Source organism: Stakelama sediminis, assembly GCF_014199335.1.
In the GTDB taxonomy this organism is placed as follows: domain Bacteria; phylum Pseudomonadota; class Alphaproteobacteria; order Sphingomonadales; family Sphingomonadaceae; genus Sphingomonas; species Sphingomonas sediminis.
On sequence record NZ_JACIJI010000002.1, the window covers coordinates 574,759 to 629,973 of the forward strand.

56 protein-coding genes and 3 tRNA genes (1 of these 59 only partly in view) are annotated in these 55,215 nt (G+C 60.3%); 33 read left to right on the plus strand and 26 right to left on the minus strand.

The genetic code is table 11. The features are described 5' to 3' along the window. Window positions 1-1,302 carry the 3' portion of an ABC transporter permease gene (locus tag FHR23_RS09215; protein ID WP_184003086.1) on the plus strand. The gene continues 1,116 nt to the left of window position 1, outside the view, so 1,302 of the gene's 2,418 nt are visible here — the last part of the coding sequence; the start codon falls outside the window, past its left edge; the stop codon is at window positions 1,300-1,302. A 135-nt stretch (window positions 1,303-1,437) separates the two neighbouring features. On the opposite strand, the gene FHR23_RS09220 is transcribed toward FHR23_RS09215, so the two are convergent. Together FHR23_RS09220 and FHR23_RS09225 are read right to left on the minus strand one after the other, a co-directional pair. Then, complete coding sequence (locus tag FHR23_RS09220; RefSeq protein WP_184003088.1) at window positions 1,438-1,734, minus strand: PilZ domain-containing protein; 297 nt, start codon at window positions 1,732-1,734, stop codon at window positions 1,438-1,440. A gap of 287 nt (window positions 1,735-2,021) precedes the next feature. After that, window positions 2,022-2,098: transfer RNA gene (locus tag FHR23_RS09225), tRNA-Pro, on the minus strand. A gap of 111 nt (window positions 2,099-2,209) precedes the next feature. Here FHR23_RS09225 and FHR23_RS09230 point away from each other — a divergent pair. Next, window positions 2,210-2,731, plus strand: coding sequence for a hypothetical protein (locus tag FHR23_RS09230; RefSeq protein WP_184003090.1), 522 nt, complete (start codon window positions 2,210-2,212; stop codon window positions 2,729-2,731). Window positions 2,732-2,751: 20 nt separating this feature from the next. On the opposite strand, the gene FHR23_RS09235 is transcribed toward FHR23_RS09230, so the two are convergent. From FHR23_RS09235 to FHR23_RS09245, 3 genes are all read right to left on the minus strand, one after another. After that, window positions 2,752-2,828 (minus strand) — tRNA-Ile (locus tag FHR23_RS09235). A 47-nt stretch (window positions 2,829-2,875) separates the two neighbouring features. Beyond that, window positions 2,876-3,844 carry a polysaccharide deacetylase family protein gene (locus FHR23_RS09240; protein ID WP_221227439.1) on the minus strand — a complete coding sequence of 323 codons (969 nt, stop codon included), beginning with the start codon at window positions 3,842-3,844 and terminating at the stop codon, window positions 2,876-2,878. Window positions 3,845-3,917: 73 nt separating this feature from the next. Next, window positions 3,918-5,735, minus strand: a complete 1,818-nt coding sequence (locus FHR23_RS09245) for a sensor histidine kinase (RefSeq protein ID WP_246359794.1) — start codon at window positions 5,733-5,735, stop codon at window positions 3,918-3,920. Window positions 5,736-5,918: 183 nt separating this feature from the next. On the opposite strand from FHR23_RS09245, the gene FHR23_RS09250 reads away from it, so the two are divergent. Then, on the plus strand, window positions 5,919-6,383 hold the full coding sequence (locus tag FHR23_RS09250; protein WP_184003092.1) for an Lrp/AsnC family transcriptional regulator: 465 nt from the start codon (window positions 5,919-5,921) through the stop codon (window positions 6,381-6,383). A gap of 67 nt (window positions 6,384-6,450) precedes the next feature. Here the strand turns inward: FHR23_RS09250 and FHR23_RS09255 are convergent, their stop codons facing one another. Beyond that, window positions 6,451-7,773: a tetratricopeptide repeat protein gene (locus FHR23_RS09255; protein ID WP_184003094.1), complete on the minus strand. Its 1,323-nt coding sequence runs from the start codon at window positions 7,771-7,773 to the stop codon at window positions 6,451-6,453. Window positions 7,774-7,946: 173 nt separating this feature from the next. On the opposite strand from FHR23_RS09255, the gene yaaA reads away from it, so the two are divergent. The 4 genes from yaaA to FHR23_RS09275 all read left to right on the plus strand — a co-directional run bounded on the left by yaaA (window position 7,947) and on the right by FHR23_RS09275 (window position 12,617). After that, on the plus strand, window positions 7,947-8,705 hold the full coding sequence (gene yaaA, locus FHR23_RS09260) for a peroxide stress protein YaaA (RefSeq protein WP_184003096.1): 759 nt from the start codon (window positions 7,947-7,949) through the stop codon (window positions 8,703-8,705). Beyond that, on the plus strand, window positions 8,702-9,400 hold the full coding sequence (locus tag FHR23_RS09265) for an SDR family NAD(P)-dependent oxidoreductase (protein WP_184003098.1): 699 nt from the start codon (window positions 8,702-8,704) through the stop codon (window positions 9,398-9,400). Before yaaA ends, FHR23_RS09265 begins: the two co-directional genes overlap by 4 nt. Before the next feature lie 113 nt (window positions 9,401-9,513). Further along, entirely contained in the window at window positions 9,514-12,273 is a 2,760-nt protein-coding gene (gene gyrA / locus FHR23_RS09270) for a DNA gyrase subunit A (RefSeq protein ID WP_184003100.1), read from the plus strand. Then, window positions 12,270-12,617: a DUF952 domain-containing protein gene (locus tag FHR23_RS09275; RefSeq protein ID WP_184003102.1), complete on the plus strand. Its 348-nt coding sequence runs from the start codon at window positions 12,270-12,272 to the stop codon at window positions 12,615-12,617. Before gyrA ends, FHR23_RS09275 begins: the two co-directional genes overlap by 4 nt. Here the strand turns inward: FHR23_RS09275 and FHR23_RS09280 are convergent. Continuing rightward, window positions 12,614-13,255, minus strand: a complete 642-nt coding sequence (locus tag FHR23_RS09280; protein ID WP_246359795.1) for a lysoplasmalogenase family protein — start codon at window positions 13,253-13,255, stop codon at window positions 12,614-12,616. The two genes, FHR23_RS09275 and FHR23_RS09280, sit on opposite strands and share 4 nt — an antisense overlap. Window positions 13,256-13,360: 105 nt before the next feature. Between FHR23_RS09280 and trmFO the strand changes: the two genes are divergently transcribed. Beyond that, on the plus strand, window positions 13,361-14,680 hold the full coding sequence (trmFO, locus tag FHR23_RS09285; RefSeq protein ID WP_184003317.1) for a methylenetetrahydrofolate--tRNA-(uracil(54)-C(5))-methyltransferase (FADH(2)-oxidizing) TrmFO: 1,320 nt from the start codon (window positions 13,361-13,363) through the stop codon (window positions 14,678-14,680). 3 nt (window positions 14,681-14,683) lie between these two features. Here the strand turns inward: trmFO and FHR23_RS09290 are convergent, their stop codons facing one another. Together FHR23_RS09290 and FHR23_RS09295 are read right to left on the minus strand one after the other, a co-directional pair. Then, window positions 14,684-15,124, minus strand: coding sequence for an EF-hand domain-containing protein (locus tag FHR23_RS09290; RefSeq protein ID WP_184003106.1), 441 nt, complete (start codon window positions 15,122-15,124; stop codon window positions 14,684-14,686). A gap of 54 nt (window positions 15,125-15,178) precedes the next feature. Further along, window positions 15,179-15,883, minus strand: a complete 705-nt coding sequence (locus FHR23_RS09295; RefSeq protein WP_184003108.1) for a squalene/phytoene synthase family protein — start codon at window positions 15,881-15,883, stop codon at window positions 15,179-15,181. A 74-nt stretch (window positions 15,884-15,957) separates the two neighbouring features. On the opposite strand from FHR23_RS09295, the gene FHR23_RS09300 reads away from it, so the two are divergent. The 3 genes from FHR23_RS09300 to FHR23_RS09310 are packed head-to-tail and all read left to right on the plus strand — an operon-like array spanning window position 15,958 to window position 18,973. Then, window positions 15,958-17,721, plus strand: coding sequence for a TadE/TadG family type IV pilus assembly protein (locus tag FHR23_RS09300; RefSeq protein WP_246359796.1), 1,764 nt, complete (start codon window positions 15,958-15,960; stop codon window positions 17,719-17,721). Then, window positions 17,718-18,326, plus strand: coding sequence for a TadE/TadG family type IV pilus assembly protein (locus FHR23_RS09305; RefSeq protein ID WP_184003110.1), 609 nt, complete (start codon window positions 17,718-17,720; stop codon window positions 18,324-18,326). The genes FHR23_RS09300 and FHR23_RS09305 overlap by 4 nt, the downstream gene beginning before the upstream one ends. Further along, entirely contained in the window at window positions 18,323-18,973 is a 651-nt protein-coding gene (locus tag FHR23_RS09310; protein WP_184003112.1) for a pilus assembly protein, read from the plus strand. Before FHR23_RS09305 ends, FHR23_RS09310 begins: the two co-directional genes overlap by 4 nt. Window positions 18,974-19,034: 61 nt before the next feature. On the opposite strand, the gene FHR23_RS09315 is transcribed toward FHR23_RS09310, so the two are convergent. From FHR23_RS09315 to eno, 4 genes are all read right to left on the minus strand, one after another. Continuing rightward, window positions 19,035-20,450: a pyruvate dehydrogenase complex E1 component subunit beta gene (locus FHR23_RS09315; protein WP_184003114.1), complete on the minus strand. Its 1,416-nt coding sequence runs from the start codon at window positions 20,448-20,450 to the stop codon at window positions 19,035-19,037. 1 nt (window position 20,451) lies between these two features. Continuing rightward, complete coding sequence (pdhA, locus tag FHR23_RS09320; RefSeq protein ID WP_184003116.1) at window positions 20,452-21,498, minus strand: pyruvate dehydrogenase (acetyl-transferring) E1 component subunit alpha; 1,047 nt, start codon at window positions 21,496-21,498, stop codon at window positions 20,452-20,454. A gap of 140 nt (window positions 21,499-21,638) precedes the next feature. Next, window positions 21,639-21,950, minus strand: coding sequence for an FtsB family cell division protein (locus FHR23_RS09325; protein ID WP_246359797.1), 312 nt, complete (start codon window positions 21,948-21,950; stop codon window positions 21,639-21,641). A gap of 106 nt (window positions 21,951-22,056) precedes the next feature. Then, window positions 22,057-23,334: a phosphopyruvate hydratase gene (gene eno / locus FHR23_RS09330; protein WP_184003118.1), complete on the minus strand. Its 1,278-nt coding sequence runs from the start codon at window positions 23,332-23,334 to the stop codon at window positions 22,057-22,059. Window positions 23,335-23,481: 147 nt separating this feature from the next. On the opposite strand from eno, the gene FHR23_RS09335 reads away from it, so the two are divergent. From FHR23_RS09335 to FHR23_RS09355, 5 genes are all read left to right on the plus strand, one after another. After that, complete coding sequence (locus FHR23_RS09335; protein WP_184003120.1) at window positions 23,482-24,015, plus strand: hypothetical protein; 534 nt, start codon at window positions 23,482-23,484, stop codon at window positions 24,013-24,015. 40 nt (window positions 24,016-24,055) lie between these two features. Further along, window positions 24,056-24,406 carry a phage holin family protein gene (locus tag FHR23_RS09340; protein WP_184003122.1) on the plus strand — a complete coding sequence of 117 codons (351 nt, stop codon included), beginning with the start codon at window positions 24,056-24,058 and terminating at the stop codon, window positions 24,404-24,406. After that, the gene (locus FHR23_RS09345) at window positions 24,403-24,678 is read left to right on the plus strand and encodes a hypothetical protein (RefSeq protein WP_184003124.1); all 276 of its coding nucleotides are present in this window, start codon (window positions 24,403-24,405) and stop codon (window positions 24,676-24,678) included. Before FHR23_RS09340 ends, FHR23_RS09345 begins: the two co-directional genes overlap by 4 nt. Window positions 24,679-24,755: 77 nt before the next feature. Then, the gene (locus tag FHR23_RS09350) at window positions 24,756-25,121 is read left to right on the plus strand and encodes a hypothetical protein (protein WP_184003126.1); all 366 of its coding nucleotides are present in this window, start codon (window positions 24,756-24,758) and stop codon (window positions 25,119-25,121) included. A 75-nt stretch (window positions 25,122-25,196) separates the two neighbouring features. Then, a complete protein-coding gene (locus FHR23_RS09355; protein WP_184003128.1) occupies window positions 25,197-25,418 on the plus strand; it encodes a DUF4170 domain-containing protein in 222 nt (73 codons plus the stop codon). 60 nt (window positions 25,419-25,478) lie between these two features. Here FHR23_RS09355 and FHR23_RS09360 read toward each other — a convergent pair whose 3' ends face one another. The 5 genes from FHR23_RS09360 to carA all read right to left on the minus strand — a co-directional run bounded on the left by FHR23_RS09360 (window position 25,479) and on the right by carA (window position 31,550). Continuing rightward, on the minus strand, window positions 25,479-26,117 hold the full coding sequence (locus FHR23_RS09360; RefSeq protein WP_184003130.1) for a rhomboid family intramembrane serine protease: 639 nt from the start codon (window positions 26,115-26,117) through the stop codon (window positions 25,479-25,481). 4 nt (window positions 26,118-26,121) lie between these two features. Then, on the minus strand, window positions 26,122-26,598 hold the full coding sequence (gene greA, locus FHR23_RS09365; protein WP_184003132.1) for a transcription elongation factor GreA: 477 nt from the start codon (window positions 26,596-26,598) through the stop codon (window positions 26,122-26,124). Between the two features lie 76 nt (window positions 26,599-26,674). Beyond that, a complete protein-coding gene (carB, locus tag FHR23_RS09370; RefSeq protein ID WP_184003134.1) occupies window positions 26,675-30,064 on the minus strand; it encodes a carbamoyl-phosphate synthase large subunit in 3,390 nt (1,129 codons plus the stop codon). Further along, the gene (locus FHR23_RS09375) at window positions 30,064-30,381 is read right to left on the minus strand and encodes a hypothetical protein (protein WP_184003136.1); all 318 of its coding nucleotides are present in this window, start codon (window positions 30,379-30,381) and stop codon (window positions 30,064-30,066) included. Before FHR23_RS09375 ends, carB begins: the two co-directional genes overlap by 1 nt. Then, window positions 30,378-31,550 (minus strand): glutamine-hydrolyzing carbamoyl-phosphate synthase small subunit, encoded by a 1,173-nt coding sequence (carA, locus tag FHR23_RS09380; protein WP_184003138.1) that lies wholly within the window; start codon window positions 31,548-31,550, stop codon window positions 30,378-30,380. Before carA ends, FHR23_RS09375 begins: the two co-directional genes overlap by 4 nt. Before the next feature lie 143 nt (window positions 31,551-31,693). Between carA and FHR23_RS09385 the strand changes: the two genes are divergently transcribed. The 9 genes from FHR23_RS09385 to FHR23_RS09425 all read left to right on the plus strand — a co-directional run bounded on the left by FHR23_RS09385 (window position 31,694) and on the right by FHR23_RS09425 (window position 41,459). Continuing rightward, window positions 31,694-32,146 (plus strand): GatB/YqeY domain-containing protein, encoded by a 453-nt coding sequence (locus FHR23_RS09385; RefSeq protein WP_184003141.1) that lies wholly within the window; start codon window positions 31,694-31,696, stop codon window positions 32,144-32,146. 112 nt (window positions 32,147-32,258) lie between these two features. Next, entirely contained in the window at window positions 32,259-32,615 is a 357-nt protein-coding gene (locus tag FHR23_RS09390; protein ID WP_184003143.1) for a GIY-YIG nuclease family protein, read from the plus strand. Between the two features lie 20 nt (window positions 32,616-32,635). Beyond that, window positions 32,636-34,489 (plus strand): DNA primase, encoded by a 1,854-nt coding sequence (gene dnaG / locus FHR23_RS09395; protein ID WP_184003145.1) that lies wholly within the window; start codon window positions 32,636-32,638, stop codon window positions 34,487-34,489. Between the two features lie 14 nt (window positions 34,490-34,503). Further along, a complete protein-coding gene (gene rpoD, locus FHR23_RS09400; RefSeq protein WP_184003147.1) occupies window positions 34,504-36,534 on the plus strand; it encodes an RNA polymerase sigma factor RpoD in 2,031 nt (676 codons plus the stop codon). A 507-nt stretch (window positions 36,535-37,041) separates the two neighbouring features. After that, window positions 37,042-37,869, plus strand: a complete 828-nt coding sequence (locus FHR23_RS09405; RefSeq protein WP_184003149.1) for a nitrogen regulation protein NR(II) — start codon at window positions 37,042-37,044, stop codon at window positions 37,867-37,869. Window positions 37,870-37,984: 115 nt separating this feature from the next. Next, the gene (locus tag FHR23_RS09410; RefSeq protein WP_184003151.1) at window positions 37,985-38,650 is read left to right on the plus strand and encodes a DUF6975 family protein; all 666 of its coding nucleotides are present in this window, start codon (window positions 37,985-37,987) and stop codon (window positions 38,648-38,650) included. A 77-nt stretch (window positions 38,651-38,727) separates the two neighbouring features. Beyond that, the gene (locus FHR23_RS09415) at window positions 38,728-39,570 is read left to right on the plus strand and encodes an AAA family ATPase (RefSeq protein ID WP_184003323.1); all 843 of its coding nucleotides are present in this window, start codon (window positions 38,728-38,730) and stop codon (window positions 39,568-39,570) included. 77 nt (window positions 39,571-39,647) lie between these two features. Continuing rightward, entirely contained in the window at window positions 39,648-40,208 is a 561-nt protein-coding gene (locus FHR23_RS09420; RefSeq protein ID WP_184003153.1) for a CHAP domain-containing protein, read from the plus strand. Between the two features lie 72 nt (window positions 40,209-40,280). Next, complete coding sequence (locus FHR23_RS09425; RefSeq protein WP_184003155.1) at window positions 40,281-41,459, plus strand: vWA domain-containing protein; 1,179 nt, start codon at window positions 40,281-40,283, stop codon at window positions 41,457-41,459. Window positions 41,460-41,469: 10 nt separating this feature from the next. On the opposite strand, the gene FHR23_RS09430 is transcribed toward FHR23_RS09425, so the two are convergent. The 3 genes from FHR23_RS09430 to FHR23_RS09440 all read right to left on the minus strand — a co-directional run bounded on the left by FHR23_RS09430 (window position 41,470) and on the right by FHR23_RS09440 (window position 43,294). Continuing rightward, window positions 41,470-42,216, minus strand: a complete 747-nt coding sequence (locus tag FHR23_RS09430) for an SDR family oxidoreductase (protein WP_184003157.1) — start codon at window positions 42,214-42,216, stop codon at window positions 41,470-41,472. A gap of 10 nt (window positions 42,217-42,226) precedes the next feature. Then, window positions 42,227-42,598 carry a dihydroneopterin aldolase gene (locus FHR23_RS09435; protein ID WP_184003159.1) on the minus strand — a complete coding sequence of 124 codons (372 nt, stop codon included), beginning with the start codon at window positions 42,596-42,598 and terminating at the stop codon, window positions 42,227-42,229. Between the two features lie 63 nt (window positions 42,599-42,661). Continuing rightward, window positions 42,662-43,294, minus strand: a complete 633-nt coding sequence (locus FHR23_RS09440; RefSeq protein WP_184003161.1) for a glutathione S-transferase family protein — start codon at window positions 43,292-43,294, stop codon at window positions 42,662-42,664. Between the two features lie 78 nt (window positions 43,295-43,372). Between FHR23_RS09440 and FHR23_RS09445 the strand changes: the two genes are divergently transcribed. From FHR23_RS09445 to FHR23_RS09460, 4 genes are read left to right on the plus strand one after another with little or no spacing between them, the layout of a single operon-like run. Then, window positions 43,373-43,891, plus strand: a complete 519-nt coding sequence (locus FHR23_RS09445; RefSeq protein ID WP_184003163.1) for a GNAT family N-acetyltransferase — start codon at window positions 43,373-43,375, stop codon at window positions 43,889-43,891. A 49-nt stretch (window positions 43,892-43,940) separates the two neighbouring features. After that, a complete protein-coding gene (locus FHR23_RS09450) occupies window positions 43,941-44,504 on the plus strand; it encodes a DUF1285 domain-containing protein (protein ID WP_184003165.1) in 564 nt (187 codons plus the stop codon). After that, the gene (locus FHR23_RS09455) at window positions 44,501-45,103 is read left to right on the plus strand and encodes a CoA pyrophosphatase (protein ID WP_184003167.1); all 603 of its coding nucleotides are present in this window, start codon (window positions 44,501-44,503) and stop codon (window positions 45,101-45,103) included. Before FHR23_RS09450 ends, FHR23_RS09455 begins: the two co-directional genes overlap by 4 nt. Continuing rightward, window positions 45,091-46,293: a CCA tRNA nucleotidyltransferase gene (locus tag FHR23_RS09460; protein WP_184003169.1), complete on the plus strand. Its 1,203-nt coding sequence runs from the start codon at window positions 45,091-45,093 to the stop codon at window positions 46,291-46,293. The genes FHR23_RS09455 and FHR23_RS09460 overlap by 13 nt, the downstream gene beginning before the upstream one ends. Here FHR23_RS09460 and FHR23_RS09465 read toward each other — a convergent pair. The 3 genes from FHR23_RS09465 to FHR23_RS09475 form a co-directional block, all read right to left on the minus strand. After that, a complete protein-coding gene (locus FHR23_RS09465) occupies window positions 46,272-47,984 on the minus strand; it encodes a putative bifunctional diguanylate cyclase/phosphodiesterase (RefSeq protein ID WP_184003171.1) in 1,713 nt (570 codons plus the stop codon). The genes FHR23_RS09460 and FHR23_RS09465 overlap by 22 nt on opposite strands. Window positions 47,985-48,028: 44 nt before the next feature. Next, window positions 48,029-50,269 carry a DNA topoisomerase IV subunit A gene (gene parC, locus FHR23_RS09470; protein ID WP_184003173.1) on the minus strand — a complete coding sequence of 747 codons (2,241 nt, stop codon included), beginning with the start codon at window positions 50,267-50,269 and terminating at the stop codon, window positions 48,029-48,031. 173 nt (window positions 50,270-50,442) lie between these two features. After that, on the minus strand, window positions 50,443-51,744 hold the full coding sequence (locus FHR23_RS09475; RefSeq protein WP_184003176.1) for an OmpP1/FadL family transporter: 1,302 nt from the start codon (window positions 51,742-51,744) through the stop codon (window positions 50,443-50,445). 304 nt (window positions 51,745-52,048) lie between these two features. Here FHR23_RS09475 and purC point away from each other — a divergent pair, with 304 nt between their 5' ends. After that, entirely contained in the window at window positions 52,049-52,828 is a 780-nt protein-coding gene (purC, locus tag FHR23_RS09480) for a phosphoribosylaminoimidazolesuccinocarboxamide synthase (RefSeq protein ID WP_184003178.1), read from the plus strand. Between the two features lie 31 nt (window positions 52,829-52,859). On the opposite strand, the gene FHR23_RS09485 is transcribed toward purC, so the two are convergent. After that, entirely contained in the window at window positions 52,860-53,009 is a 150-nt protein-coding gene (locus FHR23_RS09485) for a hypothetical protein (RefSeq protein ID WP_184003180.1), read from the minus strand. A gap of 123 nt (window positions 53,010-53,132) precedes the next feature. Between FHR23_RS09485 and purS the strand changes: the two genes are divergently transcribed. Both purS and purQ read left to right on the plus strand, forming a co-directional pair. Further along, the gene (purS, locus tag FHR23_RS09490) at window positions 53,133-53,363 is read left to right on the plus strand and encodes a phosphoribosylformylglycinamidine synthase subunit PurS (RefSeq protein WP_184003182.1); all 231 of its coding nucleotides are present in this window, start codon (window positions 53,133-53,135) and stop codon (window positions 53,361-53,363) included. Further along, complete coding sequence (gene purQ, locus FHR23_RS09495) at window positions 53,360-54,025, plus strand: phosphoribosylformylglycinamidine synthase subunit PurQ (RefSeq protein WP_184003185.1); 666 nt, start codon at window positions 53,360-53,362, stop codon at window positions 54,023-54,025. The genes purS and purQ overlap by 4 nt, the downstream gene beginning before the upstream one ends. 173 nt (window positions 54,026-54,198) lie before the next feature. Here purQ and FHR23_RS09500 read toward each other — a convergent pair whose 3' ends face one another. Next, complete coding sequence (locus tag FHR23_RS09500; protein WP_184003325.1) at window positions 54,199-54,942, minus strand: queuosine precursor transporter; 744 nt, start codon at window positions 54,940-54,942, stop codon at window positions 54,199-54,201. 61 nt (window positions 54,943-55,003) lie between these two features. Between FHR23_RS09500 and FHR23_RS09505 the strand changes: the two genes are divergently transcribed. Continuing rightward, window positions 55,004-55,080, plus strand: a tRNA-Arg gene (locus FHR23_RS09505). Window positions 55,081-55,215: the final 135 nt, after the last annotated feature.

Below are 55,215 nucleotides of genomic sequence, written 5' to 3' on the forward strand. Positions count from 1 at the left end.
AGCATCCTTCCGATACTTCTGGGAACGGTAGTTCTGGTCGGAATAGTTGCGGGGCTCTATCCGGCCTTCGTCCTTTCGGGCTTTCGGCCTGCCGCGGTTTTAGCCTCGGCTCGCGCGCCCGGCGGCGGAAAAAGCGGTGCGCGGCTGCGGCAGGGACTAGTGATAGCTCAGTTCGCTATTGCCCTTCTTTTCACCATCGCGACGATCGTGATGATCGCACAGGCGCGGCATGTGCGCACCGCCAATCTTGGCTTTGATCGCAATGGCCTGATCGTCGTTAATTCCTTTGCCGACGGATCGCTCGATACAACGCAGCGTCATGCGATCCTTGCCGCGTTTCGCAGGGTTCCCGGTGTAGTATCCGTGGCGAGCGGCAATAACGCGCCCGGAAGCCAGAACGCCACCAATGCGGAAACGATGAACCGGCCTGACATGCCTGATCGTAAGCCATCCGTGATGTGGATAGATATCGGGTCAGGCTATTTCGGTACCTATGGCACGAAATTGCTCGCCGGTCGCCTTTTCGATGCGCCGCACCGGGCCGCAGACGACACAGCCGGGCAAAAAAATAAGCAGGCCAACGTGATCCTCAACGCCACTGCGGTAACGGCACTGGGTTTCGCCGATCCGCAAGACGCCATCGGCAAGCCGGTCAAGGCGGGACGCAATCTGACGGTGGTTGGCGTCATCGCGGACCAGCGCTTCGGCTCGCCGCACGACCCGGTCCGCGCAACGGCCTATTATCTCAACACCGAAACGCAAATGGATCCGTTTGCGGGGGTGCGATACAGCGGCGATGCCAAAACGATGCAGAACCGGCTGGAAGCAGTCTGGCGACGTGTCGTGCCCGGTGTTCCGTTTGCCGCACGGACCGTCAATGCCAATCTTTACGAGCGTTATTACAAGGACGATGCACAGCGCAGTCGTCTGTTTACCATTGGAGCGGTGCTGGCGGTGCTGATCGGCTGTATCGGGCTGTACGGCCTTGCTTCATTCGACACCGCGCGGCGTGTCCGGGAAATCGGCATACGCAAAGTGCTGGGGGCTTCAACGCGCGACATCATGCACCTTCTGATCGGTCAGTTCCTGCGGCCGGTGCTGCTCGCCAATCTGATCGCCTGGCCGCTGGCCTATTTCGCAATGCGCAAATGGCTTGCCGGTTTCGATGACCGGATTGCGCTTTCGCCTGCTTATTTCGTCGCGGCAACGCTGCTTGCCCTCCTCATCGCATGCACCACGATTTTCGGCCAGGCCTGGCGAGTGGCGCGGGCGGAACCGGCGCGTGCATTGAGGGATGAATAAATATCGCGACAGAACGCGTGCAGGCCGGGCTTTCTCCGGCTGGCAGACAATGAAAGAGGGGGCAGGCACGTCCGGTGACGGCCTCCCCCCTGATGGAAATGGTACTCGATACACGCGGCCATACTCCGCCGCATACTATGCCGCCAGTTCGGGTAGCGCCTTGGCGAGATGATAAAGCGGACCGTGCGTCAGGGCCTGTTCGAATTTGACCCCCAGCCTGCCCATGGAAGCCCATGCCACCTGTGCGGGATAGCCACGATCCGCAACGATCAGTTTTACCTTGTCCCCCGGCCGGATATCGCCAAGCGTGCAATGTACGCCGGCGCCCCCCAGCGACACGTCAACCATACATGCCGAAACTTCACCCGACGGACCGCTCAGTCGCACGGGAATGGAAACGGAAAAACGATCTGAAAAACGCGATTCGTGCATAGGTACCTCCATGTGAAGGACTATAGGCACCGACGTTATCGCAAACACTAAAACAACCCATGGTATAAACCACAGGCCCAGTATTCCTGATACTACGTATTTTGCGCAATGAAAGTAAAGAGGCGGTTAATTTCATGGCCGGATCGCCTGGAATATTGCTTCGCGCGACCATGACTCGTTCTGAAGCTTCAAAATTGCCGGAGATGAAGCGCCGAAAACGCTATTGAGCAGTTACCACATCATTTTACTATGACTGGCAGAAACAGACAGGGCATTCTGTTTTCTCATGGTCGGGGAGACAGGATTCGAACCTGCGACCCCCTGGTCCCAAACCAGGTGCGCTACCAGCCTGCGCCACTCCCCGACGATGGAGTGCTGCTACACGTTGCGCGCCTCGGGGACAACTCCCCATCGACACCGGGTGCATTAACGCTATGCTACCTACCTCAAAAGGATAATGAGGGGAGGCAATCGCATGAAGCGGATTTTTATCGCCACGGGCACGGCTGTGCTGCTCGCCGGGTGTGGCGCATCGCAACCGCAGGCAAACCAAAACACCACTGAGGCAGCGCCGACTTGCGTTTCCAAGGACAATAATTCGCAATTTGACGGGTTCAAGCTGCCGCAGATCAACGCGCTACTGACCGAACGCGCGAAGACGATTACCGCAAAACCCTCCGACACCGCCGAATGGACGGCTCAGGCGCAGAAATTCGCCGACCATTTCCTCGATACGATCGGCATCGGTCAGGATTCACTCTGTTCCGGCGATTACAAGGATATCCAGACGCTGCTCGGTGCAGAAGTCGATATGGAAGCCCGCGCGCCAAAGGGCCATGCGGGCGTGCTGACCGGCGATGCGTTCAAAAACTATGTGCGCATCCTGTATCAACAGGCAGGCCTCAGCGCCGATCGCGGCTATACCCAGCTCGATGCGCAGGTGGACTATACCGTCAACAGCGTCGATCAGAAGCGCAAGGACTGGAAAACCAACTGACCGTCGACATATCGGACGGCTGGTGGGCCCGGCAGGACTTGAACCCGCAACCTAGCCGTTATGAGCGGCCAGCTCTAACCAGTTGAGCTACAGGCCCCCAACCGTCCGGAGCCGATAGCCGAGCCACGCAGCCTCGGGCAAGCCCTATACGCGCGCTGCATCGATCGCAGCGACAAGCTGTTGCTGCGACAGCGGCCGAATACCCGATCTGTCAAGCTGAGCGATTACGGCATCCCACCATCGGTAAAATGCCAGCAGATCGCGCTCATCCCGCACATAGGGAGTGCAACCCGGCTTGATCGACGGCGAATGAAATCCGAAATTCAGGATCGGCAGGCCCTCTCCTGCCGCCACACGCACCGCTTCCAGCGCATCGGTAAGCGGCATATCCTCCGGCGTGAGTGCCACGCGCGACAATAACTGAAGCCGGGCGGCAATGCCCCTGCCCTTCGGTATTCGTGCCAGCATGCGGTGAAAACGCGCGCCACCGGCTCGCAGGCTCCCTGTATACACCGTTGTCAGCGGCAATTCGACAATGGGAGCATCCTCTTCGCGCAGGAAAAAGGCATGATTGCCGATTTCCCCGAAATCCGGCCCCTGTTCCGCTGAATAGTCATAGCGTGCCCGCATCGAGCTATCGACGCGATATCCATGTCGGGAAAGAATGGCCGCAGTGTGTGGACCGATCCCGTAGCGCCCGGCGCGATAGATTTTTGGTGTCGCCTCAACGGCCGAGCAAATTGCCGTTGTCAGACGCTCGATCTTCGCGGCTTCCAGTGTCTGCGGCAGGTTGCCCGGAAAACTGTTGGGACCGTTGACGACTTCCTCATGCGGAGGGGTCACCCAGGGATGGAGTTGCGCACCGACATCCGCACCGCCGATATCAAGAATGCGGCGCAGCACCGCAATCGCCGCCTTATCGGTGACTACCGGATAATCGGCGAGATACACCATCGACGCGCCGAGATCGCGCAATCGCCGATGCGCGCCGGGCAATTCCGCCATCGCCGTCGTGTCCCGGTTCGCCGAGGAAAGCGGCTGCGTCCAGTCGAACTCCTCTTCGGTGTCGACGAAAATACAATAACGCCGGCCGAAATCCTCCGACCATTGCAAGGGCCTTCCTGACGATGGACGATAGGATGTAACGATAGCAGCGCCCCCTTAATTGGCGGCAACAGCCGTTCGTTCAACGGGTTTCGGCTGCGTCCGCCATTTCCTTCTGGGCTGCGGGCAACCGTACCGTCAAGTGCGTGCCGTCATGCGCATATCCGCCGCCAAGTTCGCTCGCCAGGTTGCGCACCAGCCGCAGCGAAAAGCCCGCACCAAGCGTCACCCGACTCGACAGGGCTTCGTCCTCCCGCAGGCCATGTTCGGACAAATGCCGGGCAAGTGCCGCGGGCAGATCAAAGGTCAGAACGATTGTACCGCGATCTTCCGACGCATTCACGCCGATCGCCTCTCCGGACTCAGCGGTGGAAACCAGCGTAGCGAGCAAACGGGCGAACAGCCGTTCGACGGCGCGCGCATCCCCCGCCACGACATATTCATGGTCGGGCAGGCGCACGGAGGTCGAACGAAGTGAGATCAGCGGTTCAAGGTCGCCGACAATTTCCTGCAGCAACGGGTGCAGCCGGACCTCATGGGGGCGAAGGTCGAGCGCCTTCCCCTCAATACGCGCGGCAAGATCAAGATCGTCGATCACCCCCAACAGGGTTTTTGCATCCGAACGGATCGCCCCGGCGCGGGTACGATATTCCGTAGGCACCGGCCCCAGCATCTCGGCTTCGATCATTTCGGAAAAGCCGGTAATGGCGCCGGCAGGCGTGCGCAGTTCATGCACAAGCTGGCGTAATCGCCCGGTCTGTGCCGCAGCCGGTGTTTTCACAGGTTCGGCACGCTCGCCGCGACGGGGGCGCCGCCCGGTGCCGCGATAACCGGCAAAACGCCCGCTACGCGTATCGAACACCGGCGTAGCGGAAATCAGCCAGTCCCCTGCTGCGGCCCCGATACCGGCAATCTGTAACCGCGCGTCGGAAAAAGCGTCCCTTTTTCGTATCGCACCGGTGACAGCGCCATCGGTACGACTGGTTCCAACCCCACCCAGACTGTTCAACGACAATCCGACCAGAGAAGCTCTGGCGCTGCCCTCCACCCATCGCACGATCCCGTTGCCGTCTGTCTCGAAGCGAAAGCCATCCGCTTCTTTGACAGCAGGCATGGCAGACGGCGGATCCTGTTCCCGACGCTGCTGATAGGCGTCGATCCGTGCCACGACATCGGCAATACGAAACGGACCGGAGCCTGTTTTGCCCGCGGTGTCCGGCATTTTCCGGGCAGGTACGACGGGAGCATCTCCCTCACGCGCCTTGCGCAATGCCTCGGCAACCACCGGCATATTGGCGGCAATCGCGCCGACACTCGCAAAACCCTCCGGCACCGACGGTTGCGCCACGGTTGGAATATCGGGAGATTCGTGCCGGTCTTGTTCCGGCTCAGTCGCATCGGATTCGGTATCGGTACTCAATGCCCCGGTTTGCGGAAGCGATGCACACTGGTCCGCCGGTCGGTCATCGCCCAGTACCAGATCAGACGCGCCGAAACTACGCAGCGCACGCTCAACCTCTTCCCCCAGATCGCGCCGGTTCCGCAGCAGAGACCGCGCCGTCGGGGAGAGAGACGGCAGCATGGCGATCCATTCCGCGGGTGCCAGCGTTGCACTACGCAATACCGGGCGAGCGATTGTCAGTTCGTCCGTGGCGAACAGTTTCACCAGCGCTGCCGGTGGTCTGGCATGTTCCAGCGCACGGCCGCTGGCGGCACGTACGGGCGCAGGCACCTGATCGCGTATCGAGTATAGCAGTTCCAGTGCTGCCCCGTCCGGCGCAGCACGACGACGGCCGATCAGGTCGGTGAGCTGCCGCCACACCGATTCGCGGCCCGGCGGCGACTGAATATCCGCTGCCGACAGAACAGTTTGCAGAAGATCGTCAAAACGCAGTTGCAAAGCTCGTCCCGTATTCTCAGTTCAGCCTGTAAGATTTTTTTAACGCTCGGAGGTCGATCGCGATAGCTGGCTTTTTTCCGGCGTAGCATTGTGGGACAATTGCGTTCGCCTGTAATTAAATTATATGTGTGCCGCATTCAGGCATCGAAAACATCCTGAAATTCGGAAATTAGGGAGTAGGCTATGACATTCGACCGGATCGACCGGCAGATAATGGCGCTGCTGCAGGAAGACGGGCGAATGACCAATGTCGAGCTGGCCGAACGGGTCGGCCTGACGGCACCGCCCTGCCTGCGGCGTGTCCGCGCACTAGAGGAGGAAGGCGCGATTCGCGGCTACCATGCCGAACTGGACCCTCTCGCGCTGGGATATACAATTACGGTATATGCACTGGTCAGCCTGCGCAGCCAGGCGGAAAGCGACCTGGATGCATTCGAAGCGCATGTTGCGAACATTCCGGAAGTGCGCGAATGCCACATGCTCAACGGCGAAATTGACTTCATTCTCAAAATCGTCGCGACCGACCTGAAGAGTTTTCAGCAGATGCTGACCACCCATCTGACCACGGCACCGAACGTGACCAGCGTGAAAACGTCCCTGACGATCAGAACTTCAAAACACCTGCCCGGAATTCCATTGTCCGAATAGCCGGACGAAAAAGGGGCGGCAAATCAATGCCGCCCCTTCTTCATTCATGCACTGGCTTCAGAGCCGATCAGTTTCCTGTGGTCGCAGGAGTAGCGGCCGGAGCCGCTGGCGCAGCCGTGGCACCGGTCTGCTTACCGTTCACCCATGCGGTCCAGAGGCCTGCAACATCTGCGCGCGGCGCGCCCTGAACCGCTTGCAGCGCCGTTTTGGCAGCATCGTACTGCCCGGCCTGAGCAAGCGCGATTCCCATGTTCAGGTTGACCGCATTGGCATCGACACCACCCTTCTGAAGGGCAGTCTGATACATGCTGGCAGCCGTCTGATAGTCATCATGCGACAGGAACACGTCGCCTGCCTGAGAAGCGGCAACACCGCTTGAACTGCTTTCCGCCTTGCTCTTCAGCGTGGCGAGCGGGGTATCGTTACGAACCCCGGCCGTTGCAGTCTGATAGATATCCTTCACCGCAGCGGACGAAGAAGTGATTTTTCCATCCGCTTTACCCGCATCGATGACCGACTTTGCTTCATAAGGCAGGCCAAGGTCGTTGGCGGTCTGTGCATATTCGACATAATCGCTCTGGTTTGCGAGAGCGCCTGTCTTTTGCATCAGACGCATCAGGTCCAGCTTGACCTTCTTGCCGTCCTGGGTGGTGGCAGGCGGATGCATCTGGAAATAGATCATGATGGTCTTACGCCAGCCCTCATTGCTGGGATATGCAGACATCCATTTTTCCAGCCAGTCCATGGTGGGACCGTCCATCTTTTTGTCATATGCAAGCTGCACGCCGTAACGATACAGATTTTCCGGCGCTTTCTTCCCCGCCGCAGTGTCCGCGCTGATAGCCTCATTCAACGATGCCAGCGCACCAGCAGTGTCGCCGGAGTCGGATTGCAGGCGAACCATCATCAGCGGCATTTCAGGATCGCTGTATCCCAGCGCCTTTGCCTGTTTCAGATAGTTCAGTGCAGAAGCCGAATCCTTGTCCTGCATGGCCAGCTGAGCCAGCACGAAATTATATTTGCCCTTGTCTGCCTGCGAAACGCGCGGGCTTGCGATCAGCGTCTGGAGCGCAGGCTTCATCGCCGCATAATCCTTTTCGCGCGATGCCAGCGGCAGCGCGAGCTGAGCAGCGAAATACTTCTCGTCGTCGGTCTTGGCCTCGGACTGAAGCTGGGCAACCAGCGGCTTGGCGGTTGCATTGTCATTGGCCTGCAACGCCTTTTGTGCCTTGACGGCCGTTTCGCGGAATTCCTTGCCCACCTTCAACGGCGGCTGGCCATTCTCGGCCTTTTCATCCTTCTTCTTGGCGAATGCCGGCGCAACAAAGGCGCTGGTCGACATGCTGATGGCAAGTGCGGCGGCCATCGCAGCCTTCGATGCGAACTTCATATTGATAAACTCTCCTCTTTGGGCCGTGCGGGGCGCGGATGTGGAAATAGATTGGGTAGCCCCTGCGTTCAACCCGCACGATAAACCATGTTATACAAACGTAACGATGAACGCGCTTTGAACGTAGACGATCCGCTTTGACGCGACGAAAGCGCGCCGTTAAGCGACGAACGATGATTGCCGTGCTTTCCCCCGCCAAATCGCTCGACTTCGAAACACCGACCGAAAGTGCCCACGCGACCGAACCGCGCTTTTCCGAAGAAGCAGGCACGCTTGCCCATGCCGCGGCAAAACTGACCGCGCCGAAACTGTCGTCGCTGATGCGGATTTCCGACAAGCTGGCGAAGCTGAACGTTCAGCGGTTTCGTGGCTTCGACACGCAACCGGAACGGGCCGCGCTGTTCGCCTTTGCAGGCGATGTCTATCGCGGGTTCGAAGCAAAGACACTGGACGAACCGGCCATCGCCTTCGCGCAGGAACATGTCCGCATCCTGTCCGGGCTGTACGGATTGCTGCGTCCGCTCGACGCCATTCGTCCCTATCGTCTGGAAATGGGCACACGCTGGGCGCCGGGGCGTACGCGGACGCTCTATGATTTCTGGCAGGGACGCATTGCCGACGCACTGACCGGCGATGTCGTACGCGAAGGATCGGGCACGGTCCTGAACCTCGCCAGCCAGGAATATTGGGCCGCCGTCTCCGGCAAACTGCCACAGAGCGTTCGCGTGATTGAGGTGGATTTCCGCGAAATGCGCGACGGCGAGGCCAAATTCGTCAGCTTCCATGCGAAAAGGGCGCGCGGCATGATGGCGCGCTGGATGTGCGAACATCACGTCACCGATATCGAAGCGATGAAAGGATTCGACAGCGACGGCTATCGCTTTGATGCCGACGAAAGCGACGCCGATCACTGGCGCTTTGTGCGCGGATGAGTCGCGCCGCCGTCATTATCGGCGTGTCCGGAGGGATCGGCGGTGCGTTCGAGACTGTCCTGAAGGAAGAAGGCGCGTTCGACCGCGTCTGGGGACTGGCGCGATCCCGCACCGGCGATTCGCATATCGATCTGGAGGATGAGGCCAGCATCAGCGTCGCCGCCGAGCGCGTCGCAAAAGGACCGCCGGTCGAGTTGCTGATCGTCGCCACCGGTATTCTTCATGACGAAGACCATGGCCCGGAAAAGGCGTTGAAGGAACTCGACGCGGAGTGGCTGGCGCGCAATTTCGCCGTCAACACGATCGGACCGGCGCTGGTCGCGAAGCACTTCCTGCCGATCCTGCCGCGCACCGGAAAGCCGGTATTCGCCGCTTTGTCGGCACGGGTGGGCAGCATTTCCGACAACCGGCTGGGCGGCTGGTACGGCTATCGCGCGTCGAAGGCGGCGCTGAATCAGATCATCCGAAGTGCGAGTATCGAAGCGCGACGCCATAACGACCGCTCGATCGTGGTCGCACTACACCCCGGCACCGTCGACACCGCACTATCGAAACCTTTTCAGGCTAATGTCGCCCCCGGCACCCTGTTCGATCCCGAACGTGCCGCCATGCAGTTGCTTGACGTGATCGAGGAACTGACCCCCGCCGACAGCGGCAAGCTGTTTGCCTGGGACGGCAGCGAAATCGCCCCGTAATTTCGAAAATTCTCGCGTGCGCGCACGCGCGTACACGCGCGCGGGCTTGGCAGTGGCCCGGCAACACGCTAGGGTTGTCGCATTCTTGAAACACTACCCGAAAGCATGAGACTTTGACCGACGAGACCAGCCTCGCCGACCCTTCGGACATTACCCCCATCTCCATCGTCGAGGAGATGAAGACCAGTTATCTCGACTATGCGATGAGCGTCATCGTCAGCCGCGCGCTGCCGGACGTTCGCGACGGGCTGAAGCCGGTGCATCGCCGCATCCTCTGGTCGTGTCAGGAAAACGGGTATTTCTATAACCGCCCCTACCGGAAATGCGCACGCATCACCGGTGACACGATGGGTAAATACCATCCGCACGGCAACCAGGCGATTTATGACGCGCTTGCACGCCTGACGCAGGACTGGGCGATGCGGGTGCCGCTGATCGATGGTCAGGGCAATTTCGGGTCGATGGACCCCGATCCGCCGGCCGCCGAACGCTATACCGAGGCGCGGCTGGCAAAGGTCACCGGATCGCTGTTGGAGGATCTGGACAAGGATACCGTCGATTTCCAGCCCAACTATGACGGGTCGGAGCGCGAGCCGCAGGTGCTGCCCGCGCGCTTTCCCAACCTGCTGGTCAATGGCGCGGGCGGCATCGCGGTCGGCATGGCGACCAACATCCCGCCGCACAATCTGGGTGAGGTCATCGACGCGTGCCTGGCGCATATCGACGCGAAGATGGGCAAGCGCGAGGCGCTGACCACCGAAGACCTGATGGAAATCATCAAAGGGCCGGACTTCCCGACCGGTGCGATCATCCTTGGCCGTTCGGGCATTCGCGCGGCACATGAAACCGGGCGCGGTTCCGTCATCATGCGGTCGCGTCATAAGATTGAGCAGCGCGGCGAACGTCAGTCGATCGTGCTGACCGAAATTCCCTATCAGGTCGGCAAGGCCGGTCTCGTCGAGAAGATCGCCGAGGCGTATAAGGACAAGCGGATCGAGGGTATCTCCGACATCCGCGACGAATCGAACCGCGAAGGCGTGCGCATCGTCATCGATCTGCGCCGGGACGCGACGCCGGAGGTCGTGCTTAACCAGCTTTGGCGCAACACGCCGGCGCAGTCGAACTTCGCCGCCAACATGCTGGCGATCCGTGGCGGCCGCCCGGAACTGCTCAACCTGAAGGACATCATCGAATCCTTCGTGCAGTTCCGTGAAGAGGTCATCACCCGGCGTTCCAAGTTCGAACTCGCCAAGGCGCGTGACCGGGCGCATATCTTGCTCGGCCTCGTCATCGCCGTCACCAACCTCGACGAGGTGGTGCGGATCATTCGCGGTTCCGCTTCCCCGGCAGAGGCACGCGCGGCGCTGCTTTCGCGCGAATGGCCAATTGCGGAGATTGCGGGGTACATCCGCCTCGTCGAAGCGGTCGAGCACGAGGTCGAAGGCGACACCTATCGCCTGTCGGAAACGCAGGTTCGCGCGATCCTCGACCTGCGCCTCCATCGCCTGACCGCGCTGGGGCGCGACGAAATCGGCGACGAACTGGCAAAGCTGGCCGATTCGATCGCCGAACTGCTCGAAATTCTCGGGAACCGGGCCAAGCTCTATGATGTGATGCGTGGAGAACTGATCGAGGTTCGCGACGAATTTGCGACCCCGCGCAAGACCGAAATCGGCGCCGCTGCCGACGGGATCGAGGATGAAGACCTGATCGAGCGCGAGGACATGGTCGTTACCGTGACCATGCAGGGCTATATCAAGCGCACCCCGCTCGACACGTTCCGCGCGCAAAAGCGCGGCGGCAAGGGCCGCGCCGGCATGGCGACCAAGGACGAGGACGCAATCACCAACCTGTTCGTGACCTCGACCCATACGCCGGTGCTGTTCTTCTCCACCGCAGGCAAGGTCTATCGCATGAAGGTTTGGAGGTTGCCCGAGGGCGGTCCGGCCACGCGCGGGCGACCGATGATCAACCTCCTCCCGCTAGAAAAGGGCGAAACCATCTCCACCGTCCTGCCGCTGCCGGAGGACGAACTGGAATGGGAAGACCTGCACGTCATGTTCGCCACCGCCAAGGGCACGGTGCGTCGCAACTCGATGGGCGCCTTCACCAATGTGCCGTCCAACGGCAAGATCGCGATGCGCTTCGACGATGACAGCGACGACCGGCTGATCGGCGTCGCGCTGCTGACCGAGGCGGACGACGTGCTGCTCGCCACGCGCGACGGCAAGGCGATCCGTTTCGAGGCGACCGCTGTACGCGAATTTCAGAGCCGCACCTCCACGGGCGTGCGTGGCATCACGCTGAAGGGGGATGACGAGGTGATCTCGTTGTCGATTCTCAACGGCTTCGATGCGACGACCGAGGAGCGCGATGCCTATCTGAAGGCGGCCCCCTGGAAGGAAGGCGAGCGCGAAGTGACGCTGGATGCCGACCGCATGGCCGAGTTTGAGCGCGACGAACAGTTCCTGCTGACCGTCACCGCCAATGGCTATGGCAAGCGCACCAGCGCCTACGAATATCGCCGTACCAATCGCGGCGGTCAGGGCATCACCAACATCGTCATGTCCGAGCGCAACGGCCCCGTCGTTGCCAGCTTCCCGGCCGATAATGGCGAGCAGCTGATGCTTGTCACCGATCAGGCCAAGCTGATCCGTACCACCGTCGGCGACATTCGCATTGCCGGACGCAATACGCAGGGTGTAACGATTTTCCGCGTCGCCGATGACGAGCATGTGGTTTCCGCCGCGCGCATTCAGGAAAGCGAAGATGAGGCCGAAGTCGATCTGGCCGACGGCCCCGAAGGCGGCGCCCCAACGCCCGATGGCGACACAGGCGAAGACCTGGCCGCCGGACCGGAGGATGGCGAATGAGCCACCCGACCACCGCCTATAAGGTGCTGACCGGCGATCAGATGCAGGCGCTGGAAGCGGATATCTTCGAAGGCGCGCCGGTGGATGTGGCAGACGGCTATATCCACCTGTCCACCGTCGATCAGTTGACCGAAACCGTGGACAGGCATTTCGCCGGCCAATCGAATTTGTGGGTCGCGGCCGTCGATCTTGAGGCACAGGGCAAGGCGCTGAAATGGGAAGAATCGCGCGGCGGTGCGCTCTTCCCGCATCTTCATGGCAAGCTGCTGCTCGAAACCGTCATCGCCTATGGCCCGCTGGAGCGCGAGGATGACGGCACCGTGAAACTGCCAGTCGCCGGTTAGGCCCTGCGCTCCTCCTTGGCCAGCGTCTCCACCACGCCGGTCGCGATCATCAACTGTCCTGCAAAATAGAGCGGCCAGACCAGCAGGGTCGGCACATAGCTGTCAGCCAGCAGGCCCGCGCGCGAAAAAATCAGCAGGTCGGAAAGCACGAACAACACCGCGCCGATTCCGACGCGATAGCGGGGAAAGCGGCTCATCCACGCGGTTGACGCCATGATGCCGAGTGCGGCTGCATAAATGCCGACCGCCATTACCATGCCCGCATCCCAGACCAGACTGACGGCGATCAGCACCGTCGCAATCGGCAGGATGCGGCCAAGCATCCGCTGGCTGGGCGAAAGCTTTCTCCGGTGATTGCGCAGATACAGGATGATCGCCACCACATGCCCGGCCAAAAAGGCAAGCGCGCCAACCGACAGACCCACCGCGTCCAGCAGCACGTCCCCCGTCGCCCCCAGCAGCAGCGCGATTGTAATCAGCACTCCGTCGGTCGAACGCGCCTGCGTCGCCGCCCATAGCGCCAGCAATCCGACGCCCAGCCCTTTCCAGACCGTGACCATCGGGCCGGACCAGTCCATCCACGCCGCCCAGCTATAGCTGGCCCCTGCCACGATGGCCGCCCACCAGATCAGCCGCATGTTTCCCTGTCCCCCTTCATCCATTCCCTGCTGCCCTTGACGCCGCTCTGGTCGCGTAGCAGGGCCTGCCTCTCATACGGACCACAGGAAATGCGCAAGAGCAACATGCACGATCACGATATTCACATCATCGGCGGCGGACTGGCGGGATCGGAAGCCGCCTGGCAACTCGCCAATGCGGGGCTTCGCGTGCGCCTGTCGGAAATGCGGGGATCGGGCAGCATGACGCCCGCGCATCAAAGCGACCGGCTGGCAGAACTGGTCTGTTCCAACAGTTTCCGCTCCGACGATGCCGAAAGCAATGCCGTGGGCCTGCTCCATGCCGAAATGCGCGCGCTCAATTCGCTCATCATGCGCGAAGGCGACAAGGCCCGCGTTCCGGCAGGATCGGCCCTTGCAGTCGATCGCGACGGCTTTGCCGACGGCGTAACAGCCGCGCTGGAAGCACATCCGAACATCATGCTGGTCCGCGAAAAGGTGGAAGCCGTTCCCGACAGCGGCGCGACGATCATCGCCACCGGGCCGCTGACCGCGCCTGAACTGGCCGAAAGCATCGGTGCCAGCACCGGGGCCGACAGCCTCGCCTTTTTCGACGCCATCGCACCGATCGTTTATCACGACAGTATCGATTTCGACATCGCCTGGTTCCAGTCGCGCTGGAATAAAGGAGACGGCAAGGATTACATCAACTGCCCGATGGATAAGGAACAGTATCTCGCCTTTCATCAGGCGCTGCTCGACGGCGAAAAAACCGAGTTTCGCGAGTGGGAAAAGGATACGCCCTATTTCGAAGGGTGCATGCCGATCGAGGTGATGGCCGAACGCGGCGTCGATACGCTGCGCTATGGCCCGATGAAGCCGGTCGGGCTCGACGATCCGCGCACCGGGCGCTGGCCCTATGCCGTCGTACAGCTTCGCCAGGACAATGCCTCGGGCAGCCTGTGGAACATCGTGGGATTTCAGACCAAGCTGAAATATGCCGAACAGGTGCGGCTGTTCCGCACCATTCCGGGGCTGGAAAATGCCGAATTCGCCCGACTGGGCGGACTGCATCGCAACACCTTCATCCGCTCGCCCGAACTGCTCGATCCCACTCTGCGGCTGAAGGTGCGTCCGCATATCCGCTTTGCCGGACAGATTACCGGCTGTGAGGGCTATATCGAAAGTGCTGCGGTCGGACTGCTGGCAGGGCGGTTCGCGGCCGCGGAGTTTCGGGGCGAAAGCATGACGCCGCCGCCCGTTACCACCGCACTGGGGGCACTGCTGGGCCATATCACCGGCGGTGCGGAAGCCGATAGCTATCAGCCGATGAACATCAATTTCGGCCTGTTCCCACCCATCGAACAGCGCGCGAAAAAGGCTGAGCGAAAGAAGCTTTACACGGCGCGCGCGCGGGAGGCGCTTAGCGACTGGATGGCCCTCTGACGCCTATTTACACGCGCATTTCGGCTTCGGTTTGGACTTGCGCCGCGTGGTCGCAAATTCGGCGCGGGTGAGCACATTGTTATGATCGGCATCGGCCTTGTCGAAGACTTGCGTCGTGGTGATCGCCCATTCGTCGAACGACAGCTTGCCGTCATGATCGGTGTCGAGTTTCGCAAACTGTTTGCGGCGAGGAGCCATGCGTTCAGCGCGGGAGATCAGGTCGTTATGATCCTTGTCATAGCGATCGAAGCGCTTTTCCTCGCGCGTGCGCTCGTCCGCCCTGGGAGGCTGCGGCGCTTTGCGGGATGCCGCAACCGTCGGCAGTGGAGCGGCTGCGCGCGCGGGCGGTGGAGGCGGCAGTTCCTGCGCGGTTGAATGGAACAGCAGAAACCCCGCCCCCATCAACAGCATCGCTGCTGCCGCACCGACCCAATAGCGCCACATTACCTGCCCCCTTTTCGCTCATCCTACGCAGCGTGGCCGCAGGAGCAAGAACTGTCAGCGTCCGGTAATTCGATGGCGCAACGCGCGCCACACGCGATGCGGCGCGCCGTAATGCACCGACCCGCTCCCTGCCGCCAGATCCAGACGTGCCAGATGCGCCATGGCACCAAGTGCGCGCAACGGCCGCGGCCAGCGTTGCGCCAGCGCCCTGTCGAGCAACGGTTGCGCCATGTTCCGCGCTGGATCGGCAATCGAGGCATCCCGCACATTGCGCGACAGATCGGCAAGCGCCCATCCCTGCCCCGCTTCTTCCAGCGCCGGAAAGTCGCCTCTGCCCATAAGAATAGCGGCGGAACGAAACAGTGCCCCCCCGCGCCCTGACGCATATCGGCCCAAGGCTTCGTCTGGCAAAGCATCTTCTTCCAGCAGCACCGCCCAACCCTCGGCGACGGGCGCAAGCGTAGCTGCCGCTGCTCCGATGGTATCGAAACGTGCCGCCAGTTGCTGGAGCAGCGGAACCGCGGCAACCTTCCCTTCGTCGATGGCATTCAGACTGTCTCGCCACCACGTCAGTCGCATCTGCCCCAGCATCGGTTCGGACGTGCTGCGCAGGATGTTTCCCAGCAGATCGTCGAGTTCCAGCAACACTGCCATGCCGTCACGGTCTCCGGCTCTGGCATAGGACAAAATCAGTGTACGCTCGGGATGTTCGGGGCCTGCCTTTTCAGCACCTTCATTGGTTTCCGCAGCGTTAACCATAGTGTTTCAACCCGCATTATCCCTTCTTGCGCCATACCCCTCCACCGGACCGTAAATCATCACAGCGGGTGGGAATGAAAAAACCGTCAAAACGCAAGACCGCGGAAAAGCGCGGTTTCCTTGCCATGCTCGCCCGTGATGTGCGGGGCAACACCCTTGCGCTGATGGCGGCGGCAATGATTCCGCTGATCGGCATGATCGGCGGCGGCATCGACCTGTCGCGCATGTACCTTGTTAAAACCCGGTTGCAACATGCTTGTGACGCCGGTGCGCTGGCCGGACGCAAGGCAATGGGTGGCGGCACCTGGTCCTATGCGAACAACTATGCCGATACGACGGCGAAGCAGTTCTTTGACGACAATATGCCGGGCAACGCCTATGGCGCCACGAATGTCACGCGCAGCTTCTCCGAGAATGCGGGGAAAGTGACGGGAACAGCTTCGGCGACCGTTCCCATGACGTTGATGCGGGTATTCGGGCTGACGACCGAAGACCTCTCCGTCAATTGCGACGCGCAGATGAGCCTGCCGAACACCGACGTGATGTTCGTACTCGACGTCACCGGATCGATGAACTGCGTGGCGGGTGATCCCACCTGCTCTAATAACGGCAACGTGCCCGCACCGGGGTCGAAGATCGACGGTCTGAAAACCGCCGTCAAATGCTTCTATGAGATCGTCGCAAAGGAAGATACCGACGCGGTTTGTCCGACAGGCACGCCCAGCGGCGGGCTGAGCAGCGACATTCAGGTCCGATTCGGCTTTATGCCTTATGCCACCAATGTGAATGTCGGGAAGCTTCTGCCGACCAAATATTTTGCCGATAGCTGGGATTATCAGAGCCGGAAACAGGTCGGAACGAACTGGACCGACTGGATTTACACCGGCTGGAATTACGGTTCCTGCAATACCCCGAAAAATGACAGCGACCATAAATATAAAGGCGTGGATGGCGGATGGTATTGCCAGAACTATCGACAGGACAAGATGCCACAGTGGCAATATAAGCAGCAAAGCGTCGATGTATCCCTGTTGAAGAATGGTTCTTCGTGGAACAATTCGTTCCAATGGCCCATCAACGATGATGGCAGCAATCGCACAATCACGTGGGACGGGTGCATCGAAAATGGTCAGGACGACCTCAATATCGATCTGGTTCCCAGCACCAGCCAGGAAATGTGGGGCATGGCGCTGCCGCAACTGATTTATGCTCGGCAGGTTACAAGCTCGTGGAATCAGTTGGATGACAAGACCGATGTAACCACGACAAACTACTATAACAATGTGCCCTATTCCTGTCCGACGCAGGCCAAGAAGCTGCAGGAATGGCCGGATGCGACGGCGTTCGACAGTTATGTCGACAGCCTGAAGGCAGAGGGCAACACCTATCATGATGTTGGCTTGCTATGGGGCGGACGCTTCGAATCTCCGAAAGGAATTTTTGCGTCCGAGAATGCGGTTACGAAGACCGGCGGGACGATCCAGCGGAACATGATCTTCATGACCGACGGCGACACCAATGCGCAATATAACGACTATGCCGCACAGGGCATGAACTGGTTCGATAATCGGCCAGCGGGAAAAAATTCGCCGCCGTCCAACACTGACCTGAATAATGAGGTCAATTCTAACTTTGCGCAGATTTGCACCAACGTGAAGAACGACAACATCACCCTGTGGGTAATTTCGTTCGGTGGCGGTACGAATACAGCTACGGAAAACCGGCTGAAAGCATGCGCTTCATCAGGGAAATACTACACCGCTGCAAACTCCGCCGCGCTGTTGCAGACCTTCAAGCAGATTGCCGATCAGATTTCACAGTTGAGGCTGACCAAATGATCCGCAGCCTGCGTACCCTGAAGCGCGACAAGCGCGGCGTAACGCTGGTCGAATTCGCCTTCGTCGCGCCGGTGCTGTGCCTGCTGCTGATGGGTGCGTTCGATTTCGGCTATCAGCTTTACACCGATGCCATCCTGCAAGGGATCGTGCAGAAAACCGCACGCGATTCCTCGCTGGAAAATGGTGGGTCGAGCGCAGTGCAGGCACAACTCGACAATGAAGTGATCAAGCAGGTGCATGACATCGCGCCGGATTCCACGGTCACGATCAGCCGCCGCTATTATAAGGATTTCAGCTCAGCGGCGGCGGCGGATCCGGAACCCTTCACCGATACCAATGGTGACGGTACCTGCGATGACGGCGAACCGTATGAAGACGACAATCTGAATGGCGTCTGGGACAAGGATGGCGGTAATTCAGGTCAGGGCGGCGCCAAGGATTCGACCGTCTATACCGTCACCGTTCAGCTTCCCCGCGTCTTCCCCTTGTGGAAATTCATCGGCGGCGATCCGGTGGCGACGCTGGTCGCGCGCACGATCCTGCGCAACCAGCCCTATGGCGATCAGACCTTTTACGGCACGCCGGTACAGCGGAATTGCACATGATGAAACGCCTCCCCTTTCTGCGCCGATTACGCTCGCTGCCGCAGGCCCGCGAAGCGCTCGCGCTTGTCGAGTTCGCGCTCAGCCTGCCGCTGGCGTTACTCCTGATCCTCACCGGTCTGGAAATGACCAATTATGTCATTGTGCGGATGCGCGTCAGCCAGATCGCGCTTTATGTCGCTGACAATATGGCGCGTATCGGTGAGGGTAGCGTGCTGTCTGCCAAGCAGATCAGCGAGTCCGACATCAATGATGTTCTGACCGGTGCGGGGATGCAGGCGGGCAGCCTCGACCTCTACAAGAATGGTCGCATCATCATTTCCGATCTGGAGCCGGTGACGAGTCCCAATCTGCTGAAAAAATATGTCATCAAGTGGCAGCGGTGCCGCGGCGATATGACCACCCACAAATCAAGCTACGGCAATGTCGGCGATATCAATTCCGGCATGGGACCGGCGGGGCGCCAGGTTATTGCCATGGACAATAACGCAACGATGTTTGTCGAGGTTTATTACAAATATCAGCCGCTGATCAAAACGTCGCTGTCGCCGACGCAGGACATGGTCGAAATCGCATCAATGGCGGTACGTGACAATCGCGACCTTACGCAGATTTACAACACCAGCGGTGCGACGGTTTCGAGCTGCTGACCTCATACAGCGGATACAAAAACGGCGTCGAAACAAATGCTTCAACGCCGTTTTTTGTTTATCAGTCCTTGTAGCAGACCTTTTTGACTGCCGTGACAACCTTGTCGGAATCAATCATCGCGATCTTTTCCAGATTGGCGGCATAGGGAAGCGGCACGTCCTCATTGGTGACGCGCGTTACCGGCGCGTCGAGGTCGTCAAAGCCCTCCTCCATACAGATCGCAACGATTTCGCTGGAGATGGAGCAGGTCGGCCAGCCTTCTTCGACCACCACCATGCGGTTGGTCTTTTTCAGGCTCTTGAGCACCGTCGCCTTGTCGAGCGGGCGCAGCGTGCGCAGGTCGATGACCTCCGCATCGATATTTTCTGCCGCCAGCTTTTCAGCGGCTTCCAGCGCAATGCCGACACCGATCGAATAGCTGACCAGCGTGACGTCCTTACCCGGCTTCATAATCCGCGCCTTACCGATCGGCAGCACGAAATCGTCAAGCTTGGGCACTTCGAAGCTGCGCCCGTACATCAATTCGTTTTCGAGGAACACGACCGGATCTTCGGACCGGATCGCCGCCTTCAGCAACCCCTTGCCATCCGCTGCATCATAAGGCGCAATGACGATCAGGCCGGGGACACTGGCGTACCAGGGGCCGTAATTCTGGCTGTGCTGCGCTGCCACACGGCTCGCTGCGCCGTTGGGGCCACGAAACACGATCGGGCAGCGCATCTGGCCGCCCGACATATAGTTGGTCTTGGCCGCGGAGTTGACGATATGATCGATCGCCTGCATCGCGAAGTTGAATGTCATGAACTCGACGATCGGCTTCAGACCACCCATGGCGGCACCGGTACCGACGCCGGCAAAGCCATATTCGGTAATCGGGGTATCGATCACGCGCTTGTCACCGAATTCGTCGAGCAGGCCCTGCGTAACCTTGTACGCGCCCTGATATTCGGCGACTTCCTCACCCATCACGAACACGCGTTCGTCGGCACGCATTTCCTCTGCCATCGCGTCGCGCAGCGCTTCGCGAACGGTCATCGTCACCATTTCGGTGCCTTCGGGAATTTCCGGATCGGCAACCTCGGCATCATGCTCGGCAGCATCGTACATCTGGCGCGCGCCGGTTTCGACCTTGTGGGGTTCGGGCGCGGGGCTTTCCGGCCCCTTCTCGACCTTCGCCTCTTCCGCCTTGGGAGCGGAATCAGCCGACGGTGCCTCAATCGAGGAAGCGTCTTCCCCTTCCTCCGCAAGCATCGCGATCACGGCACCGACCTTCACATTCTCGGCACCTTCCGGAACGACGATCTTCGCCAGCGTGCCTTCATCGACCGCTTCGAATTCCATCGTCGCCTTGTCGGTCTCAATCTCGGCCATGATGTCGCCGGACGAAACCGTGTCACCTTCCTTGATCAGCCACTTGGCCAGCGTGCCCTCTTCCATCGTGGGCGACAGCGCCGGCATTTTCAGTTCGATCGCCATCTCAATACGTCTCCACCAGCACGTCGGTATAGAGTTCGCCCGCTTCGGGCTCGGGTGTCGATTCGGCAAAGTCCGCCGCTTCATTGACCGTCTTGCGGATTTCCTTCTCCGCATCCTTCAACGACTCTTCGCTGACACCCATTTCCATCAGCTCGCGCTTGGCATGTTCGATGGGATCGGATTTTTCACGCACCGACTGCACTTCGTCACGGCTACGATATTTCGCCGGATCGGACATGGAGTGCCCGCGATAGCGATAGGTCTTCATCTCCAGGATGATCGGGCCCTTGCCGTCGCGCACCCATTGCAGCGCTTCCTCCGCGGCGCCACGGGCGGCGAGAACGTCCATACCGTCCACCTGAATACCGGGAATACGGAAGCTTTCGCCACGCTTGTAGAGCTGATCCTCAGAGGAAGCGCGATTGACGCTGGTGCCCATCGCATACTGGTTGTTTTCGATCACGAAAACGATCGGCAGGCTCCATAGCTCGGCCATGTTGAAGGCTTCGTATACCTGCCCCTGATTGGCGGCACCGTCGCCGAAATAGGCAAGCGTGATGCCGCCGTCATTCGAATATTTGTGCGCGAAAGCAAGGCCGGTGCCCAGCGGCACCTGTGCGCCGACGATTCCGTGACCGCCGTAAAATTTATGCTCGACAGAGAACATATGCATCGAGCCGCCCTTGCCCTTGGAAATACCGGCGGCGCGGCCCGTCAGTTCGGCCATCACATCGCGCGGCGGAATGCCGCACAACAGCATATGACCATGATCGCGATAGCCGGTGATCACGCTGTCCTTGTCCGACAGGGCGGATTGCAGTCCGACTGCGACGGCTTCCTGACCAATATAAAGGTGGCAGAAACCGCCGATCAGGCCGAGGCCATATAACTGGCCGGCCTTTTCCTCGAAACGCCGGATGAGCAGCATCTGCTTGTAGAAGTCGAGCAGCTCTTCTTCGGACGCCTTGTAGCGTTTGGGTTCATCGGGACGTTCCCGATTGGGTTTGGGGGGTTCGCTCTTGCGGCGGGATGCCGGTGCTTTTGCCACGATATGAAAACCTCGTTTCGGGGAAGAAAACGTGTAGCGCCTATAATCAGGTTATGGGCGTGACTGCAACGCCAACGCATCGCAAAGCGTATCCGTTCAATCCGAAACACCCGATATGCGCCCGAAAGCGCGAGACAGAGTCACTTCAGGGGAATGATTTTTTCGTCCGGATGGACGACATTCAATTCCTTGCGGATTAGTTCGTCGGCCATATCCGGATTGGCATGGCGCGGATCGAGCTGTTTGTTGCGATTGCGCAGTTCGTTACGCCGCTGATCCAGCTTCGCATATTGGGCCTGACTCTCCGACAGACGCTGCTGATAGTCGCGATAGGCGAAAATGCCGTTCGGGCCGAGCACCGCATAATAGCCGAAAAAGGCCATCATGACGATTGCCGCAGCGGGTGGCCCCGCCTTGCGCAGCATCGATAAAGCAGGGGAACGTCGAGCCATGGCGGCATTTGAATCCATCAGCCGCCTGAAATCAAGCGCTTTTGCCTGAATTACGCATAATTACGAAGCGGCGCACCACCGATGCGCCGCTTCGATGCAGTGGCGCTTATCCGCGCAGTACGCTGCGTCCGGCATAGTGCGCCATATCGGCCAGCTCTTCTTCGATACGAATGAGCTGGTTGTACTTGGCCAGACGGTCGGTGCGCGACAGGCTGCCCGTTTTGATCTGGCCGCAATTGGTGGCAACCGCGAGATCCGCGATCGTCGAATCCTCGGTTTCGCCCGAGCGATGCGAGATAACGGTGGTGAAGCGTGCACGATGCGCCATCGAAACCGCTTCCAGCGTTTCGGTCAGCGAGCCGATCTGATTGACCTTGACGAGCAACGAGTTGGCATAGCCTTGCGCAATACCGTCGGCCAGGCGCTTGGGATTGGTGACGAACACGTCGTCGCCGACCAACTGAATCTTGTCACCCAGCTTTTGCGTCAGCAGCTTCCAGCCCTCGAAATCGTCTTCCTGCATTCCGTCCTCGATCGACAGAATCGGATAGCGCCCGGCCAGATCGGCCAGATAGTCGACCATTTCGGCGGAGGTCAGCACCTTGCCCTCGCCCTTCATATTGTATTTGCCGTCTTCGAAGAATTCGTTGGCGGCACAATCGAGCGCCAGCATCACATCGTCGCCCGGCGTGTAGCCCGCCCCCTCGATCGAGCTGAGGATGATATCGAGCGCATCGGTCGTCGATGCCAGTGCCGGTGCGAATCCGCCTTCGTCACCGACCGAGGTGGAAAGACCCTTTTCCGAGAGCTTCTTTTTCAGCGTGTGAAAAATTTCCGACCCGCAGCGCACTGCTTCGGCAATGCTGTCCGCACCGACCGGCATCACCATGAATTCCTGAAAGTCGATCGGGTTGTCGGCATGTTCGCCGCCATTGATGATGTTCATCATCGGCACCGGAAGCACATGCGCGGATACACCACCGACATAACGATAGAGCGGCAGGCCGCGTGCGTCGGCCGCCGCCTTCGCCACCGCCAGGCTGACCCCCAGAATGGCGTTGGCGCCCAGACGGCTCTTGTTTTCGGTGCCGTCCAGATCGATCATCACCGCGTCGACTTCGGCCTGATCCTCAGCCTCTGCGCCCAACAGCGCTTCGGTAATTTCGCCATTCACCGCCTCGACCGCGCCCAGCACGCCCTTGCCGAGATACACGTCCTTGTCACCGTCGCGTTTTTCCACGGCCTCATAGGCACCGGTCGAAGCGCCCGACGGCACTCCCGCACGGCCAAAACTTCCGTCCTCCAGCATGACATCGACCTCAACGGTGGGATTACCCCGACTGTCGAGAATCTGGCGGCCATGAATGTCGATGATTGCGGTCACGAAATGATCTCCCTACCTTAGTACCGATGGGACTGGTTACGCGCGCAGCCTCTACCGGCTTGAACCCTTGGGGGCAATTCGCGTTTTGGATGGAACCGTGCGAAGGTCGCGTGGTTGTTTCGGTGACAAGATGAAAGGGATCCCCGCATGACCGATAAGAAGATTCCCGCCGAGCCGCTGAAAGATGGCCCCGGTGCCGCTGCGCCGCGCAGCGACGACAAGCCTGTAGCTGCCAAAAACACCGCGCCCAAACCGGCAAAACCGGCCAAGGACAGCGGTGACAGATCCGAACCGAAGGCGACGGCAAAAAGCAAACTGAAGAGCGAAGCGGGCAAATTGTCCAAACAGGCGCAGGAAAAGGCGCGCGGCTATGCCGATCAGGGGAAAACCAAGGCAACCGGGACGCTGCACGACGTATCGAAGCTGATCGGGGACGCCGCCGGCGATGTTGATACGCGCTTCGGCAAGCAATACGGGCAATATGCGCACTCCGCCGCCGATGCTGTTTCCGGCTTTGCCGACACCTTGCGTGACAAGGACGTGGACGATCTGGTCGAGGAAGCACGCGAGTTCGTTCGCAAAAGTCCTGCGCTTGCCGTCGGCATTGCTGCTGCGGCGGGTTTCGTGATTGCCCGGATTCTGCGTTCCGGCATCGATTCCGCAATGGAGGCTGAAGATTAAACTTCTGCCCGGAAAGTCCCGCACCGGGGCGAAGGATCAGATGGAAAACGATACAGGTCTGGGCACCCTGTTGGGGGAGCTGATTCGGGACGCCCGCGCATGGGCCAGTGCCGAGGTCGACTATTACAAGGCCCTCGTCGCCGACCGGTTGACCGATGTGAAACTGGCGGTTGCGCTGGGCATCGCGGCTATCGTTCTGGCCAATGCCGCGCTGATCGCATTACTGGTCGGGTTGATTATTGCGCTGATGACGCTGGTCGGCCCCTTGCTTGCCACGATCGTGGTAATCGGCGTCACTTTGGCTGTGGCGGCGCTGATGGGGCGGATGGCCGTGCGTTTCATGCGTCTGGCGACGCGCAAGGAATCCGACGAGCCCGGAGAATCCGAATGAGCGACAGGCAAGCAGTGGTGGAGGCGCGGCACAAGCGCAATCTGGCACGTGAACGGGTTGTGACGTCGCTGGACATCGTGCGCGCACGGACCAGGCCCGGCGTACTGGCCAGAAAAGCGGCCGACCGGGCGCAGGGCGCAATGCTACAGGCCGGCAATCAGGCAACCGATGCCGCGCGGAAACGTCCATTCATCGCGCTTGGCGCATTGGGCCTTGCGGGCGTCATACTGGGATTTCGCATGGTGCGGCGGCACCACAATAGCCGCTCTTAATATCGTGCAACCGGCCCGGCTATCGGGCGTTATTTGAACATGGGGGCATGCGCTCCCCGTCAAAAGGAACAAGGCAGATGACGGACAGCAAAGAAACCGGCCTCAAAGCAAAAGCGAGTGACGCGGCAAGCAAGACCCGCGAGAGCGCGGAAACCAATCCGCTGGCCGTACTGGCCGGGGGTATTGCGGTGGGAATGCTGGCCGGATTGTTCATTCCCCGCAGCGAACGGGAAAAAGAGTTGGTCGATCCACTCGGCAAGCGTCTGGCCGCGGGAGCGACGGCGGCAGCAGCAGCAGCTCGCGACACCGGAAAACAGGAACTGAACGCCGTCGCACCGGACCGTTCGGACGCCAAGGCAAAGGCGGGCGACATCCTTACCGTTGTTCTGAAAGCAGCACTGGATGCAGGAAAATCAGGCGCGGGGATCGAAAAAAAGGCCTGATCAACCCGCTTCGGGGTTGAGTGTGAGCGGCAAGCGATTATGCGCTAGCCGCAACCACCAGTTTTGGAGACACCCTTGAGCAAGATGCATCTCGTCTTCGGAGGCCGCGTCAGCGATCCCCAGACCCTTGATTTCATCGACCTGAACGACATCGATTTCGTCGGTCTGTTCCCCGACTATGCCAGTGCCGAAAAGGCATGGCGCGGCGCGGCACAACGTACCGTCGACGACGCCGAAATGAAATATGTGGTGGTGCATCTGCACCGGCTGCTCGAACCGGATATCGACGCCGCCTGAGCCGGAAAGCCGGGCTTCATTTCTCGGATGATAGCCCGGCCTTGCAATTATCATGTCGGGTCAGGCGTTGCGCCAGTGCCAGGCCAGCAATGGTTTGGCCAGCGCCAGACCTACCAGAAACCCGCCGACATGCGCGGCTCCTGCAATCGGCATCCCCGATTGCCGGCTGACCAGTCCGACGAGCAGGTTGATCCCGGCCCAGGCGACGCCCAGCCAGATCACCTGTACCGCGCGCGCCGGAATCGGACCGATCGCCTTCGCACGCGTGGTTCCGAACAGCAGCGCATAGGCACCTACGCATGCCGAAAGAGCACCGCTGGCGCCGATCATCGGCGACTGCACCAGCGGACCGATCAGCCATTGTGCCAGCGCCGCGCCATAGGCACCCAACACATAGAGCAGCACCAGTGGCCCCGGCCCGATCGCCCGCTCGGTCTGGCTGCCGGTATAAACCAGCATCACCATGTTGAAGATCAGATGAAACATGCCCGCGTGCACGAAGGTCGCGGTCAGCGGCGTCAGCCAGAAGGGCGCAAGGCTGTAATGCGCAGCGATGACCGACACACCGGCATAGCGCGCGGGGATAAACCCGGCCCATGCGGCAGCGGGGTTGAGATATCCCAACCCCAATATTGCCAGACTGACCAGCGTGGTGACGGCCGCGATTCCAACCGTCGCGGGAACGTCACGCGCGTGCATTGCTTCAGATGAACTCAATCTTCGATACGAGATAATAGCGGTCGCCAGAGGGCACCGTCACTTCGATCTCATCATCGACGCGGCGGCCGATCAGTGCGCGACCCAGCGGCGAATTATAGGAGATTTTCCCCGACTTCGCATCCGCTTCGGCCTGGCCGACAATCTGATACCGGATCGGTTTGTCGTCTTCGTCGAGCAGAGTCACCGTTGCGCCGAAAACGATCTTGTCACCCGAAAGCTCGGTCGGATCGATCACCTGCGCGCGGCTCAGCTTGTCCTCGATATCGGCGATCGTCGCCTCTACCTGCCCCTGCCGTTCCTTCGCGGCGTGATATTCGGCATTTTCCGACAGATCGCCATGCGCGCGCGCTTCTTCGATCGCGTCGACAATCTGCGGCCGTTCCGCTTTTAGTTGCTTGAGCTGCGCGCTGAGCTTCTCATAGCCCTCGGCCAGCATCGGCATCTTTTCAACGGTTGCCATAATGGACTTCCCTGACAGCTATCCCCCCGGGCGTCCGTCGACGGATCGCCCGCACACAAACCAAAAATTGAGGGAATTATTTGTGCGAACGCGAATAATAAGCCTGCAAGGGACGTACTTCAAGAGTATGTCGCGACAGGGCGGCAATTGCCTTCGCCGCCGACACGCTGGCCTGCGCCGTCGTGAAGTACGGAATCTTACCTGTCACCGCGGATGCACGAATGGATTGCGAGTCCTTCAGCGACTGCCACCCTTCGGTCGTGTTGAAGATCAGGTCGATGTCGCCATCGGTGATACGATCGACAATGTGCGGTCGCCCCTGCGCCACCTTGTTGACGCGCTCGACGGGCACGCCATGCGCGCTCAGATAGTCCGCCGTACCGCCGGTGGCGACGATCCTGAAGTCCTGCTCGACCAGCGTCCGGGCCGCGGGCAGGATCACGGGTTTGTCGCCATCCTTCACGCTGACAAAGGCTGTTCCACTTTTGGGAAGTACGACCCCCGCACCGAGCTGGGATTTGGCGAAGGCCAGCGCGAAATCGGTATCGATTCCCATGACTTCGCCGGTGGACTTCATTTCGGGTGACAACACTGGGTCGACTCCGGGAAAACGGCCCCAGGGGAATACCGCTTCCTTGACCGCGATATAGTCGATGGCCCGGTCGATGGGCGGCAGGTCGGCAAGCTTTTCGCCCGCCATCACCCGGCTCGCAATCTTGGCGATGGGGTGGCCGATCGCCTTCGCAACGAAGGGCACGGTGCGGCTGGCCCGGGGATTGACCTCGATCAGATAAACCTCACCATCCTTCACCGCGAACTGGATGTTCATCAGTCCGCGAACCTTCAGCGCATGCGCCAAAGCATGAGTCTGTCGCTCGATTTCCGCGACGATTTCATCGGGCAGGCTGTAGGGCGGGATCGAACAGGCGCTGTCGCCGGAATGGACGCCCGCCTCCTCAATGTGCTGCAACACGCCCGACACCACGACATCGGTGCCGTCGGCAATCGCATCGACATCGACTTCGATCGCATCGCGCAGATACTGATCGATCAGCACCGGTGAGTCGCCCGACACCTGCACTGCGGTTTCGATATATTCGTTAAGCTGCGCCGTGCCGTCGACAATCTCCATCGCCCGGCCACCCAGCACATAGCTGGGGCGCGTCAGCACCGGATAGCCGATGCGTTCGGCCACCGCGATTGCCTCGTCCCGGCTGCGCGCGATACCGTTGGCCGGTTGTTTCAGGCCGAGTTTCGACACCAGCGCCGCAAAGCGTTCGCGATCTTCGGCCAGGTCGATGGCATCCGGGCTGGTGCCGAGGATCGGAATCCCTGCCTTTTCCAGCGCACGGGCGAGCGTCAGCGGCGTCTGGCCGCCGAACTGCACGATCACCCCGGCAAGCGTTCCCGCCTGTTTTTCGACGTGCAGGATTTCCAGCACATCCTCGACCGTCAGCGGCTCGAAATAGAGCCGGTCGGAGGTGTCATAATCGGTCGAAACCGTTTCCGGGTTGCAGTTGACCATGATGGTTTCGAACCCGGCATCGGCCAGCGCGAAACAGGCATGGCAGCAGCAATAGTCGAACTCGATCCCCTGCCCGATCCGGTTCGGCCCGCCGCCCAGAATGACGACCTTTTTCCGGTCGCTGGGCGCAGCCTCATTCTCCGGCTCGCCAAAGCTGGGCGCTTCATAGGTCGAGTACATATATGGCGTCTTCGCCTCGAACTCGGCGGCGCAGGTGTCGATCCGCTTGAACACCGGACGGACGTTCAGCCGGTGGCGAAGCTCACGCACTTCGGCTTCGGTGACGCCACCGGTCATGGCGCGCACCGCTTCGTGAATCAGGCCGGAGCCATGCGCGATCGCCTTTTCCGTCCCCTGACGCAGATGCGCCGACGCCAATGCCAGCTGCGCCAGCCGTTTGTCGGAAAAGCCCATCGACTTCAGCCGCCGCATCTCCGCCGCCTCACGCGGCAGACCGTTGCGACGGACCGTTTCCTCGGCCGCGACGATCTCCGCGATGCGCTCCAGAAACCAGGGGTCATAGCTGGTGATCGCATGGACTTCGGCAACCGTCAGCCCTTCGCGCATTGCCTGTGCCGCGACCAGCAGCCGGTCGGGGGTGGGCCGCCCCAGCGCCGCCTCGATATCCGCGCGCGGCGCACCGGCCAGCGCCTTGACCTCGTTAAAGCCCGACAGGCCGGTTTCCAGCCCGCGCAGCGCCTTTTGCATCGATTCATGAATGTTGCGGCCGATCGCCATTACCTCACCCACCGACTTCATCGCGGTGGAGAGCACGGCCTGTGCCCCGCGGAACTTCTCGAACGCGAAACGCGGAATCTTCGTAACGACATAGTCGATGGTCGGTTCAAATGAGGCGGGCGTGACGCCGGTAATGTCGTTCTGAATCTCGTCGAGCGTATAGCCGACCGCCAGCTTTGCCGCGACCTTCGCAATCGGAAAGCCCGTCGCCTTCGACGCCAGTGCCGAGGAGCGGCTGACCCGCGGGTTCATCTCGATCACGACCAGCCGCCCGTCCGCGGGATTGACCGCGAACTGCACGTTCGACCCGCCGGTTTCGACACCGATTTCGCGCAGCACCGCAATGCTGGCGTTGCGCATGATCTGATATTCCTTGTCGGTCAGGGTCAGCGCGGGCGCGACCGTGATCGAATCGCCGGTGTGCACGCCCATCGGATCGACATTCTCGATCGCGCAGATGATGATGCAATTGTCCGCCCGGTCGCGGACCACCTCCATCTCATATTCCTTCCAGCCGAGCAGCGACTCGTCGATCAGGATCTGACCGACCGGCGACGCCTCGATGCCGGAACGGGCATAATATTCGAATTCTTCGCGATTATAGGCAACGCCGCCGCCGGTGCCACCCAGCGTGAAGGCAGGCCGGATGATCGCAGGCAACCCGATCTCGTCGAGTACCTCCATCGCGCGCGCCACGCCCTTGGCACGGTCATAGCCGGTGATATTACCCGCCGCATCGCGGATTTCGGGCGCGGCCGCGATGGAGGCACGCGGGCTTTCCAGCCCGATCCTGTCCATCGCCGCACGGAATTTCTCACGATCCTCCGCCTTGTCGATGGCTTCCGCCTTCGCGCCGATCATCTGGCAACCGAATTTTTCCAGCGTGCCGTCGCGGTCGAGCGCCAACGCGGTGTTGAGCGCCGTCTGCCCGCCCATGGTCGGAAGCACCGCGTCGGGGCGTTCTTTCTCGATAATCCGCGCGACCACTTCCGGCGTGATCGGCTCGACATAGGTGGCATCGGCCAATTCGGGATCGGTCATGATCGTCGCCGGGTTCGAATTGACCAGCACGATGCGATAGCCCTCTTCTTTCAGGGCCTTGATCGCCTGCGTGCCCGAATAATCGAACTCGCACGCCTGCCCGATCACGATAGGACCGGCGCCGATGACGAGGATGGAGGAAATGTCAGTGCGTTTGGGCATTATTGGTCTTCGGCCTCGCAAATGGGCGGTTCGGAGTTAAACGAGACGGACAAACGCCGAAGCTGGGCGGCGTAAATGAGACCTCCGATTTCCTTATAAGGAACTTCCGGTGGTCCGCTCAGCCGTACGAAGCGCACACCATTTGCAGTTACATCGGCCGCGACTTTCCAGATGGGATGCTTCTTCACTCCGACCAGCCAAGCTTCGATCTGCTTCGGGTCGCCGCTGACGGTGAGGAACATTTTGACTTTGGCCGCAACGGCATCTTCCGACTTGACGCAGTGATAAGCCGGCGGGAGTGGCAATGCCTGCATCACTTGCCGCTCCCCAACATCCCCACGAACCGCTCGAACAGGTAGAAGCTGTCCTGTGGGCCCGGGCTGGCCTCGGGGTGGTATTGGACGCTGAAGGCGGGGGCGTCGACGAGTTCGAGGCCGGCGTTCGAGCCGTCAAACAGCGAGACGTGGGTCTCGCGCACGCCCTCGGGCAGGCTGTCGCGCTCGACCGCGAAGCCGTGGTTCATGCTGGTGATCTCGACCGCACCATCGGACAGGCGCTTGACCGGATGGTTGGCGCCGCGATGGCCCTGGAACATCTTGGTCGTGCGCGCGCCCACCGCCAGCCCGAGCAACTGGTGGCCGAGGCAGATGCCGAACAGCGGCTTGCCGGTTTCCAGCAGCTTCTGGATCACCGGCACGGCATATTCGCCGGTCGCCGCGGGATCGCCCGGCCCGTTGGACAGGAACACGCCGTCGGGCTTGAGCGCCATCACCTCGTCGAACGTCGCGGTGGCGGGCAGTACGGAGACCTTCGCCCCTGCACGGACAAGGTTGCGATAGATGTTCCGTTTCGCACCGTAATCTATGGCGACGACATGGGGCTTCCCGCCCGCGCCGCCTTGCTCATCATAACCGAAGCCCAGCCGCCAGATGCCGCCTTCCCAGCCATAATGGGTCGCGGTGGTCACGTCCTTCGCCAGGTCCATGCCCTCCAGCCCCGGCCAGCCGCGCGCCATATCGAGCAGTGCGGGAATGTCGAATTCGCCCGCCTCGCTATGCGCAATCACGCCGGTCGGCGCGCCGCCCTCCCGAATGCGCCGGGTCAGTGCGCGCGTATCGACACCCGACAGCCCGATGCGGTCGTGCGCCGCCATCCAGTCATCCAGCCGCTCGACACTGCGGAAATTACTGGGCGCGGTCACATCCTCACGCACGATCATGCCCAGCGCGTGCGGGTCGTTCGCCTCCACATCCTCGGCATTGGTGCCGACATTGCCGATATGGGGAAAGGTGAAGGTGACGATCTGCCCGGCATAGCTGGGATCGGTCATCACTTCCTGATAGCCGGTCATCGCGGTGTTGAAGCACACCTCACCCACCGCTGCGCCCTCTGCGCCGAACCCCCTGCCCCAGATCACATCCCCGGATGCCAGGACCAATACCCCGGTTGCTCCTGCGGGCATGGGCGTGGGTTTGGCGTCGGCCATGGGGGCTGGCACTCCTCAAAAAGTCTGGCAATGGTGCTAAGAGCCGTCCGCTAGCCCCGGCAGCCGCAGCCGTCAATCTGTTAATCCGGGCGATGGCACGCTATCTGCTGTTTTTCCCAATTCGTTCGAGAAAGTTTTCGCCCATGATTCGCGATGATATCAAGGCCGCACAGATCGCCGCCATGAAAGCCGGTGACAAGGAAACGCGCGCCACGATCAGCCTGATCCAGTCCGCCATCAAGAACCGCGATATCGAAGCGCGTTCGGGCGGCGCTCCGGCGGATGACGATACGCTGGTGATCGAAGTGCTTCAGAAAATGGTGAAGCAGCGCCGCGAATCGATTGAGATGTATCGCAAGGGCGACCGTGAGGAACTGGCCGTGGCTGAGGAAGCCGAGGTCGCGGTAATCGAACGCTTCCTGCCCGCGCAGATGAGCGAGGAAGAAACGAAAGCGGCGATCGAGGCGATCAAGGTCGAACTGGGCGCGTCGTCGATGAAGGATATGGGCCGCGTCATGGCCGAACTGAAGGCGCGCCATGCCAGCGAACTCGACATGAGCAAGGCCAGCGGTCTGGTGAAATCGTCGCTGGCGTGATTACTCGATAAGAGATCCGTTCGTTTCGAGCGTAGTCGAGAAACGTTCCAGAATGTTCTGATAGGCGCTTCTACGGCTACGCTAATAGCGAACCGTGGTGTAGAAAGGCCGGATGGCGTTCTGGACCTACATATTGCGATGCGCCGACGGGCGTTATTACACCGGTCAGACAGACGATCTGGAACGTCGGGTTTCCGAACATCATCATGGCGGCTTTTCCGACTTCACCTCGCGCAGGCGGCCGGTCGCACTAGTCTGGTCTCAGGAATTTCCGACCCGGACGGAAGCTCTCGAAGCGGAACGCAGGATCGGGGGTTGGTCACGGGCGAAGAAAGAAGCGCTGATTCGGGGAGATTGGGAAAGCGTGTCCTTTTTCTCTAAACCACCTAAGGAACGTTTCTCGACTTCGCTCGAAACAAACGGGGGTGGGGACGATTCCACCAACCCTAACCGCTCACTTCGAGCGTAGTCGAGAAACGCTTTACGATCATGACCCTCACCCCGGCCTTTCTTGACGAGCTGCGCGCGCGGACCACCTTGTCCGCGCTGATCGGCAAGTCCGTGAAGATCCAGCGCGCGGGGCGTGAGTGGAAGGCGTGCTGTCCGTTTCATAACGAAAAAACGCCCAGCTTCACGATCAACGACGACAAGGGGTTTTACCACTGTTTCGGTTGCGGCGCGCATGGCGATGCGATTCGCTGGATGACCGATCAGCGCGGCCTGCCCTTTATGGATGCGGTGAAGGAACTGGCGCAGGCGGCGGGCATGGAAGTCCCCGCCCCCGACCGCCGCTCCGCCGAGCGCGCCGAGCGGCAAAAGGGGCTGCGCGAGGCGATCGAGGACGCCGCCAAATGGTTCACCGATCAACTGCACGGCATCGCAGGCGCCGAAGCACGCAGGGTGCTGGAACGGCGCGGCATTACCCCCGAAACCGCCCGTGCCTTCGGCTTCGGCTATGCCCCCGATTCGCGCGGGCACCTGAAATCCGCCCTGTCGGACTATGGCGATGACAAGCTGGTCGAGGCGGGCCTGCTGATTCAGGTCGAGGGTAAGGAACCTTACGACCGGTTTCGCGGGCGGCTGATGATCCCGATTCGCGACGTGCGCGGGCGGGTGATTGCGTTCGGCGGGCGGATCATCGGCGATGGCGAGCCGAAATATCTCAACTCGCCCGAAACCCCGCTCTTCGACAAGGGGCGCAACCTCTATAATCTCGACCGGGCGCAGGCGGCCGCACGCAAGGCCGGACGTGTGATCGCGGTCGAGGGCTATATGGACGTGATCGCGCTCGCTCAGGCGGGGTTCGGCGAAGCGGTGGCACCGCTTGGCACTGCGATGACCGAGCATCAGCTGGAGCGGCTGTGGCGCATGGTCGATGTGCCGCTCTTATGCTTTGACGGCGATTCGGCGGGGCAGAAAGCCGCGATGCGCGCGGCGTTGCGCGCCTTACCCCTGCTGCAACCGGGGCGCAGCCTTGGTTTCATCACGCTACCCGACGGCCTGGACCCCGACGATCTGGTCCGCCAGCGCGGTCCCGCAGCGTTCGAAACCTTGCTCGGCAAACCCGAACCGCTGGTAAACCGGCTATGGCAGCATGAGGTGAATGCGGAGCCGCTCTACACGCCGGAAGCGCGCGCCGGGCTTCGCGCGCGTCTTTCGGAACATGCGCAGACCATTGCCGACAATAGCGTGCGTCAGGAATATATCGCCGAATTCCGCCGCCGGTTCGACCAGTTGTTCGCCGGCCAGCCGCGCCGCGCCGCGCCATCCGGAAAACCATGGCGCAAGGGGCCGTGGAAACCACCCGAACCGCCGCCGTCCAGCATCGCGCGCAACGTCAATGCAGGCGGTATCGACCGGGTGCTGGCCAAGGCAATCCTGGCGGGACTGATTCGCCATCCGGCTGAAATCGCACGGCACATGGAAGTATTGGCGACGCTGAAACTCGCCGATGGCGCGCTGGGGCGACTGTTCGAAGCGGTCATCGACGTTGCTTTGGAAGATCAGGCGCTTGATGGTGGCAAATTACGCACCATATTGGCGAAGTCCGGTTTTGAATCAGTTGCAGGCGAGCTGTTGCGCGCTGACACATTGGCTTTCTCGTTCACCCAGGCAAACGCCGATGAGGCGCGCGCCGTAGCGGATCTGAACGAAGCGATCGCGGTGCTTTCCGCCCGTCCCGCCGTCGATGCGGCGCTGGCACAGGCGACCGCGACCGTGCAGACGGCCTTTACCGAAGAGGCCTTTGCAAGACAGGTCGCGCTGGTAAAGGAACAGCAAATGCTGGAAGCACGTCTTGCAAATCTGATGCTGGCGGACGAAGACGGCAGAACAATTGCGTAATTCGAGGGCAGTTAATGGCGAAGGCGAAAACGGCGGACGTTGCCGAAGCAAATGATACGAGCGACGCACCGCTGATCGACCTGAATGAGGGCTCGATCAAGAAGCTGATCGCGAAGGCGAAAAAACGCGGCTACATCACAGTCGACCAGCTCAACGAAATGTTGCCGCAGGACCAGATGTCGTCCGAGCAGATCGAGGACATTATGTCCACGATCAACGATATGGGCATCAACGTCGTCGAAAATGACGAAGAGGGCGGCGAAGACGGCGAGCAGCAGGACGATGACGGTCCCGACGCGATCGACGGGAACGACAATCAGGACCAGAAAGCGCCTGCGGTCGAGACCAAGAAAAAGGAAACGGTCGACCGCACCGATGACCCCGTGCGCATGTATCTGCGCGAGATGGGCGCGGTCGAACTGCTTTCGCGCGAGGGCGAAATCGCCATCGCCAAGCGGATCGAGGCCGGTCGCGACACGATGATTCTGGGGCTGTGCGAAAGCCCGATCACCTTCAACGCGATTATCGGCTGGTCCGAGGCGCTGAACGAAGGCACGATGCAGCTTCGCGAAATCCTCGATCTCGACGCAATGCTGACGAAAGAGCCTGCGCCCGAGAGCCTGTCCGATGACGAGGATGACGATGACGGCGAAATTTCTGAAAAGAATGCCGGACCGTCGTTCAAGGACGATGACGATATCGAGGAAGAGGACGATTCGGACGAGGACGGCGAATCGGGCGAATCGAAACGTCGCGATGACGATGACGACGAGGACAACACGCTGAGCCTTGCCCAGATGGAGGAAACGCTCAAGCCGCAAGCGCTTGAGAAGTTCGCCAACATCACCGCCATCTACAAGAAATTCTCGTCGATGCAGGGCAAGCGTCTCGACGCCATGGCCGCCGGCGACGATTTGTCGGCAAGCGACGAGCGCAAATATCAGAAGCTGCGCGAAGACCTGACCGCCGAGGTGGAAAGCGTTCAGTTCCATCAGGCAAAGATCGAATATCTCGTCGATCAGCTCTACAGCTTCAACCGCCGCCTGACCGCACTGGGCGGCCAGATGTTGCGCCTTGCCGAACGGCATAAGGTGAAGCGCAAGGATTTCCTCGATTCCTATATCAGCCACGAACTGGACGAGGGCTGGCTGGAATCGGTTGCCGGGATCGACAAGAAGTGGAAGGCTTTCGCCGAAAACGAGGCCGATGCCGTTGATCGCATCCGCACCGAAATCGCTGACATTTCTCAGCAGACCGGCATGGCGCTCGCCGAGTTCCGCCGTATCGTCAACATGGTGCAGAAGGGCGAACGTGAGGCGCGGATCGCGAAGAAGGAAATGGTCGAGGCCAATCTGCGCCTCGTGATCTCCATCGCAAAGAAATACACCAATCGCGGCCTGCAATTCCTCGACCTGATTCAGGAAGGCAATATCGGCCTGATGAAGGCGGTCGACAAGTTCGAGTATCGCCGCGGCTACAAGTTCAGCACCTATGCGACCTGGTGGATTCGGCAGGCGATTACCCGCTCGATCGCGGATCAGGCGCGCACTATCCGCATTCCCGTGCATATGATCGAAACGATCAACAAGCTGGTGCGGACTTCGCGTCAGTTCCTGCACGAACAGGGCCGCGAACCGACGCCGGAGGAAATGGCCGAGCGCCTTTCCATGCCGCTCGAAAAGGTGCGCAAGGTGATGAAGATCGCCAAAGAGCCGATCTCCCTCGAAACGCCGATCGGCGACGAGGAAGATTCGCATCTCGGCGACTTCATCGAGGACAAGAACGCGATCATCCCGGTGGATGCCGCAATTCAGTCCAACCTGAAAGAAACGGTGACACGGGTGCTCGCCAGCCTCACCCCGCGTGAGGAACGCGTGCTACGTATGCGCTTCGGCATCGGCATGAACACCGATCACACGCTGGAGGAAGTCGGCCAGCAGTTCAGCGTGACGCGCGAGCGCATCCGCCAGATCGAAGCGAAGGCGCTGCGTAAGCTGAAGCACCCGTCGCGCAGCCGCAAGATGCGCAGCTTCCTCGACCAGTAAGTTTCCGGATATCCAAAGTTAATGCCCGTCAGCGGGGGACCATTCCGCTGACGGGCATATTTTATACGATCGCGGACCAAGGATCGTACGACTATAGAAAGAGCAGGATTAAGCACGCCCGCTGATCCGTAGTCGAATCTCCGCAATGGCGCCTCTCTCTCTCCATAGATGAAGGATTCTACAGCTCAGCTTATTTACACAACGATAAGCTTCGTAGAGTTCACAATCGGGAAAATCCGTATTGTAAGGGTTTGAATTATCTCCGATACGGAGTATGTAACCCTATATAGTAGGCTAATTATTGGAAATAACTTCAAACACCAGTCGAAATTGGTGGCTTATTTCCATGTTTGCGAGCGATTTTGCTGTATTTTACGCAAATCGCTAGTTTCTTATTCGGAAGATTGAGGAATGCCCGGACTTTCCAAGAAAACTATGTCTGTCGATCATGACGCATCTGATTTTTCGCAATGCGCAACTGCATCGCAGATCGTACGAAATTTCGGCATGTGGCAGGATCGGGCCAGAGACCAGCCCGTTTATATCATGCATCACGGGCGACCGCGCCTTGTGCTCGCTGCGATCGAACATCTCGAGAGCCTGAAGTCCCTTCAGCATGAAGACAGTGCGCTGGTCGATGAACGTGAACGCCTGCTTGCATCCCTTACCGAACTCGTCCTGCTGATCGATCACGACTGCACGGTGCGTAGCTGCAATTTACCGGCCCGCTCCTTCTTCGGCATCAGTGAGGAGGGCTGGCGGGCACGCCCGCTCGGTGAGCTTGTACAGGCACCGTTCGGACCGTTTCTTACCACGCTGGCGCGGCGCGTCATCGATTCCGGGGTTCAGGAACGCATAGACCTCGAAATTGAAAAGCCGACACATCGCAAGATTTCGCTGATCACTATTCCATTGCCCTATGGCGCGGCGATTATCGGCGAGGATGCAACGCTGACGGAAGATCGCGATCGTGCGCAACGGGCTCTCCGGGCAATCGATTCGGCACTTGCCGCGGTCGACGGCCTGGCAACGGTCCAGATCAACCCACGCGGATTCGTGACGACGCCGACGCCCAGCCTGTCAGCCATGACAAAGCTCGGAACCGAGCTTCTGGAAAGCATACGGTTCAGTTCCCTGTTCGATGTGAAATCGCGAGCCCAGGTTGGCGATGCCGTCAACGCCGTAATGAACGGGGAAGGTTCGACCCGATTGTCAGCGCAGTTGCTGGTAAACGACGGCAGCATGCAGCCGGTTCGTATCGGCCTTGCACCATTAACCAGCCTGACGGGTATCAAAGGCGTTGAAGCGGTGCTGGTACTTTGTCCGTCTGGTTGACTGCTACTTAACGTCACGTACACCATGCTTTTACGCGCTTCGGTATAAGCTTTGCTCTATTCATCCCTGTGCACCGGTATTCGGTTCAACAGGTATATGGAGTGATCGGGGGCTTATGCCATTGGAACGCGCTGATCTTGCCGCATTCGGCGGTAGCTGGGAAACCATTCAGGCGCTGGACCGCAACGGCGGCAGCAGCGCCCATGCGATGGTACGCAGGCTGTCCACGGCGTCTGTACCGATGCGCGATCTCGCCGACTCGGCTCATTTCCTGTGTATTTTGCATGGCCGTTTGCCGGGCATGATCGACCTTGCCGGCGACCATATCACTACGGCAGATGCGGTTGACTGGCTCAACCAGGCGGCAACTGCTTTCGTTCAGGAGCGATCGTTTATGGCTGCTGTTTCTGCTGCCGCCGGTCCGCCGCCCAGCACGCCCGGCCATGCCGAATCGGAAGCCGCCGTCGCCGCCCAATGCCATGCGCTCGACATGCTCGCCCAGTCCGATCGCAAGGGCTGCGCGATCGGTGCCGTGGTGGCGCTGGTACTGGAATGGCCTGCAATCCGTGGAATTCTGGATAATGCTGCCAATCGCCTGAGCATGGCTTCTCCAACGCGTTCTCTGCCCAGCGAGAAGGATACGGCTTTGCTGGTCAACACGGTCGCGCAATCGCTTCCGATCGAACGCGCCATGCTGTTCGGCGCGCGTCAGTTGCTGATCCAGCATAGCGGTCTTTGGGACTTGCTGGAAACACGCATGGGCGCTCGCGAACGCGCCTGAAGTCGCAAGGCAGCGCTTGCCTGCATCCCCTTCGCACCTCTATCCCGAATCTGAACTATCGGGAAATCGGGATGTCCATGCGCTTCGAAGGTACGCAAAGCTACGTCGCCACTGACGATCTGAAAGTTGCGGTCAATGCCGCCGTCACGCTGCGACGCCCTTTGCTGGTCAAAGGCGAACCGGGCACCGGCAAGACGGTACTGGCTTATGAAATCGCCAAAGCAGTCGATGCGCCCTTGATAAGCTGGAACGTTAAATCGACCACTAAGGCGCAACAGGGCCTGTACGAATATGACGCGGTCGCCCGGCTGCGTGACGGGCAGCTTGGCGATGAGCGCGTGCATGACATTGCCAACTATATCCGCAAGGGCAAGCTGTGGGAGGCGTTCGAATCGCCAAAACTGCCGGTCTTGCTGATCGACGAGATCGACAAGGCCGATATCGAATTTCCCAACGACCTGCTGCTCGAACTCGATCGCATGGAATTTCATGTGTACGAGACCGGAGAGACGGTGCACGCGCAGGAACGCCCGATCGTCGTCATCACCTCGAACAATGAAAAGGATCTGCCCGACGCATTTCTGCGCCGCTGCTTTTTCCACTATATAAAATTTCCCGATCGCGAGACGATGCAGGCAATCATCGACGTGCATTTCCCCGGCATCCAGAAGCTGCTGGTGTCGCGCGCGATGGATATTTTTTATGAAGTCCGCGACGTTCCCGGCCTGAAAAAGAAGCCGTCGACCAGCGAACTGCTCGACTGGCTGAAATTGCTGCTGCACGAGGATATGCCGCTCGACGTGCTGCAATCGCGCGATACCACCAGGGCGATTCCACCGCTGCATGGCGCGCTGCTGAAAAATGAGCAGGATGTGATGCTGTTCGAACGGCTCGCTTTTATGGCGCGCCGTCAGAAATAGCGTCTGAACACCCTATAAATCATTCGTCAACCAAAGCCGCAAACCGAATGGCAAGTTCGCGTCGATAGCCTTTGCTCATGCGTAGCGTGGTGGTTTCCTTTTTTGCCGCATTCATACTCGCGGTCACGGCGCATCCGGCCCTTGCCGGCAATATCCTCGACTATCAGGGACAGTGCGTTCCCTTCGCTCGCGAAGCGTCCGGTATCGAGATTCATGGTGACGCCTGGACATGGTGGGGCAAGGCCAAGGGCCGATATGAACGCGGCAGTCTGCCGGCCATCGGGTCGGTACTGGTCTTCGCCAAATCGCCGCAATTGCCACTCGGCCATGTCGCGGTCGTAAGCCGCATCGTTGATCACCGTGTCCTGATGGTGACGCATGCCAACTGGTCGCGCATCGACGGAGAGCGCGGCCATGTCGAACGCGACGTCACGCTGGTCGATGTTTCGCCCGACAATGACTGGAGCGAAGTGCGGGTCTGGTACAATTCCAACGATGGACTGGGTGCCACCACCTATCCCATATATGGCTTCATCTATGGCGAGACCGTCAGCGGCAGAGATGTGCATGCCTCTCCGCAAATTACCGAACGCCATCCCGATTATGTCGGCTCGCTGATCGACGCTTACGGAGGTTGAGCGCTTGTTGAGGCGCCTTTACGCAGGCGACCGCTGGCTTCAAAAGGGAAAGCCTCAGCAGCGGAGGCCCTATTGTTCCTGTCCTTCATCGACGAATTGCGCGCCGCCGGCATTCCGGCCAGCCTGAAAGAGCATCTGCTGCTGCTTGAGGCGCTCGACCGGCAGGTGATCGAGGATACGCCGGAAGCCTTTTACTATCTGGCGCGTGCGACCTTCGTAAAGGATGAAGGATTGCTCGACCGGTTCGACCAGGCATTCGCCAAGGTGTTTCGCGGTCTGGAAACGCAGTACGGCACGGGCAAAGAGGAACTGCCCGAGGAATGGCTGCGCGCGATTGCCGAAAAATATCTCAGCCCAGAGGAGATGGCGAAAATCGAATCGCTCGGCTCCTGGGAAGAGATCATGGAAACGCTGAAAAAACGGCTGGACGAACAGGAAGGCCGCCATCAGGGCGGCAACAAGTGGATCGGCACCGGGGGCACCTCGCCTTACGGAAATTCCGGCTACAATCCCGAAGGAATCCGCATCGGCGGCCAGTCCCGCCACAAGCGCGCGATCAAGGTTTGGGAAAACCGCGAATTCCGCAACCTCGACAGCAGCAAGGAACTGGGTACCCGCAATATCAAGGTGGCGTTGCGTCGCCTGCGCCGGTTCGCACGCGAAGGGGCTGCTGATGAACTCGATATCGACGCCACGGTCGCCGGGACCGCGCGTCAGGGCTGGCTCGACGTGCATATGCGCCCTGAGCGCCATAATGCGGTGAAGCTGTTGTTATTCCTCGATATCGGCGGGTCGATGGACCCGCATATCAAGGTTTGCGAGGAACTGTTTTCCGCCGCCACCTCGGAATTCAAGAATCTCGAATTCTTCTATTTTCACAACTGCCTGTACGAAGGCGTGTGGAAGGATAACCGTCGCCGCTTCACTGAACGCACGCCGAGCTGGGACGTGCTCCATAAATTCGGCCATGACTATAAGGTGATCTTTGTCGGCGATGCGGCAATGAGTCCGTATGAGATCAGCCACCCCGGCGGGTCGGTCGAACATTTCAACGAGGAAGCGGGCGCGGTCTGGCTGGAGCGCTTCACCAATACCTATCCGGCCGCGGCATGGCTCAATCCCGTACCCGAAGAACATTGGGGCTATTCGCATTCGACGCAGATGATCCGTACGCTGATGCACGATCGCATGTATCCGCTGACGCTGGATGGTCTCGATGAAGCGATGCGCGAGTTAAGCCGCAAACATTAGGGTCAGGGCCTCATTCCACGAGGCGGAAGAAATCGTGGTCGTAGCTGATCATCGAGGCACCGCCGTCGACAAACAGCGCCTGCCCCGTCACCGCTTTCGCCCCGGCCAGATACAGCACCGCATCGGCAATGTCGTCGGGCGAAGGCAAACATTCCAGCGGCATCATGGCGGCCAGCCGCTCCATCTTGTCCTCCCCATATTCCCCGGTCGGCAGCGTTAGCCCAGGCGCGACGCCGTTCACCCGCACGCGTGGCGCGAACGTCCGGGCCTGCAGCCGCACCGCTTCGCTCAGCGCCATTTTGGAAAGGGTATAGGCCTGCTGATCGCCATGCGGATGGCGGATGCGCTGGTCTAGGATGTGTACGACACTTGCATCCTGCCCCTGCCCTGCCACCAATGCCGCCAGTGCGAAGGGCGCGGCACTGTTGATCCTGAAATGCTCGACCAGCGCCGCCACATCCGGCGTACCGCTTTCGCTCGGCGCAAACAGTGAAGCGTTGTTGACGAGCAACGCCACCGGCATATCGAAATGGCGCGTTACGTCCCTCATCAGGGCCGTCGGTGCGTCGTCGCTTGCAAGATCGGCTGCAAATCCATGCCATTCGTTTGCGGCTGCATCAAGCTGTTCGGCCAGCCAGGGTTCCGGTTCCCCCGAATCACTGCCGTGCAATGCCACTGCCCAGCCGGATTCGGCCAGCCGCGCGGCAATATGACCGCCCAGGCGTCTGGTGCTGCCGGTGACAAGGGCTAGCGGCACGCCTGCTCCCCTATTTACGCTTGCGGGTAAGGGTGATGCCGATCGATTCGCCCTGTTCAGCGATGGCTAGTTTGACGATCCGGATCGTCACCTGCTGTACGCGTTCGTCCTCGATGAACAGGGTATCGGCAATATGATCGGCCACCCCTTCGATCAGGGTGAAATGCACGCCCTGCGGCAGCGCCGTGGTCGCGGCATGTTTCAGGTCGAGATAGCTTTTCGACGCGGAAAGCGGCGTATCAGGGTCAAAATGTTCGGGACAGGCAAGGTCGACGTCCATCGAAATACGCAACGGCTGCGGCAGGTGCGTCTCTTCGGAATAGACACCCGTCAGCACTTCGACCTCAAGGTCATGAACCTGCAACAGCAAGCGATCGGACACGACGAACCTTTCTGTACCCATGAATGGCAAGCGCCATAGCAGACAATGCCGACAGCGAAACCCTCAGGCCTGCGCGCTTGGCCGGGCAGATACCGCCTTGTGCCAGCGCAAAACGTTTTCGCGTTCTTCCGGTGCCGGCAACCGTACCGATATGCCGAAATCGACCGCCACCATTGCGGTAATGTCGGCATAGCTGAACCGGTCGCCCGCAATCCATTCCCGATCCTGCAAATTTGCATCAAGGCGTTGAAGGAAACTGTCCCACATGATGCGTCCGCGCTCGGCAAGCTGCGGAATTTGCGGCAGGGGCGGCCAGTTTCCCGATTCGGCGCGATCCTCGAACCCCGGTGCGCTGTTACGAAAGCAGTAGACCACCGCGGCATAGCCTTCCGCTTCTACTTGGCGAATGCGGCTTTCGATCCGGCCGATTTCTTCCGGCGAAGTGCCGAACAGCGGCGGATCGGGATGCAGCGCTTCGAAATAACGGCAGATTGCCGCCGACTCCTCCAGCACGCTCCCGTCATCCAGCACCAGCGCCGGGACGGTCGCGCGATCGTTCACCGCAAGATACTCGTTGCCGAGATGCTCGCCCTTGCGCAGATTCAGGCGGACCATCGGCACCGTAATCCCCTTTTCGGCGAGATAGACCCGCACTCGCCGCGGGCTGGGCGCCCATTCTGCGTCGTAGAGTTTCATGTCCGGCATCCCATGCTTTGCAATTTCGCCACCGCAAGCTAAAGCGCGCCGCTCTCCTCGTCCATGCTGGCGGACTGCATGAAACCAAGCCTTGTTCCCCTCGATCACATCCCCCCCGATGCTGTCGAAGCGCTGCTCGACAGCGTGTTCGGAGTCGATCGACATCAGCGCACCGCCTATCAGGTGCGCGACGGGATGACGGCGATTTCATCGCTCAGTTTCGCGGCGCTTGCACCGACAACCCATGATCTCGTCGGATCGATTCAATGCTGGCCGGTTCAACTGACCACGACGCAGGATATCTATCCGCTCATCATGGTTGGCCCGGTGGCGGTACATCCCGACCATCAGGATGTCGGTATCGGCCGGGCGCTGATGTGGCGCGTGATCGAACTTGCCGCTGCCGATACCGGTCTTGCCGGACGGGATGGCCTGATGCTGATCGGCGATCCGGACTATTATGGCCGCCTGTTCGGGTTCAGCGATGCGCATACCGGCGGGTGGCGGCTACCCGGTCCGTTCGAACGCCACCGGCTGCTCGCACTGGGCGATGCGATCCCTGCCCTTCCCGGCATAGTGGGACCACGCACGCGCTGAGTTAGCAATGGCTTGCCCCGGCCCGGCAGAGTGCCCTAACGAAGCGCCAATGCCGATGAACACGCTACCCGATCTGGCCGACCTTTCGCTTGCCGACATTGCGCGGCTGGCCGCTGAGAAGAAGCTGCCTCCGGTCGCCGACTGGAACCCCGCCCATTGCGGCGACAGCGACATGCGCATCGCCCCGGACGGAAGCTGGTTTCATCAGGGGGCTGTGATCACACGTCCAGCCATGGTCCGTCTGTTTTCGACGATTCTGCGGCGGGAGAAAGATGGCGGCTATGTGCTGGTCACGCCGGTGGAAAAGCTGGATATTATCGTGGACGATGCGCCATTCGTCGCGGTCGAGATGAAGGTGGGAGGTGAAGGCATCGCGTCGCGGCTGGCATTTCGCCTCAACACCGACGAGCTGGTTCTTGCCGATGCCGAGCATCCGATCCGGTTTGAGCCGCGTGACGATGGCCCCCATCCCTATCTGCGCGTACGCGACGGCCTTGACGCACTGATCGTGCGCAGCGTCTATTACGACCTTGCCGAACGCGTGACCGAACAGGCCGGCGTTCCCGGCATCTGGAGCTGCGGCGCATTCTTCCCGGTCGGGAATGTGGCATGATGCTGATTGAGCGCTTGCGGACCGCACTCGCCGATAGCGACAAGGATCCGCCGGTATTGCTGACAGGCGATATCCGCGATGAAACGGTTGGACCGGACGAAAGTCTGGTCAAAGCGGCCGTGCTCGTGCCCATTACCGACCGCGCCGCCCCCGGAGTCATCCTGACCCAGCGAACACAACATTTGCGCCGTCATGCCGGGCAGATCGCCTTTCCCGGCGGCCGGATGGATGCCGACGATGCCGACATGGTTGCAACTGCCCTGCGTGAAGCCGATGAGGAACTGCGCCTGCCGCCCTCCAGCGTCACTGTCGCCGGAACCGCCGATCGCTATCGCACGATCACAGGCTTTCAGGTGACGCCCGTTGTCGGTGTTATCCCGCCCGACCTAGCGCTTGTCCCGCAACCGGGTGAAGTGCAGGACTGGTTCGAAGTCCCGCTCGATTTCCTGCTCGACGAAGCGAACCATGTCGAAACCGCCGTGGAGTGGCAGGGGCGCGAGCGGCATTATTATGAAATCATCTGGGGGGAGCGCCGCATCTGGGGTGCCACGGCCGCGATGATCGTCAACCTGTCGCGACGGCTGCGATGGAGTCGATAATCCTCCCCGACGCAGCGTGGCGCAATCGCCCCGGCCTTGCCCGCCTGACCGAAATACTGGGGGACGGGCAAGCGCGCTATGTGGGTGGCGCGGTACGCGATACGCTGCTCAACCTGCCGGTTGCCGATGTCGATATCGCCACTCCCCTGCGGCCGGAAACCGCAATGGAACGTCTGAAAGATGCAGGCATCAAGGTGGTGCCGACCGGTCTGCGCCATGGCACCATCACAGCAGTTCTGGAAGGCGGGCCGGTCGAGGTGACGACGCTGCGCCACGACATCTCGACCGATGGACGCCATGCGGTCGTTGCCTATACCGACGACTGGGAAGCCGACGCCGCGCGGCGCGATTTCACGATGAATGCGCTCTATGCCGATCCGGCCAGCGGTCGGATCTTCGACTATTTCGGCGGCCTGTCCGATCTTGCCGAGCGCCGGGTGCGGTTTATCGGCGATCCTATGCAACGCATCGCCGAAGATCATCTTCGCATCCTGCGTTTCTTCCGCTTTCTCGCCCGGTTCGGCGATGCCCCCGATCCGCAAGGACTGGAAGCCTGTGCCGCGCGGGCGAATGACCTGATGGCTCTGTCGCGCGAAAGGATCGCTGACGAACTGCTCAAGCTGCTGGTTGCGAAAGCAGCGCCTCGCATCGTCGCATTGATGGTCGAGCATGGAATTTTCCGACCGGTGTTGCCGGAAATAGGCATTGCGGGTGCAAAGCATCTTTCACGGCTCGCCGGGGCCGAACAGCAAGCGGGAATATCCCCCGATCCCATCCGTCGTCTTGCCGCGCTCCTGCCACCGGAAAAAGGTGTCGCGGAGGCGGTCGGTGCCCGCCTGAAACTGTCGAGAGCGCAGCAGCGCCGCCTCGTGAGCGCGACGGGAACCGTCGATGCACCACCCGAAGCACTGGCCTATCGGCTGGGAATCGATACCGCCATCGACCGGCTGCTGCTGCACCAGGGGGACGACGATGCAATCCGGTCGGTGCGCCACCTGAAGAACTGGCAAGTCCCTCGTTTCCCGTTGACCGGCGGCGCCATCGTTGCGCGTGGCGTGGCAAAGGGACCGGAGGTGGCCCGCCTGCTGCAACGTGCCGAGGCGCAATGGATAGCTGAAGGATTTCCCGACGCGTCGCGTGTCGAGACGATCGCGGATCACATCGTCAATCAGGAATCGCGTAAAAACTGAAATGCGTCGTCCGCGCTTAGCGGCCTGGCATACAGGAAGCCCTGTCCGTAGGTGCAGCCCAGCGCCGCCAGCGTCTGCGCCAGTTCATTCGACTCGATACCTTCTGCGGTAGTCTGCATGCCCAGCGCCTGGGCCAGGGACAGGATGGCGCGCACAATCGCAATCTTGTCACGGTCCCCCATCATGCCCTGAATGAAGCTTCGGTCGATCTTCAGCACGTCGATCGGCAGGGTCTGCAAATAGGCAAGGTTCGAATAGCCCGTACCGAAATCATCCATCGCCAGCGTCGTACCAAGATCTTTCAGACCGCGAAGCGTATGCGCGATACCATCCGGGTCCGTCACCAGCGCGCTTTCGGTCAGTTCGAGGACGATATGGCTGCCGTCGACGCCGTGGCGTTCCAATGCCTCTCGCAGCACGACCGGCACCCTGTCGCGCTGAAGCTGAATTGCCGACAGATTGACCGCCAGCTTCACACCGCAATCTCCGTCAGCCGCACGATTCCAGATCGACATGGTACGAACCGCCTCATCCAGCGCCCAGCGACCGAGGGGAACGATCAGCCCCGACTCCTCAGCCACAGGTATGAATTCGCCTGGAGTCAGTTCGGTACCGTCTTCGGTACGCCAGCGGGCAAGCGATTCAAACGACGTAATCTTTCCCGTCGACAGATCGCAAATCGGCTGAAAATTCAGTGTGAGGGCGCGGGTTTCGATCGCTCGACGCAACTCGGTCTCGATCCTGAATTGCTTGCGCGCCACATCGAATACACGGCTCTGATAAACTTCCGTACGTCCGGTACGCTTGGCGCGTTTTACCGCGAACTGGGCATGACGAATCATATCTTCCGCATCCGCCATCTGGTCGCATCCCAATGCGATCCCGATTGCGCAATCGATGCGTATCTCGAAATCCGAAAGGCTGAACGGTGTAGTCAGCACTTCCTGGATGCGCTCTGCGACTTCCAGTGCATCATCCGTCGCATCATCGACGTGGAGTAGGATTGCGAACTCGTCGCCTCCGGTCCGGCCCAGAACGTCACGACCGCGCAGGGCGCCTTTCAACCGCCGCGCGACCGAAATCAGCAACTCGTCGCCGGACAGGGCGCCCATACAGGCGTTAATGCGGCTAAACCCATTCAGGTTGACGGCCAGCACAGCAAAATTATCGCGATTATCGTTGGTGACGCGTTCTTCGATCACCTCGCCAAATCCTGCCCGATTGCATAAGCCGGTCAGGCTGTCGGTCAGCATTTCGCGACGCAGATTCTGTTGGGTACGCAGTTCGGCAGTCTGGTCGAGCAGCGTCAGCAGGCATACCGGCCGCTCCGAACTTTGTTCGCGACGCGCCAGCAATACATCGAAATAGCGGTATTCCACCGCATTGCCATATTTCCACGAAAAGCGCTTCTGGGCATCGGTCGACTGAAAAAACGCCGTCAGCTCTTCTTTCAGCTCGCTCAATAGTACGGATCGCATACGCTCCGTGCCCACGCCTGAAAGTCGGAACATCCGATTGACCGCCACGATGGCGGGTTGTTCCTCTTCAAACCTGACAATCGCTGCCGCCACGGGGATCAGATTGAGCAGATCGGAACTTTCTTCGGGCAGAAAAGGATGCAAAATCGACGTTGCCGTCGGCACCTCTGCCGACGAACTATCCGGTTCAGCTCTGAAACGCCCGAGAAACATATGTCTCTCGCTAGCCGCCAATTGGTTAAGAGGCGGTCAAAAAATCAAAATTGATTGTCTTTTGGAAAGCCCGTCGGCGGCATCCGGCCCGCGGCACCACGTGCTGCACGCCAGTTCGACATATCCGGCTCCGTGCGCGTGCGCCCCTGCTCGCCCCCCATGGTCCAGCTTAGCCCGTTGTCGAAGCGGAACGTCCGCGCATCGGACAGCCCGCCGTCGCGATAACGCTGCAACTGCACCCCCTGCCCGCGCGTCAGTTCGGCCAGTTCCGACAAGGGGAACACGACCAGCTTACGGTTCTCGCCCACCGCCGCGACATAGTCATCCTCCGCCTCCACCGGACGAAGCACCTTCATCACAGCCCCTTTGCGCGGGTTCATCACTTGCTTGCCCTTGCGGGTTTCGGCAATCACATCGGCGGTCTTTACCACGAAACCCCGCCCGTCATCCGCAACGACGAGCAGCTTTTCTGCAGCACTGGCGGGCAACATCCCGACCATTGCCGCTTCGAGATCGATCATCGATTGCACCGGCTCGCCAAAACCGCGGCCGCCGGGAAGCTTGTCGGCGGGCAGCGTGTAGAAACGCCCGGTTTCCGCGGCGAGCAACAACTTGTCCGTCGTTTGCGCATGAAAAGCGAAACGCGGGCCGTCGCCTTCCTTGAATTTCAGCGTGTCGGCGGCAGCAAGATCGGTGTGTCCTTTCATCGCGCGAATCCAGCCCCGCTGCGACACGATCACGGTAATCGGCTCGCGCTCGATCATCGCTTCCAGCGGGATATCGCGCGCGGGTGCCGCTTCCTCGATCAGCGTGCGCCGTCGTCCAAGCACCGTCTCCGGGCCATAGCGCTCGCGGATCTTACCCAGATCGCGCTTCAGCCGCGTGCGTTGCCGCGCTTCGGAACCCAGCAGCTTTTCAAGCTCGGCCTGTTCCTTTTCCAGCGCGTCGCGTTCCTGCCGAAGCTCCATCTCCTCCAGCTTGCGCAGCGAGCGCAGCCGCATGTTGAGGATCGCCTCCGCCTGCCGGTCAGTCAGGCCGAACTCGGCCATCATCATCGCCTTGGGTTCATCCTCGGTACGGATGATCTCGATCACCCGGTCGAGGTTGAGGAAAGCGATGATATAGCCGCCGACCAGTTCCAGCCGGTCGGCAATCTTCATCAACCGGTGTTCGGTACGCCGGCGCAGCACGATGAACTGATGCTCGACCCACGCGGTCAGTGTCTCGCGCAGGCTCATCACCCGCGGCGTGCGGGTGGCGTCGAGGACGTTCAGGTTCAGGCTGAACCGGCTTTCCAGATCGCTCATCCGGAACAGCCCGTCCATCATGGTTTCTGCATCGACCGTGCGGCTGCGCGGCTCCAGCACGATGCGCACCTCGGCATCGGATTCATCGCGAATATCGGCCAGAATAGGCAGTTTCTTGTCATTGATGATCGTCGCAATCTGCTCGATCAGCTTGCCCTTCTGCACGCCATAGGGAATTTCGTGCACCACCGCGACCCAGGTACCGCGCCCCTGATCCTCGACCGACCAGCGTGCGCGCACGCGAAAGGAGCCGCGTCCCGTGGCATAGGCCTGCGCAATTACCTCGGCACTGTCGGCGACGATGCCACCCGTCGGAAAATCCGGTCCCTTCACATGGCCCATCACCGCTGCGTCGTCGGCACCCGGATTGTCGATAAGCATCACCGCCGCGTCAATCAGTTCGGCGGCATTGTGCGGCGGAATGCTGGTCGCCATACCCACCGCGATGCCGCTCGCGCCATTGGCCAGCAGATTGGGGAACAGGCCGGGGAACAGTTCCGGCTCGCGCTCCTCGCCATTATAGGTTGCGCGAAAATCGACGGCGTCCTCGTCCAGCCCCGTCATCAGGTCGATGGCAACCTGAGTCAGCCGCGCCTCGGTATAGCGATAGGCGGCGGCATTATCGCCGTCGATATTGCCGAAATTCCCCTGCCCGTCGACCAGCGGATAGCGCAGCGCGAAATCCTGCGCGAGCCGGACCATCGCATCATAGACCGACTGATCGCCATGCGGGTGGTATTTGCCGATCACGTCGCCGACGACGCGCGCGCATTTCTTGTACCCCTGACTGGGATCGAGCCGCAGCAACCGCATCGCCCAGAGCAGGCGACGATGCACCGGTTTCAGCCCGTCGCGGACATCGGGCAGCGACCGCGCGGTAATCGTGGAGAGCGCATAGACCAGATAGCGTTCGGAAAGCGCGCTATCGAACGGCGCATCGACAATCTGGTCGAAAGGATCGGAAAATTCGGTTGCCATATCGGTTCGATAGCAGCCTGAATTGCCGCTTGCGAGATCATCAATGCGCGCAATGGCAAAAGGGCATGCGCAGCGTCAGTTTTATCTGATAATCGTGATCGCACTATCGTGCGGATATGCAAAAAGAGGAAATCGGCGGTGCGGGAGAGTCTTTCCCCGCACCGCCTCTTGGTTCAGATATGCCAGGTCAGCGACGTCGCAATGATGTCGGCGTTGCCGGTGTTGGTGGAGCGCACGGTGCTGATCGTCTGCGCGGGCGTCCCCTGATACAGCACGTCGGTACGATCCAGCGGCTCCTTGCCCACGAAGATGTGCGCATAGGACAGGTTGAAGCTGAATTTCTTTGACAGGTTATAGGTCATGCCTGCCGATGCCCAGATGCGGTTGCCATCGGGAACGCGCGTCGTGCGATAGGCGTCGACCGTCGGCGTTTCATCGTACATCGTGCCGGTGCGCAGCGTCAGCTTGTTCGAAAGATCATATTCGGCACCCGCCGCGACGGAGAAGGTATCGCGATAATTTTGCGGGCTGACCGTGGGGGCTGCGCCGATCGGATTGATCGCGATATCCTTGAACGTGGACCAGTTATAATATTTGCCGGTCAGCATCAGACGGAAAGGCTTGCCGACACCATACATGGCGCTGACCGTTGCAATACCCGGCAGGTCGAGCGGTGCGGTGGCGTAATAACTGCCGTTCGCGCCCGCCAGCGGACCTAGCAGACCGCTGATGTCATAAGCGCCGCCAAGATGATGCTTGATCCCCGAACGATAATGCGCGCCCAGACGCACCGCGCCGAAGGTGGCCGTAGCGCCAAGATTCCAGCCCACGGACAGATCGTTACCCTTTACATGGGCAAGGCCATCGGGCGCGCCGGGCACCAGATTGGGCAGCGCGCTGTCCAGCGTCACGTTGATCTGCTGAATATCGATACCGCCGCCGATCGAGAAATGGTCATTCAGCTTGACGGCAATGCTGGGCTGAACATCGATCGCCTTCAGATCGGAATTGAGCGAGTCATAGCGGCCGAAGAAGTTGCTGTCGTACGTAGCCTTGAACCCGAACGGTACGGTAATGCCGAGCCCCAGCCAGACCGGAGAATCACCGACACGACCCACCGCAAAGCCCGTTGGAACGACCACCGGCTGCGCAAACGGCTGACCGCCATTGTCGCCCTGCACCGGGACGGCAACCGGCACGCCGGGATATTGCAGCGTCGTATTCTCATTCTGCTGACTGCTATGGACGAAGATAAACTGGCTGTTCACCGAAATCGCAGCTTTGCCCAGTTCGGTCATTCCCGCCGGGTTGAAATAGACGGTCGACGGATCGTCGGCGGCTGCGGCGCCACCGGCAAATGCACGCCCCTCACCCTTTGCGGACTGGTCATGCAGGTTGAAGCTGCTGGCATGAGCGGGAACGGCCGCAATCGCCAAAGTCGACGCGGCAAGGGCATAAGCAAACTTACGGGACATCCGAAACTCCTGACGCGAATAATTATCGTTACCTGTCCGAACCCGAATCGAGAAAGTTCGAACACTCCGGCACTTTTCCTCAATAACGTCGCGTACCGCTTGTCGGAAAAATGGATTACCCGGCGTTGGGGAAGCGCCCATGGCACCAAAAGGTTCCTTCTCGCAACTTGTTTTTCAGTCCAGCCAAGGTCGATTGCGCGCCATTCATGCATCCGGTATAGGCAACGGCCTTGTTGCCCCGGCTCCATCCGGCTGTTCGCCGGAAACCGTCGGGGCCAGTCATTTTATAAGGGGTATCGATCGCATGGCTCGCCGCCGCCAGATTTACGAAGGCAAAGCCAAGATCCTGTATGAAGGACCGGAGCCGGGCACGCTCATCCAGTATTTCAAGGACGATGCGACTGCCTTCAATGCCCAGAAAAAGGGTACGATCAGCGGCAAGGGCGTTCTGAACAACCGTATTTCAGAGCATATCTTCACGTTGCTCGGCGGGATCGGCATTCCGACCCACTTCCTGCGCCGCCTGAACATGCGCGAACAACTTATCCGCCAGGTCGAGATTGTTCCCATCGAAGTCGTCGTGCGCAACGTCGTTGCCGGATCGCTCTCCAAGCGTATCGGCGTTGAAGAAGGGCAACAGCTTCCGCGCACGATCATCGAATATTATTACAAGGATGACGCGCTGGGCGATCCTATGGTCAGCGACGAGCATATCCTGTGTTTCGGCTGGGCCAGTCAGGAAGAACTGCACGACATGGCCGATATGGCGATTCGCGTGAATGACTATCTGTCCGGCCTGTTTGCGGGCATCGGCATCCGGCTGGTCGATTTCAAGCTGGAGTTCGGGCGCATCTGGGAAAATGAATTCAGCCGCGTCATTCTCGCCGATGAAATCAGCCCCGACGGATGCCGGTTGTGGGACATGGCGTCCGGCGAAAAACTCGACAAGGACCGGTTCCGCCGCGACCTTGGCGGAGAAGTCGAAGCCTATCAGGAGGTTGCGCGCCGCCTCGGCCTGCTCCCCGAAGACGGCGATACGCCGGTCCTCGACCTCGACAGCCATCGCAAGCTGCGCGGCAAATAATCACCGATGCCGGGCCGTTGCGCGGCCCGCATTACCCTTTGGCTTTCAGCCCCGCGATGACGCCGAAGATAAACGCGCAGACCAGCGCAAGCTGGACCTGCCCCGATGGATCCTGCCAGCCGAAATAATTACCGCCGAAGGCGAACAGCGCGATGAACAGCACAATTGCGATAAAAGCCATTATCGGCATCCTTTCGCGCGTCATGCTGACAGCATTGCGTAAATAACCGATGAAGCTTGCGGGCGCGGGCGCGGCGCGATAGGGCGCGCAAACCATCTACCTGCCAGGCAAGAGAGGCCAGCCATGAAGCTTCGCATCGTCGTCACCCTCAAAAACGGCGTGCTCGACCCGCAGGGCAAAGCCATTCAGCACGCCCTCGGCTCGCTCGGCTTCGATGGCGTCAGCGATGTCCGCGCGGGCAAGATTTTCGAGCTTGAAGTTGCCGATTCCACCAGTGACAAGGCTATCGATTCGATGTGCAGCAAATTGCTCGCCAATACCGTGATCGAAAACTATCGGATCGAACGGATATGAAGACCGCCGTCATCGTCTTTCCCGGCTCCAACTGCGACCGCGACATGGCGGTGGCGCTGGAGCAGGTTACGGGCAAGGCTTCGGCCATGGTCTGGCATGGCGACAGCACCTTGCCGGACAATCTCGACCTGATCGCACTTCCCGGCGGCTTTTCCTATGGCGACTATCTGCGTTGCGGCGCGATCGCAGGGCGCTCCCCGGTCATGCAGGCCGTGGTTGAGGCGGCGGAGCGCGGCGTGCCGGTGCTCGGCGTTTGCAACGGCTTTCAGGTGCTGACCGAAACCGGCCTGCTGCCCGGCGCGCTGATGCGCAATCGCGATCTGGATTTTATCTGCCGCGATGTTCCCATGATTGTGGAGAACAGTCAGTCGGTCTTCACCTCCGGCTATCGGCAGGGGCAGGAAATCACCATTCCGGTCGCCCATCATGACGGCAATTATTTCGCCGACTCCGAAACGCTGAACATGCTGGAGAGCGAAGGCAGGGTAGCATTCCGGTATAGCGACAGCATCAACGGCTCGGCGCGCAACATTGCGGGCATCTTGAATATGCGCGGCAATGTGCTGGGAATGATGCCGCATCCGGAACGCCGGATAGAGGATGCGCATGGCGGCAGCGATGGTCGCGTGCTGTTCGAAGGCCTGCTCGCCGCAATTGCCTGAAGCCGCCCACGGATGGGCAAAAGCGCGGCGCCGACCCATGCTCCCCTTCCGGCCCCTTGTCGGAGATAAGAGGCCAGCCAACGGATCGACGCCGCTATATCGGCAGCGCCTCATGCCCTGACGCGGCCTGCACATGGGAATAGCGCCTTCTCAGCGCTGTGCTTTGCGATACATCAAACCTGCGTTCGAAACGGGGTGAAGTTGGTGTCGTTGTCAAACACATCCACCCCTTCGCGCCGTTTCAGGAAGCCGACGACGATATACGTCACCGGTGTCAGCACGACTTCCCACATCACCTTCAGCGTCCAGTTGGTCACCAGCACCTGCACCACCAGCCACGGTTCCCAGACACCGAGGAACGCCAGCGGATAGAAGATCAGGCTGTCCACCCCTTCCCCGAAAATCGTCGAGCCGATCGTCCGGGTCCATAACATCCGCCCACCCGTCCACACTTTCATCCGCGCAAGCACATAGGAATTGACGAATTCGCCTGCCCAGAACGCCACGATCGAGGCGAAAACGATGCGCGGAACCTGACCGAACACGGCTTCATACGCCGCCTGATTGGTCCAGTCATGCGCAGGCGGCATGGCGACGACCACCCAGGACATGAACGCCATGAACAGCATTGCCCCGAACCCTGCCCAGATGCAGCGGCGCGCACGCGCATAGCCGTAAACCTCCGTCAGCACGTCACCGAGCACGTAGGAAATCGGGAAAAACAGGATGCCCGCCCCGAACGGCTGAACGCCGATGACAGGCAGATCGACCTCAGCCACCTTGCCCGCACCGATCACGTTGGAGAGCAGCAATATGGTGACGAATGCCGCCATCATGAAATCGAAATAACGAAAATGTCCGCCCGTTACCGTGCGGGCATCGACCTGTTCGGGTTTACCGATATGCTGACTATCCATCATCAAACGTTATGATGCCTGTTCCGAAACCGTTCAATTGCCGTTATGCGGTGCAGCGTGCGCGCCCGTAGCTCAGCTGGATAGAGCACGAGCCTTCTAAGCTTGGGGTCGCAGGTTCGAACCCTGCCGGGCGCGCCAAGTTTCGTAATTGGGTTACGTCTCTTTGCGTTGGCGTTGTCAGAGGTGGCCGGGTTGGTCTGAACAGGGATCGGCGCTCGATAAGTGGATCGTCTGCGGGTGGTTTCGTGGAATTGCCGATATGGGGCGTCATGC

What these genes read in the sequence shown, in the direction of transcription:
- FHR23_RS09220 (WP_184003088.1), bottom strand. Translation starts at nt 1,734, where the DNA reads ATGCACGAATCGCGTTTTTCAGATCGTTTTTCCGTTTCCATTCCCGTG.
- FHR23_RS09230 (WP_184003090.1), top strand. Translation starts at nt 2,210, where the DNA reads ATGAAGCGGATTTTTATCGCCACGGGCACGGCTGTGCTGCTCGCCGGG.
- FHR23_RS09250 (WP_184003092.1), top strand. Translation starts at nt 5,919, where the DNA reads ATGACATTCGACCGGATCGACCGGCAGATAATGGCGCTGCTGCAGGAA.
- FHR23_RS09255 (WP_184003094.1), bottom strand. Translation starts at nt 7,773, where the DNA reads ATGAAGTTCGCATCGAAGGCTGCGATGGCCGCCGCACTTGCCATCAGC.
- yaaA (WP_184003096.1), top strand. Translation starts at nt 7,947, where the DNA reads ATGATTGCCGTGCTTTCCCCCGCCAAATCGCTCGACTTCGAAACACCG.
- FHR23_RS09265 (WP_184003098.1), top strand. Translation starts at nt 8,702, where the DNA reads ATGAGTCGCGCCGCCGTCATTATCGGCGTGTCCGGAGGGATCGGCGGT.
- FHR23_RS09275 (WP_184003102.1), top strand. Translation starts at nt 12,270, where the DNA reads ATGAGCCACCCGACCACCGCCTATAAGGTGCTGACCGGCGATCAGATG.
- FHR23_RS09280 (WP_246359795.1), bottom strand. Translation starts at nt 13,255, where the DNA reads ATGCGGCTGATCTGGTGGGCGGCCATCGTGGCAGGGGCCAGCTATAGC.
- trmFO (WP_184003317.1), top strand. Translation starts at nt 13,361, where the DNA reads ATGCACGATCACGATATTCACATCATCGGCGGCGGACTGGCGGGATCG.
- FHR23_RS09290 (WP_184003106.1), bottom strand. Translation starts at nt 15,124, where the DNA reads ATGTGGCGCTATTGGGTCGGTGCGGCAGCAGCGATGCTGTTGATGGGG.
- FHR23_RS09295 (WP_184003108.1), bottom strand. Translation starts at nt 15,883, where the DNA reads ATGGTTAACGCTGCGGAAACCAATGAAGGTGCTGAAAAGGCAGGCCCC.
- FHR23_RS09300 (WP_246359796.1), top strand. Translation starts at nt 15,958, where the DNA reads ATGAAAAAACCGTCAAAACGCAAGACCGCGGAAAAGCGCGGTTTCCTT.
- FHR23_RS09305 (WP_184003110.1), top strand. Translation starts at nt 17,718, where the DNA reads ATGATCCGCAGCCTGCGTACCCTGAAGCGCGACAAGCGCGGCGTAACG.
- FHR23_RS09310 (WP_184003112.1), top strand. Translation starts at nt 18,323, where the DNA reads ATGATGAAACGCCTCCCCTTTCTGCGCCGATTACGCTCGCTGCCGCAG.
- FHR23_RS09315 (WP_184003114.1), bottom strand. Translation starts at nt 20,450, where the DNA reads ATGGCGATCGAACTGAAAATGCCGGCGCTGTCGCCCACGATGGAAGAG.
- FHR23_RS09325 (WP_246359797.1), bottom strand. Translation starts at nt 21,950, where the DNA reads ATGGCTCGACGTTCCCCTGCTTTATCGATGCTGCGCAAGGCGGGGCCA.
- FHR23_RS09335 (WP_184003120.1), top strand. Translation starts at nt 23,482, where the DNA reads ATGACCGATAAGAAGATTCCCGCCGAGCCGCTGAAAGATGGCCCCGGT.
- FHR23_RS09340 (WP_184003122.1), top strand. Translation starts at nt 24,056, where the DNA reads ATGGAAAACGATACAGGTCTGGGCACCCTGTTGGGGGAGCTGATTCGG.
- FHR23_RS09345 (WP_184003124.1), top strand. Translation starts at nt 24,403, where the DNA reads ATGAGCGACAGGCAAGCAGTGGTGGAGGCGCGGCACAAGCGCAATCTG.
- FHR23_RS09350 (WP_184003126.1), top strand. Translation starts at nt 24,756, where the DNA reads ATGACGGACAGCAAAGAAACCGGCCTCAAAGCAAAAGCGAGTGACGCG.
- FHR23_RS09360 (WP_184003130.1), bottom strand. Translation starts at nt 26,117, where the DNA reads ATGCACGCGCGTGACGTTCCCGCGACGGTTGGAATCGCGGCCGTCACC.
- greA (WP_184003132.1), bottom strand. Translation starts at nt 26,598, where the DNA reads ATGGCAACCGTTGAAAAGATGCCGATGCTGGCCGAGGGCTATGAGAAG.
- carB (WP_184003134.1), bottom strand. Translation starts at nt 30,064, where the DNA reads ATGCCCAAACGCACTGACATTTCCTCCATCCTCGTCATCGGCGCCGGT.
- carA (WP_184003138.1), bottom strand. Translation starts at nt 31,550, where the DNA reads ATGGCCGACGCCAAACCCACGCCCATGCCCGCAGGAGCAACCGGGGTA.
- FHR23_RS09385 (WP_184003141.1), top strand. Translation starts at nt 31,694, where the DNA reads ATGATTCGCGATGATATCAAGGCCGCACAGATCGCCGCCATGAAAGCC.
- FHR23_RS09390 (WP_184003143.1), top strand. Translation starts at nt 32,259, where the DNA reads ATGGCGTTCTGGACCTACATATTGCGATGCGCCGACGGGCGTTATTAC.
- dnaG (WP_184003145.1), top strand. Translation starts at nt 32,636, where the DNA reads ATGACCCTCACCCCGGCCTTTCTTGACGAGCTGCGCGCGCGGACCACC.
- rpoD (WP_184003147.1), top strand. Translation starts at nt 34,504, where the DNA reads ATGGCGAAGGCGAAAACGGCGGACGTTGCCGAAGCAAATGATACGAGC.
- FHR23_RS09405 (WP_184003149.1), top strand. Translation starts at nt 37,042, where the DNA reads ATGTGGCAGGATCGGGCCAGAGACCAGCCCGTTTATATCATGCATCAC.
- FHR23_RS09410 (WP_184003151.1), top strand. Translation starts at nt 37,985, where the DNA reads ATGCCATTGGAACGCGCTGATCTTGCCGCATTCGGCGGTAGCTGGGAA.
- FHR23_RS09415 (WP_184003323.1), top strand. Translation starts at nt 38,728, where the DNA reads ATGCGCTTCGAAGGTACGCAAAGCTACGTCGCCACTGACGATCTGAAA.
- FHR23_RS09420 (WP_184003153.1), top strand. Translation starts at nt 39,648, where the DNA reads ATGCGTAGCGTGGTGGTTTCCTTTTTTGCCGCATTCATACTCGCGGTC.
- FHR23_RS09440 (WP_184003161.1), bottom strand. Translation starts at nt 43,294, where the DNA reads ATGAAACTCTACGACGCAGAATGGGCGCCCAGCCCGCGGCGAGTGCGG.
- FHR23_RS09445 (WP_184003163.1), top strand. Translation starts at nt 43,373, where the DNA reads ATGAAACCAAGCCTTGTTCCCCTCGATCACATCCCCCCCGATGCTGTC.
- FHR23_RS09450 (WP_184003165.1), top strand. Translation starts at nt 43,941, where the DNA reads ATGCCGATGAACACGCTACCCGATCTGGCCGACCTTTCGCTTGCCGAC.
- FHR23_RS09455 (WP_184003167.1), top strand. Translation starts at nt 44,501, where the DNA reads ATGATGCTGATTGAGCGCTTGCGGACCGCACTCGCCGATAGCGACAAG.
- FHR23_RS09460 (WP_184003169.1), top strand. Translation starts at nt 45,091, where the DNA reads ATGGAGTCGATAATCCTCCCCGACGCAGCGTGGCGCAATCGCCCCGGC.
- FHR23_RS09465 (WP_184003171.1), bottom strand. Translation starts at nt 47,984, where the DNA reads ATGTTTCTCGGGCGTTTCAGAGCTGAACCGGATAGTTCGTCGGCAGAG.
- parC (WP_184003173.1), bottom strand. Translation starts at nt 50,269, where the DNA reads ATGGCAACCGAATTTTCCGATCCTTTCGACCAGATTGTCGATGCGCCG.
- FHR23_RS09475 (WP_184003176.1), bottom strand. Translation starts at nt 51,744, where the DNA reads ATGTCCCGTAAGTTTGCTTATGCCCTTGCCGCGTCGACTTTGGCGATT.
- purC (WP_184003178.1), top strand. Translation starts at nt 52,049, where the DNA reads ATGGCTCGCCGCCGCCAGATTTACGAAGGCAAAGCCAAGATCCTGTAT.
- FHR23_RS09485 (WP_184003180.1), bottom strand. Translation starts at nt 53,009, where the DNA reads ATGGCTTTTATCGCAATTGTGCTGTTCATCGCGCTGTTCGCCTTCGGC.
- purS (WP_184003182.1), top strand. Translation starts at nt 53,133, where the DNA reads ATGAAGCTTCGCATCGTCGTCACCCTCAAAAACGGCGTGCTCGACCCG.
- purQ (WP_184003185.1), top strand. Translation starts at nt 53,360, where the DNA reads ATGAAGACCGCCGTCATCGTCTTTCCCGGCTCCAACTGCGACCGCGAC.
- FHR23_RS09500 (WP_184003325.1), bottom strand. Translation starts at nt 54,942, where the DNA reads ATGGATAGTCAGCATATCGGTAAACCCGAACAGGTCGATGCCCGCACG.